48 protein-coding genes (1 of these 48 running past the window's edge) are annotated in these 57671 nt (G+C 70.1%); 31 read left to right on the top strand and 17 right to left on the bottom strand.

Annotated elements, in window-relative coordinates; all coding sequences use genetic code 11:
• From mmsA to Ahu01nite_RS28135, 4 genes are all read left to right on the top strand, one after another.
• Nucleotides 1-113, top strand: the final stretch of a protein-coding gene (gene mmsA / locus Ahu01nite_RS28150) for a multiple monosaccharide ABC transporter ATP-binding protein (RefSeq protein ID WP_203839663.1). The gene continues 1438 nt to the left of window position 1, outside the view; the window shows 113 of its 1551 coding nt (coding positions 1439-1551); the start codon falls outside the window, past its left edge; its stop codon occupies nt 111-113.
• Nucleotides 110-1435 carry a multiple monosaccharide ABC transporter permease gene (gene mmsB, locus Ahu01nite_RS28145; RefSeq protein WP_203839662.1) on the top strand — a complete coding sequence of 442 codons (1326 nt, stop codon included), beginning with the start codon at nt 110-112 and terminating at the stop codon, nt 1433-1435. Before mmsA ends, mmsB begins: the two co-directional genes overlap by 4 nt.
• 59 nt (nt 1436-1494) lie before the next feature.
• Nucleotides 1495-2598, top strand: coding sequence for a substrate-binding domain-containing protein (locus Ahu01nite_RS28140; RefSeq protein WP_203839661.1), 1104 nt, complete (start codon nt 1495-1497; stop codon nt 2596-2598).
• Nucleotides 2599-2958: 360 nt separating this feature from the next.
• Nucleotides 2959-4134, top strand: a complete 1176-nt coding sequence (locus Ahu01nite_RS28135) for an ROK family transcriptional regulator (protein ID WP_239159204.1) — start codon at nt 2959-2961, stop codon at nt 4132-4134.
• 235 nt (nt 4135-4369) lie between these two features.
• Here the strand turns inward: Ahu01nite_RS28135 and Ahu01nite_RS28130 are convergent, their stop codons facing one another.
• Complete coding sequence (locus Ahu01nite_RS28130) at nt 4370-4981, bottom strand: DUF1700 domain-containing protein (RefSeq protein ID WP_203839660.1); 612 nt, start codon at nt 4979-4981, stop codon at nt 4370-4372.
• 689 nt (nt 4982-5670) lie between these two features.
• On the opposite strand from Ahu01nite_RS28130, the gene Ahu01nite_RS28125 reads away from it, so the two are divergent.
• Complete coding sequence (locus tag Ahu01nite_RS28125) at nt 5671-7989, top strand: putative bifunctional diguanylate cyclase/phosphodiesterase (RefSeq protein WP_239159200.1); 2319 nt, start codon at nt 5671-5673, stop codon at nt 7987-7989.
• A gap of 342 nt (nt 7990-8331) precedes the next feature.
• On the opposite strand, the gene Ahu01nite_RS28120 is transcribed toward Ahu01nite_RS28125, so the two are convergent.
• On the bottom strand, nt 8332-8895 hold the full coding sequence (locus Ahu01nite_RS28120; RefSeq protein ID WP_203839658.1) for a DUF4760 domain-containing protein: 564 nt from the start codon (nt 8893-8895) through the stop codon (nt 8332-8334).
• 261 nt (nt 8896-9156) lie between these two features.
• Here Ahu01nite_RS28120 and Ahu01nite_RS28115 point away from each other — a divergent pair, with 261 nt between their 5' ends.
• From Ahu01nite_RS28115 to Ahu01nite_RS28105, 3 genes are all read left to right on the top strand, one after another.
• A complete protein-coding gene (locus Ahu01nite_RS28115) occupies nt 9157-10089 on the top strand; it encodes a sugar phosphate isomerase/epimerase family protein (protein WP_203839657.1) in 933 nt (310 codons plus the stop codon).
• 9 nt (nt 10090-10098) lie between these two features.
• Entirely contained in the window at nt 10099-12174 is a 2076-nt protein-coding gene (locus Ahu01nite_RS28110; protein WP_239159199.1) for a PQQ-dependent sugar dehydrogenase, read from the top strand.
• Between the two features lie 96 nt (nt 12175-12270).
• Nucleotides 12271-13038, top strand: a complete 768-nt coding sequence (locus Ahu01nite_RS28105) for a hypothetical protein (protein WP_239159205.1) — start codon at nt 12271-12273, stop codon at nt 13036-13038.
• A 33-nt stretch (nt 13039-13071) separates the two neighbouring features.
• Here Ahu01nite_RS28105 and Ahu01nite_RS28100 read toward each other — a convergent pair whose 3' ends face one another.
• From Ahu01nite_RS28100 to Ahu01nite_RS28055, 10 genes are all read right to left on the bottom strand, one after another.
• Complete coding sequence (locus Ahu01nite_RS28100) at nt 13072-13587, bottom strand: SigE family RNA polymerase sigma factor (RefSeq protein WP_203839656.1); 516 nt, start codon at nt 13585-13587, stop codon at nt 13072-13074.
• Nucleotides 13584-14660, bottom strand: coding sequence for a hypothetical protein (locus Ahu01nite_RS28095; protein WP_203839655.1), 1077 nt, complete (start codon nt 14658-14660; stop codon nt 13584-13586). Before Ahu01nite_RS28095 ends, Ahu01nite_RS28100 begins: the two co-directional genes overlap by 4 nt.
• Before the next feature lie 75 nt (nt 14661-14735).
• Nucleotides 14736-15860: an ABC transporter substrate-binding protein gene (locus Ahu01nite_RS28090; RefSeq protein ID WP_203839654.1), complete on the bottom strand. Its 1125-nt coding sequence runs from the start codon at nt 15858-15860 to the stop codon at nt 14736-14738.
• 10 nt (nt 15861-15870) lie between these two features.
• Nucleotides 15871-16710, bottom strand: a complete 840-nt coding sequence (locus Ahu01nite_RS28085) for an ABC transporter permease (RefSeq protein WP_239159198.1) — start codon at nt 16708-16710, stop codon at nt 15871-15873.
• 116 nt (nt 16711-16826) lie between these two features.
• A complete protein-coding gene (locus tag Ahu01nite_RS51430; protein WP_203839653.1) occupies nt 16827-17594 on the bottom strand; it encodes an ABC transporter ATP-binding protein in 768 nt (255 codons plus the stop codon).
• Nucleotides 17591-18451, bottom strand: coding sequence for an ABC transporter permease (locus Ahu01nite_RS28075; RefSeq protein ID WP_203839652.1), 861 nt, complete (start codon nt 18449-18451; stop codon nt 17591-17593). Before Ahu01nite_RS28075 ends, Ahu01nite_RS51430 begins: the two co-directional genes overlap by 4 nt.
• Nucleotides 18448-19527 carry a TIGR03842 family LLM class F420-dependent oxidoreductase gene (locus Ahu01nite_RS28070; RefSeq protein WP_203839651.1) on the bottom strand — a complete coding sequence of 360 codons (1080 nt, stop codon included), beginning with the start codon at nt 19525-19527 and terminating at the stop codon, nt 18448-18450. The genes Ahu01nite_RS28075 and Ahu01nite_RS28070 overlap by 4 nt, the downstream gene beginning before the upstream one ends.
• Before the next feature lie 5 nt (nt 19528-19532).
• Nucleotides 19533-21017, bottom strand: a complete 1485-nt coding sequence (locus tag Ahu01nite_RS28065; protein ID WP_203839650.1) for a CoA-acylating methylmalonate-semialdehyde dehydrogenase — start codon at nt 21015-21017, stop codon at nt 19533-19535.
• 10 nt (nt 21018-21027) lie between these two features.
• The gene (gene hydA / locus Ahu01nite_RS28060) at nt 21028-22428 is read right to left on the bottom strand and encodes a dihydropyrimidinase (RefSeq protein ID WP_203839649.1); all 1401 of its coding nucleotides are present in this window, start codon (nt 22426-22428) and stop codon (nt 21028-21030) included.
• Entirely contained in the window at nt 22425-23264 is an 840-nt protein-coding gene (locus tag Ahu01nite_RS28055; RefSeq protein WP_203839648.1) for a nitrilase-related carbon-nitrogen hydrolase, read from the bottom strand. Before Ahu01nite_RS28055 ends, hydA begins: the two co-directional genes overlap by 4 nt.
• Before the next feature lie 234 nt (nt 23265-23498).
• Here Ahu01nite_RS28055 and Ahu01nite_RS28050 point away from each other — a divergent pair, with 234 nt between their 5' ends.
• The 6 genes from Ahu01nite_RS28050 to Ahu01nite_RS28025 all read left to right on the top strand — a co-directional run bounded on the left by Ahu01nite_RS28050 (nt 23499) and on the right by Ahu01nite_RS28025 (nt 28632).
• A complete protein-coding gene (locus tag Ahu01nite_RS28050; RefSeq protein ID WP_203839647.1) occupies nt 23499-24875 on the top strand; it encodes an aminotransferase-like domain-containing protein in 1377 nt (458 codons plus the stop codon).
• Between the two features lie 22 nt (nt 24876-24897).
• Nucleotides 24898-26196: an aspartate aminotransferase family protein gene (locus tag Ahu01nite_RS28045; protein WP_203839646.1), complete on the top strand. Its 1299-nt coding sequence runs from the start codon at nt 24898-24900 to the stop codon at nt 26194-26196.
• Between the two features lie 165 nt (nt 26197-26361).
• Nucleotides 26362-27585: an inorganic phosphate transporter gene (locus tag Ahu01nite_RS28040; protein ID WP_203839645.1), complete on the top strand. Its 1224-nt coding sequence runs from the start codon at nt 26362-26364 to the stop codon at nt 27583-27585.
• 12 nt (nt 27586-27597) lie between these two features.
• Nucleotides 27598-27897 (top strand): hypothetical protein, encoded by a 300-nt coding sequence (locus tag Ahu01nite_RS28035; RefSeq protein ID WP_203839644.1) that lies wholly within the window; start codon nt 27598-27600, stop codon nt 27895-27897.
• Between the two features lie 4 nt (nt 27898-27901).
• The gene (locus tag Ahu01nite_RS28030) at nt 27902-28219 is read left to right on the top strand and encodes a DUF3349 domain-containing protein (RefSeq protein WP_203839643.1); all 318 of its coding nucleotides are present in this window, start codon (nt 27902-27904) and stop codon (nt 28217-28219) included.
• Between the two features lie 221 nt (nt 28220-28440).
• Nucleotides 28441-28632, top strand: coding sequence for a hypothetical protein (locus Ahu01nite_RS28025; RefSeq protein ID WP_203839642.1), 192 nt, complete (start codon nt 28441-28443; stop codon nt 28630-28632).
• Between the two features lie 322 nt (nt 28633-28954).
• On the opposite strand, the gene Ahu01nite_RS28020 is transcribed toward Ahu01nite_RS28025, so the two are convergent.
• Nucleotides 28955-29980, bottom strand: coding sequence for an NAD(P)H-dependent flavin oxidoreductase (locus Ahu01nite_RS28020; protein ID WP_203839641.1), 1026 nt, complete (start codon nt 29978-29980; stop codon nt 28955-28957).
• Between the two features lie 626 nt (nt 29981-30606).
• On the opposite strand from Ahu01nite_RS28020, the gene Ahu01nite_RS28015 reads away from it, so the two are divergent.
• From Ahu01nite_RS28015 to Ahu01nite_RS27955, 13 genes are all read left to right on the top strand, one after another.
• Nucleotides 30607-32832, top strand: a complete 2226-nt coding sequence (locus Ahu01nite_RS28015; protein WP_203839640.1) for an Agd3-related carbohydrate deacetylase — start codon at nt 30607-30609, stop codon at nt 32830-32832.
• A 31-nt stretch (nt 32833-32863) separates the two neighbouring features.
• Nucleotides 32864-34417: a GT4 family glycosyltransferase PelF gene (gene pelF / locus Ahu01nite_RS28010; protein ID WP_203839639.1), complete on the top strand. Its 1554-nt coding sequence runs from the start codon at nt 32864-32866 to the stop codon at nt 34415-34417.
• Complete coding sequence (locus tag Ahu01nite_RS28005) at nt 34414-36174, top strand: hypothetical protein (RefSeq protein ID WP_203839638.1); 1761 nt, start codon at nt 34414-34416, stop codon at nt 36172-36174. The genes pelF and Ahu01nite_RS28005 overlap by 4 nt, the downstream gene beginning before the upstream one ends.
• Nucleotides 36175-36202: 28 nt before the next feature.
• On the top strand, nt 36203-36931 hold the full coding sequence (locus Ahu01nite_RS28000; RefSeq protein ID WP_203839637.1) for a sugar phosphate nucleotidyltransferase: 729 nt from the start codon (nt 36203-36205) through the stop codon (nt 36929-36931).
• A complete protein-coding gene (locus Ahu01nite_RS27995; RefSeq protein ID WP_203839636.1) occupies nt 36928-37806 on the top strand; it encodes an NAD-dependent epimerase/dehydratase family protein in 879 nt (292 codons plus the stop codon). The genes Ahu01nite_RS28000 and Ahu01nite_RS27995 overlap by 4 nt, the downstream gene beginning before the upstream one ends.
• A 182-nt stretch (nt 37807-37988) precedes the next feature.
• The gene (locus tag Ahu01nite_RS27990) at nt 37989-38831 is read left to right on the top strand and encodes a glycoside hydrolase family 191 protein (protein ID WP_239159197.1); all 843 of its coding nucleotides are present in this window, start codon (nt 37989-37991) and stop codon (nt 38829-38831) included.
• Between the two features lie 41 nt (nt 38832-38872).
• Nucleotides 38873-40186: a nucleotide sugar dehydrogenase gene (locus Ahu01nite_RS27985; protein ID WP_239159196.1), complete on the top strand. Its 1314-nt coding sequence runs from the start codon at nt 38873-38875 to the stop codon at nt 40184-40186.
• Nucleotides 40183-41151 carry an NAD-dependent epimerase/dehydratase family protein gene (locus tag Ahu01nite_RS27980; protein ID WP_203839635.1) on the top strand — a complete coding sequence of 323 codons (969 nt, stop codon included), beginning with the start codon at nt 40183-40185 and terminating at the stop codon, nt 41149-41151. The genes Ahu01nite_RS27985 and Ahu01nite_RS27980 overlap by 4 nt, the downstream gene beginning before the upstream one ends.
• Nucleotides 41148-41837: an endo alpha-1,4 polygalactosaminidase gene (locus Ahu01nite_RS27975; RefSeq protein WP_203839634.1), complete on the top strand. Its 690-nt coding sequence runs from the start codon at nt 41148-41150 to the stop codon at nt 41835-41837. The genes Ahu01nite_RS27980 and Ahu01nite_RS27975 overlap by 4 nt, the downstream gene beginning before the upstream one ends.
• A gap of 82 nt (nt 41838-41919) precedes the next feature.
• Nucleotides 41920-43296: a thaumatin family protein gene (locus Ahu01nite_RS27970; protein ID WP_203839633.1), complete on the top strand. Its 1377-nt coding sequence runs from the start codon at nt 41920-41922 to the stop codon at nt 43294-43296.
• Nucleotides 43224-46859, top strand: coding sequence for an NACHT domain-containing protein (locus Ahu01nite_RS27965; RefSeq protein WP_203839632.1), 3636 nt, complete (start codon nt 43224-43226; stop codon nt 46857-46859). The genes Ahu01nite_RS27970 and Ahu01nite_RS27965 overlap by 73 nt, the downstream gene beginning before the upstream one ends.
• A 91-nt stretch (nt 46860-46950) precedes the next feature.
• Nucleotides 46951-48105: a hypothetical protein gene (locus tag Ahu01nite_RS27960; RefSeq protein ID WP_203839631.1), complete on the top strand. Its 1155-nt coding sequence runs from the start codon at nt 46951-46953 to the stop codon at nt 48103-48105.
• A gap of 109 nt (nt 48106-48214) precedes the next feature.
• On the top strand, nt 48215-48859 hold the full coding sequence (locus tag Ahu01nite_RS27955) for an NAD(P)-dependent oxidoreductase (RefSeq protein ID WP_203839630.1): 645 nt from the start codon (nt 48215-48217) through the stop codon (nt 48857-48859).
• Between the two features lie 250 nt (nt 48860-49109).
• Here Ahu01nite_RS27955 and Ahu01nite_RS27950 read toward each other — a convergent pair whose 3' ends face one another.
• The gene (locus Ahu01nite_RS27950; protein WP_203839629.1) at nt 49110-49520 is read right to left on the bottom strand and encodes a nuclear transport factor 2 family protein; all 411 of its coding nucleotides are present in this window, start codon (nt 49518-49520) and stop codon (nt 49110-49112) included.
• A gap of 84 nt (nt 49521-49604) precedes the next feature.
• On the opposite strand from Ahu01nite_RS27950, the gene Ahu01nite_RS27945 reads away from it, so the two are divergent.
• Together Ahu01nite_RS27945 and Ahu01nite_RS27940 are read left to right on the top strand one after the other, a co-directional pair.
• The gene (locus tag Ahu01nite_RS27945) at nt 49605-50117 is read left to right on the top strand and encodes a TetR/AcrR family transcriptional regulator (protein ID WP_239159195.1); all 513 of its coding nucleotides are present in this window, start codon (nt 49605-49607) and stop codon (nt 50115-50117) included.
• An 80-nt stretch (nt 50118-50197) separates the two neighbouring features.
• Nucleotides 50198-50947 carry a YlbL family protein gene (locus tag Ahu01nite_RS27940; RefSeq protein WP_203839627.1) on the top strand — a complete coding sequence of 250 codons (750 nt, stop codon included), beginning with the start codon at nt 50198-50200 and terminating at the stop codon, nt 50945-50947.
• 205 nt (nt 50948-51152) lie between these two features.
• Here the strand turns inward: Ahu01nite_RS27940 and Ahu01nite_RS27935 are convergent, their stop codons facing one another.
• The 3 genes from Ahu01nite_RS27935 to Ahu01nite_RS27925 are packed head-to-tail and all read right to left on the bottom strand — an operon-like array spanning nt 51153 to nt 55216.
• Nucleotides 51153-52862, bottom strand: coding sequence for a glycerol-3-phosphate dehydrogenase/oxidase (locus Ahu01nite_RS27935; RefSeq protein WP_203839626.1), 1710 nt, complete (start codon nt 52860-52862; stop codon nt 51153-51155).
• The gene (gene glpK, locus Ahu01nite_RS27930) at nt 52855-54372 is read right to left on the bottom strand and encodes a glycerol kinase GlpK (protein ID WP_203839625.1); all 1518 of its coding nucleotides are present in this window, start codon (nt 54370-54372) and stop codon (nt 52855-52857) included. The genes Ahu01nite_RS27935 and glpK (Ahu01nite_RS27930) overlap by 8 nt, the downstream gene beginning before the upstream one ends.
• Nucleotides 54365-55216 carry an MIP/aquaporin family protein gene (locus Ahu01nite_RS27925; RefSeq protein WP_203839624.1) on the bottom strand — a complete coding sequence of 284 codons (852 nt, stop codon included), beginning with the start codon at nt 55214-55216 and terminating at the stop codon, nt 54365-54367. The genes glpK (Ahu01nite_RS27930) and Ahu01nite_RS27925 overlap by 8 nt, the downstream gene beginning before the upstream one ends.
• A gap of 106 nt (nt 55217-55322) precedes the next feature.
• On the opposite strand from Ahu01nite_RS27925, the gene Ahu01nite_RS27920 reads away from it, so the two are divergent.
• Both Ahu01nite_RS27920 and glpK (Ahu01nite_RS27915) read left to right on the top strand, forming a co-directional pair.
• Nucleotides 55323-56072 (top strand): IclR family transcriptional regulator, encoded by a 750-nt coding sequence (locus tag Ahu01nite_RS27920; protein WP_203839623.1) that lies wholly within the window; start codon nt 55323-55325, stop codon nt 56070-56072.
• Nucleotides 56069-57574, top strand: coding sequence for a glycerol kinase GlpK (gene glpK / locus Ahu01nite_RS27915; RefSeq protein ID WP_203839622.1), 1506 nt, complete (start codon nt 56069-56071; stop codon nt 57572-57574). Before Ahu01nite_RS27920 ends, glpK (Ahu01nite_RS27915) begins: the two co-directional genes overlap by 4 nt.
• Nucleotides 57575-57671: the final 97 nt, after the last annotated feature.

Raw genomic sequence — 57671 nt, 5'->3', positions numbered from 1 at the left:
GCATCTACACCGTGTTCGAAGGCCAGATCACGGGCGAGCTCGCCCGCGAACAGGCGGACCCGGAGACCCTCATGAAGCAGATGACCTCGACGAAGAAGATGCAGACGCGATGAGCCGATTCAAGGACCTTCAGAAGAACCTGTTCGGAGGCACGACCTCCAACGCCCGCCAGTTCGGGATGATCTTCACCCTGGTGGCGATCGTCCTGCTGTTCCAGTTCCTCACCGCCAACAACCTGGGTGTGGGCTTCGGGGACGGCCTGACGCTGCGGTCGGACAACCTGATCGCGCTGTTCCAGCAGAACTCGTACATCCTGATCCTGGCCATCGGCATGCTGATGGTGATCGTGGCCGGCCACATCGACCTCTCGGTCGGCTCGGTCGCCGCGTTCACCGGCATCCTGGTCGCCAAGTCGATGGCGGACTGGAGCCTCCCCTGGCCCGTCGCCATCCTCTTCGGCCTCGCGATCGGTGCGGTCATCGGTGCCTGGCAGGGCTTCTGGGTCGCCTACGTGGGCGTCCCCGCCTTCATCGTCACCCTGGCCGGCATGCTGCTGTGGCGCGGCGCCAACCAGTACGTCGGTAACGCGGACACCATCCCGGTGCCCAAGGGGTTCCAGGACATCGGCGCGGGCTTCCTGCCCGAGGTCGGCCCGGACACCGGCTACAACAACCTGACGCTGCTGCTCGGCCTCGCCGCCTGCCTCGCGGTGGTGTGGCGGGAGCTGCAGGCCCGCAAGACCCGCAAGGACATGAACGCCGAACCGGCGCCGCTGTGGGTCTCGATCTTCCGGATGGCCGTCATGGTCGCCGTGCTGATCTTCGTGACCCTGCGCTTCGCGGGTGGCCGGGTCGGCACCAGCTTCCCGATCTCGGGTCTGATCCTCGTGGCCCTGGTCCTGATCTACGGCTTCTACACCCGCAACACCGCGGGCGGCCGGCACATCTACGCGGTCGGTGGCAACTCACGCGCCGCGGAACTGTCCGGTGTGAAGCTCAAGCGGGTCAACTTCTTCGTCATGATGAACATGTCGATCCTGGCCTCGCTGGCCGGCATGATCTTCGTGGCCCGCTCCGCCGCCTCCGGCCCGCAGGACGGCCTGAGCTGGGAGCTCGACGCGATCGCCGCCGTGTTCATCGGTGGCGCCGCGGTCTCCGGCGGTATCGGCACCATCTCCGGCTCCATCGTCGGTGGCCTGGTCATGGCCGTGCTCAACAACGGCCTCCAGCTGCTCGGTGTCGGCTCCGACCGGGTGCAGATCATCAAGGGCCTGGTGCTGCTGCTCGCGGTGGCGCTGGACGTCTACAACAAGAGCCAGGGGCGCTTCTCCATCATCGGAAGCCTGACGCGCCCCTTCCGCCGGGACGAACCATCCAAACCGGCACCCACGTCGGACACGGGCAACGAGCCCGCGAAGACGACGGTGGCCGGCTGACGCCGGTCACCACCCCCCTCTCACCCGCAACACCTCTCACTAGAAGGGCTAACCCCCGCATGCGTAATTTCTTCGGCAAGACGGTGGCGGTCGGCGCCATCGCGATGCTGGCCTTGACGGCTTGTGGCTCCGGCCGCGACGGCGACACCGACAGCGGCAGTGGCGACAGCGCCAAGGGCTTCGCCGCCAACTCCCTCATCGGTGTGGCGCTCCCCGCGAAGACCTCGGAGAACTGGGTCCTCGCCGGTGACCTGTTCACCAACGGTCTCAAGGAGGCCGGTTTCACCAGCGACGTGCAGTACGCCGGCGCGTCCACCACGGTGGCCGACCAGCAGGCCCAGATCACCGCCATGGTGACCAAGGGTGCGAAGGTCATCGTCATCGGCGCGACCGACGCCGCGCAGCTGTCGACCCAGGTCACCGCGGCCCACGCCGCCGGTGCCAAGGTCATCGCGTACGACCGCCTGATCACCGGTACGCCGGACGTCGACTACTACGTCGCGTTCGACAACTTCAAGGTCGGCCAGCTCCAGGGCCAGGCCCTGCTGGACGGCATGAAGGCCAAGAAGCCGACCGGCCCGTACAACATCGAGCTGTTCGCCGGTTCCCCCGACGACAACAACGCGACCGTGTTCTTCAACGGCGCGATGGACGTCCTCAAGCCGGAGATCGACAAGGGCAACGTCGTTGTCACCTCGGGTCAGAAGGACTTCAAGCAGATCGCCATCCAGGGCTGGAAGGCCGAGGGTGCGCAGGCCCGCATGGACCAGCTGCTGACCTCCACGTACGGCAGCAAGGAGCTGGACGGCGTCCTCTCCCCGAACGACACGCTGGCCCGCGCCATCATCCAGTCGGTCAAGAGCCGTAACAAGGCTGTCCCGGTCGTCACCGGCCAGGACTCCGAGGTCGAGTCGGTCAAGTCGATCGTCGCCGGCGAGCAGTACATGACCATCAACAAGGACACCCGTACCCTCGTCGCCCAGACCCTCACCATGGTCAAGGCGCTGCAGGCCGGTAACGCCCCCGAGGTCAACGACACCAAGTCGTACAACAACGGCAGCAAGGTCGTCGACACCTACCTGCTTCCCCCGGTCGCGGTGACCAAGGCCAACGCGGCCGAGGCGTACGCGAACGACCCGAAGCTCGCGGCACTCACCAAGTAAGCAGCAGCACCCTTGGGGTCCCCGGAGTCCGTCTCCGGGGACCCTTTGCCGTGTCCCCCGAGCTCCATGTCCGTTTTGTAGGTCATCGGCCCGTTTCCCTCTCGCCGGCCCGATGACCGTTCGCCGGTCCATGACCGTTCGCCGGTCCATGACCGTTCGCCGGTCCACGGCCGTTCGCTGGTCCACGGCCGTTCGCTGGTCTACGGCCCGTTCATCGGTCCACGGCCCGTTCGTCGTTCCCGGCCCGGAAGGAGCCCGCTGGTGGTGACCCCGCTGCGCCGCGGGCTGCGTACGGGATCCGCGGCCGCCGCCGACCCGCAATCGCCCGCACCGCCCTCCCCGGCCGCCGGTCAGGAGGAGATCCGCCGCCAGAACCTCGGCGCCGTCCTTCGTTATGTGCACGTGCACGGCCCGACCTCCCGCGCGGAACTGACCAGCAGCCTCGGCCTGAACCGCAGCACGATCGGCGCCCTCGCCGCGGACCTCGCCGCCTCCGGACTCGTCACGGAGGAGGCCCCGCCCCCGGCACGCCGGGCCGGCCGCCCCTCACCCCTGGTCAGCCCGCGCTCGGCAGCGGTCTACGCCGACGCCCTGAGCATCGAGGCCGACCGGCTCCGCGCCGCCCGCGTCGGACTCGGCGGCCGCATCCTCGACCTGCGCGAGGCACCCCGCCCGCCCGGCGACGTTGTACCCACCCTCGCCGCCCTGGTCCGCTCCCTCGAACCGGAGGGCTTCTGCGCCGGCGGCGCGGTCGCGGTCGCCGACACCACCCGCGCGGACGACGGCACCCTCGACGTCGGCGGCGCGGACGAAGGGCTGGCCGCCGCGCTCGACGCAGCCCTCGACGCCCCCGGCCGCTTCCTCGTCGGCGACCTGGCCGACATCGCCGCCCTCGCCGAACACACCCGGGGCGCCGCCGCCGGCATCGACGACCTCATCTACCTGCACGGCGACCTCGGCGTCAGCGCCGGCATCGTGACCGGCGGCCGCCTCGTCATCGGCCACCGCGGCCACAGCGGCAAGGTCGGCCACATGGTCGTCAACCCGTCCGGCCGGCGCTGCGGGTGCGGCTCGAAAGGCTGCTGGGAAACCGAGATCGGCACGGAAGCACTGCTCCGGCACGCCGGCCTGCCGCCGGGTTCAGGCCACCTCCCCGTCGTACGCGCAGCCGAGCGAGGCGACGCCGCTGCCCTCGCGGCGCTGGACCGGGTCGGGGACTGGCTCGGCTTCGGCGTCGCCAACCTGGTCAACGTCTTCAACCCGGACATCGTCATCTTCGGCGGCACCCTCGGCGACCTCTACCCGGCCACCGCCCCGGCCATCCGCCGCCGCCTCGACATGATGGCGCTGCCCGCGTCCCGGGAACACCTGCAGCTGCGGGCCACGGCGCTGGGGGACGAGGCCGCACTGATCGGGGCTGCGGAGCTTGCGTTCGATCCGTTGCTCACGGATCCGCTCGCCGCTGCCGGGCTGCTCTCCAGCACGCCGGCCGAAGCCGACCCCGCCGACCCGACCGCTGAGCCCGCCGGCCAGTAGCCGGCGAGTCAGGTCGGGCGGGCGGGCTGCGTCGGGCGGGCTGCGTCGGGCGGGCTGCGTCGGGCGGGCTGCGTCGGGCTGGCCGCGTCGGCACGGCCTTGGCGGGCTGGTGGTCCTACTGGCTCTGCGCGGTCGATGACTGTGTTGGTATGCATTGTTCGGCGACCCGTGATTTGGGCGTGCTTTGTTCGGCCTGCGTTGTGTCAATGGCCGTGGGTGGGGTGGGGCCAGCGTCTCAGCCGCGGGGCGGTTGACGGCGGGTGGTGAGGCCCGGGAGCAGGGTGATGGCGGCGAGGAAGCCGCCGATCACCATGAGCGCGTAGGCGAGGAACAGGCCCTCGGGGCCGGCGCCGAACATCACCGAGCCGAGGACGACGACCATGGCGATGAGCATGGGACCGGCGGCGAGCACCCACGCTGCCGCCTTCACGCCCGGGGCCCAGCGCGGCGAGGTCGTGGCGAGCACCAGTCCTGCCAGCGGCCCGGCGCCCGGCAGGATCACGGAGCCGGCGGTCAGGAGGGCGAGGGCCGCGTAGTCCGTGCCCGACGAAGCCGGGACAGGTGCCGGGACCGCGGGCCGCCGCAGGTGGGCAGGCATCCGCCCGCGCCTCGCGGCGGCCGCCAGCGACGCGGGCGGCCCGAGCCGCTGCAGAATAGGCGCGGCGTCGTCCATGCTGCCGCCCTGCCCCTGGCGACGCACGGCGATGAAGTCGGCGACGGCGGCCATCAGCTCGTCGCGCAGCTCGGGTTCGAGATCGTCGGTCGCGGCCCACAACGCGGCCAGGTAGTCCAGAACAAGAACGTCGGCCTGCGCCTGCGCCAGCGGCGCGGTATCGGACCCGGGCATCATCGTTTCCCCCTGACAAACTCTCCGGTGACAACGAACCCAGCATCCCGGCCGGCCCACCACCCCCACATCCAGCCACGGACCGGCCTTCCCGCCACCACCTCTACCTTTCGGCCGACCCGGCGAGACCGGCCCGGCGGGGTTGTCGCGGGGTGCTGGTCCTGCGGGCCCGGCCCGGGGAGGGGAGTCGGCAGAGTGAGGCTTAACCGGGGCCGGGTAGCTGAGCGCAATTGGTTGGGCCGGGTACGCCGGGGCCGGGGCAGCTGAGGTGACGTGGACCGGGCGGGGCGGGTGAGTGCGGCTGAGTCCATGAAGCCGGCTTGGTGCGGCCCAGCTTGGTGCGGCCCGGCTTGGTGCGGCCCGGCCCGGTGCGGCCCGGCCCGGTGTGGCCCGGTGTGGTGCGGCCGGGACATGGCCGGCGGGCGGGATTTGGGGCGACGGGCCGACCGGTGGAGGTTTGTCACCCGGCCGTGCGCGACATGCCAGGTCTGGCCCGCCCCTGCCGCCGCGGCGAAATACCGGTCCTGGGTAAGGGGTCATCGGGGTTGGTGAGTCGTTGGTCCGTTTTCTGGATGGTCGTGGGGGCGTGGGTCCGGCAGCGTGGGCTCGTGACTTGTGGGGATCTTGTCGGGGGCGGGGCTGGGGGTGGTTTTCCTCAGGGCGGGGGTGGTTGCGCCGATGCAGGGGGCGTGGCCGATGATCGCCGGGCGCCGTGGCGTTATGTGTGGGTGGCGGGTGGGCTTGCGCTGGTGAGCTGGGTCTGGTTCGGGGTCTGGGCGGTTTCCGGGGCCGGGCCGGTGGGGGTTGCCTATGTGGCGGTGCCCCTCGGTGGGGTGGTCTCGGTGGTGGCGCTGGTCCGGCTGGAGGGTGTGGTCCGGGGCGAGGTCGTGGCGCGGCGGTTCTGGCGGGGGTTGATTGCCGGGGCGGTTTTCCTGACCGCGGGGTTCACGCTGATGGCCGTCAACGCTTTCCGGTTCTCGGTCGGGGATGTGCCGCCTGACATGCCGGTTTCCGCTGCAGTCGCGGTGGCGCTCGGGTTCGCGATGATCACGTGGGCGGTGGCACGGGTGCCGGTGCGGCCTGCCGGGCCGCGGGAGCGGCGCAGGATGTATCTCGATCGGGCGATCGCGTTTCTGGGGTGTGCGACGCTGCTGTGGCAGTTCGGGCTGGCGCCGATGCTCACGGCGGCCGAGCGGTGGAGCGGGCGGACCCTGGTCCTGATCGCACTGGCGTTGCTCATGTCGCTCGCCGGTATCACGAAGGTGTCGTACCTCGGGGACGGGCCGGTCGATCGGACGGCGATGCGGCTGGTCGCGGCGATCGGGCTGACCGGGGCGGGGGTGGCCGTGCTCGCCGCGACCTACGGGGACGCGGGTGGGGCGCCGGCCCAGGCGGTGGTCCTTCCGGTTGCTCCGGTTCTGGTGACTCTTGCCGTACGCGCGCAGTGGCGAGCCGCCGCCGGACTGCGGCAGCCTTCGCGACGGTCGTCGTCAGTCCTCGCGTACGTGGCGATTGCGGCTGTTGATCTGCCTTTGATCGCTGTTGCCGCGGGGCGGTTGCAGTGGCCGGGGCGGGTGGCGGTCGGCGCCGCCGTGGTGGTGAGCGTGCTCGTCACGGTCCGGCAGTACCTGGCGTTCCGGGACCACGTCCGGCTGCTCGACAGTCTTCGCGCGCAGGAGGAGCGGCTGCTGCACGAGGCGAGTCACGACGGGTTGACCGGGCTCGCCAACCGGGCACGTTTCCGCGATCTGCTGCACGACACGCTCGGTCAGGGCCGGGGCGCGACGGTGCTGCTGGTGGATCTCGACGACTTCAAGACGGTGAACGATTCGCTGGGGCACGGCGTCGGGGACGACCTGCTGGTGTCGTTCGCGGACATGCTGCGCGTTCAGGCGGGCGAGGACGCTCTGCCCGTACGCATAGGTGGTGACGAGTTCGCCCTGCTCCTGGCCGGCGGCGCGCCGGTGGGCGAGGCCGTCGCGCAGCGTGTGCTCGACGCCCTGACCGTGCCGATCAGCTCGCACCTGCTGCTGGTGCAGGCGAGCATCGGCATCGCGACCGCGGAACCGGGTGCGACCGTGGACACCGTGCTGCGGGCCGCCGACGTCGCCATGTACGCGGCGAAACAGCGGGGCAAGGCGGCGTACGTGCGGTATCTGCCGGAGATGGCCGCGCCGGTCCTCGCGCACATGCAGCTCGGCGGGGAACTGCGCCGGGCGCTTGACGAGGGGGAGTTCGAGCTGCACTACCAGCCGGTGATGGCTCTGGAATCCGGGCGGGTGATCGGGGTCGAGGCGCTGGTGCGCTGGCGGCATCCGGTGCGGGGGATGGTGCCGCCGGTGGAGTTCATCCCGGCCGCCGAGCGTACGGGGCTGATCGTAGAACTGGGACAGTTTGTCTTGGACGAGGCGTGCCGGCAGGCCGCCGCGTGGCTGGCCGAGCTCGGTCCGCAGGCGCTGCAGAAGGTCGCGGTCAACGTCTCCGCACGCCAGCTGCACGACCCCGGCTTTGTCGGCGACGTGCTGGCGGCGCTGAAGGAGCACGCGCTGCCGGCCGACCGGCTGGTGCTGGAGCTGACCGAGTCGGCGGTGCTGCGCGGCACCCAGGTGTCGCTGGCGCTGCGGGAGCTCGACGGGCTCGGCATCAAGCTCGCGCTGGACGACTTCGGCACGGGGGAGTCGTCGCTGAGTCTGCTGCGGGCGTTCCCTGCGGCGATTGTGAAGCTGGACAAGTCGTTCGTGGACGGCATCGAGATCGACGACGCCGACCCGGCCGCGCGTGACGCCCGGCAGGCGGTCGCCCGGGCCGTGATTCAGCTCGCCGGGGCGTTGCGGCTGGACGCCGTCGCCGAGGGGATCGAGAACGAGGAGCAGGCCGAGCTGCTGCGGGCGCTGGGGTACACGCTCGGCCAGGGGTTCCACCTCGCCCGGCCGATGCCTGCCGGCGCCCTGGCCGAACTGCTGCGCGACCAGGTCACGGCCACCGGCACGGCCCTGCGCACGGCCTGAGTGCCGGCGCAGCCGCGACCGGGTGGTCTCACGGCGCGACCGGGTGGTCTCACGGCGCGACCGGGTGGCCGCGAGGTGCGGCCGGGTGGTCTCACAGTGGGGCAGGGCGGCTGCGAGGTGCGGTCGGGTGGTCTCACAGTGGGGCAGGGTAGCCGCGAGGTGCGGTCGGGTGGTCTCACGGTGGGGCAGGGTGGCTGCGAGGTGCGGTCGGGTGGTTTCACGGTGGGGCAGGGTGGCCGCGAGGTGTGGCCGGGTGGTCTCACAGTGGGGCAGGGTGTCTCACAGTGCGGGTGGGGAGTGTCATTGCGTGGCAGGACATTCCTATTGCTCGTCGGGGTGGTCTCACTGGGCGGCGGGGCGGTCTGTTGGGCGGCGGGACGGGCGTACGTACGGGGTGACGTCGTAGGTCCAGTCGGGGGCGACGCGTTCGAGGTTGGCGGCGGGCGGGGTGGCGATGCAGCGGGCCGCGAGGTGCTCGAAGTAGGCGTTGTAGGACGGGTCGGCGCGGTGGCGGCGTTCGGTGCGGAGGTAGGGCGCGGCGCGGTCCCAGGCGCGCAGGACCGAGCCGCCCATGAAGCTGCGGACCGTTGACGCGTCAACCACGCCGTTGGCGACGAGGACGCCGACGTTGTTGAAGTAGCTGACCACCGGGACGACGCGGGCGCGGTCGTCGTCGGGCAGGTCGAGGATGCCGGTGTCGTCGCCGGGCGGGTGCTCGGTCCACAGGTCTTCGACGATGTAGCGCATGTTGTCCCGGAAGTGCGGGGTGCGGAACTCGCGGAACAGGTCGAGGGCGACGGGGAGCATGTTGCTGTGCCGCATCCGGACGAGCTGGCGCACGGCGACGCCGCCGGACACCGCGAGGGCCAGGATCGAAACCACCAAAGAGGACAGGCTCAGGACCATGCCTCCACAGTGACAGAGCGCGTCGATGTCCGGCCTGTCCGTGTTGACGGGGACTTAGGCGTTGGCTGATAGAAACTTTTGCATTTTTCGAAGATTCTTTTGGCCACAGCGGCGAAACCTGTGATTAACATCAGCTAGCGAACAAGTTCGATGTTCCACAGTGCTCCGGCGTGGCACGTGGCCTGGTCAGTGAGTCCTCTGACCGGCCGCTTCCGCGTGCCCGCGCCCATCCCGCACCACCGATCGGGAGGCATGCAAGCGATGCACAACGACTCCACTCTCAGCCGCAGAAATCTCCTGGGCGCCGCGGCCGCGACCGCCGGTGCCGCCGCAGTCGGGGGCTCGGCGCTGCTCGCCTCGCCCGCCCAGGCCGGCGGTTCCGGCCACGGCTCGCTCCATCGTGTCCCGCGTGACCAGATCAGCGTGCAGCTCTACACCCTGCGCAACCAGCTCGCCATCGACCTCGACGCCAGCCTCGCCGAGCTTGCCCGGATCGGCTACAAGCGCGTCGAGCACGCCGGTTTCGTGGGCCGCACCGCCACGGAATTCCGGGCCGCCCTCGACCGGGCCGGTCTGCGGGCCACCTCGGGTCACGTCGGCATCCCGCAGCCGTTCAACGCGGCCACCTGGGAGGCAGCCCTCGCCGACGCCGCGATCATCGGCAACAAGTACATCGTGCATCCCTACTTCGGGACGACCTCCACGGGCGAGCCGATCCGCGACAGCGCCGTCTGGAAGGCGTTCGCCAAGGATCTCAACAAGGCCGGCAAGCTCGCCCGTAAGCACGGCCTGAGCTTCGGATACCACAACCACCACAACGAGTTCGCCCGCCAGGACGGCGGCAAGCTCACCGGGTACGACGTGCTGACCCGCGAGACCGACCCCGGGCTCGTGCACCTCGAGGTCGACCTGTTCTGGGCGTACCGCGGGGCCAGCGACCCGGTCGACCTGATCGGGCGTAACCGGGGCCGGATCACCCAGGTGCACGTGAAGGACCTGGCCACCTCCGGCAGCTTCGCCGACCCCGGTGACGGGCTGATCGACTTCGCCCGCATCTTCGAGCGTTCCCGCGAGGCCGGACTGGTCGAGTACATCGTGGAGCGTGACGACGCCGGCAGTCCGCCGCGCACCCCCGCCGACGCCCTGATCACCGCGCAGGCCGGTTTCCGGTTCCTCGACACCCTGCGGTTCTGAGGAGAGTTGATGAGACGTTCGCTCACCGCCGTACCCGTCATGGCCCTGGTCGTCACCGGCCTGACGGTCCCCTCGGCGCAAGCCGCCCCGCAAGCCGCCGCCCCACCGCCCGACTCGTCCTTCCAGAAGGTCACCCTCAACGACTTCCCGGGCGAGCCGATCGCGCTCGCGGTCCTGCCGGACAAGCGGGTCCTGCACACCGAGCGCAAGGGCGAGGTCCGCGTCAACGACCCGCGGACCGGCGAGAACGTGCTGGCCGCCACGATCCCGGTCTACAGGCACGACGAGGAGGGCGTGCAGGGCATCGCGATCGACCCGCACTTCTCGTCGAACAAGTGGGTCTACGTCTACTACTCGCCGGTGCTGAACACGCCCGTCGACGACCCGGCGACGCCGACGGTCAACGAGGGTGACGCGCCCGAGACCGGCACCGCGGCCGACTTCGCCCGCTTCAAAGGAGTTATGAGACTTTCCCGGTTCAAGCTGAGTGGCAACTCACTTTTGCTGACCACCGAGCAGAAGATCCTCGACGTCGCCACCGACCGCGGCATGTGCTGCCACGTCGGAGGGAAGATCGACTTCGACGGCGCCGGCAACCTGTACCTGTCGACCGGCGACGACAGCAACCCGTTCCAGTCCGACGGGTACGCGCCGATCGACGAACGCGCCAACCGCAACCCGGTCTTCGACGCGCAGCGCACCGCCGGCAACACCAACGACCTGCGCGGCAAGATCCTGCGCATCAAGGTCGGCGGCAACGGCGCCTACACGATCCCGAAGGGCAACCTGTTCAGGCCCGGCACCGCGAAGACCCGCCCCGAGATCTACGCGATGGGCCTGCGCAACCCGTTCCGCTTCACGGTCTCGCCCGAGGGCGTCGTCTACGTCGGCGACTACTCGCCGGACGCCAACACGGCCAACCCCGCGCGCGGACCGGCCGGGCAGGGACGCTGGGCCGCGATCGACAAGCCCGCCAACTACGGCTGGCCCTACTGCGTCGCCCCGGACCAGCCCTACGTCGACTACGACTTCGCCACCAAGACCTCGGGCGCGCCCTTCAACTGCGCGGCCCCGGTCAACGAGTCACCCAACAACACCGGCAAGCGCGCCCTCCCGCCGGTCGAAAAAGCCGAGATCATCTATGGGTACGGTGCCAGCGCCGAATTCCCCGAGCTCGGCACCGGGGGCATCGGGCCGATGGGTGGCCCCGCCTACGAGTACAGCGCCGCCAACCGGTCGCAGACGAAGTGGCCGAAGTACTACGACGGCAAGCCGCTGCTCGCCGAGTGGACCCGCGACTACGTCAAGGGCATCACCCTCGACCGGCGCAACCAGGTGACCGCGATCGAAGCGGTGCTCCCGTCGATCGTCTTCGACAACCCGATGGACCTCGAGTTCGGCCCGGACGGCGCGCTCTACGTCCTCGAGTACGGCGACGGCTACTTCAGCGAGAACCCCGAGGCGCAGCTGGCCCGGATCGACTACGTGCGCGGCAACCGGTCGCCGATCGTCGCCGTGCAGGCCACCCCGGCCAGTGGTGCCCCGCCGCTCACGGTCACGTTCACCAGCACCGGGACCAGTGACCCGGACGGCGACAGCCTGCGGTACGCGTGGGACTTCAACAACGACGGCGTGATCGACTCACGGCAGGCCAGCGCCGTTTACACGTACACGCAGAATGGGAATTATCGCCCGACCCTGAAGGTGACCGACCCGACCGGCCGGTGGGCCGCGGCCGAGGTCATCCTGCCCGTCGGCACTGCCGCCCCGGTCGTCACCCTCGTCGCCCCGGTCGAGGGGCAGCCCTTCACGTTCGGCGACACGGTCGACTTCCAGGTCACGGTCGAGGACGACCAGCCGGTCGACTGCGCCCGGGTCACCGTCACCTACATCCTCGGCCATGACCAGCACGGGCACCCGCTCTCCACGGCGTCCGGCTGCAGCGGCTCGATCACCACGTTCCTCGACGCCGGCCACGCCGGGGCGGACAACCTGACCGCCGTGTTCGTCGCCGAGTACACCGACACCGGCACGCCGCCGCAGAGCGGCTCGGACCAGGTCGTCCTCACCCCGTCCACCGACTGAGACCCGCCCCTTCCGGACCCCCTTCCACCAGGGGGTCCGGCAGGGTTCTCCCGGAAATTCACTCAAGTACGCCCCCGGTACGCCAATGTGAGAGGTGTGGACGCGCACGACGAATCATGGTGGATGCAGTTCCCCGAAGCATCGGACCGATTCGACCGCGCCTACGTACTGGAAGGCCTCAGTGACCTGATCTCCCCCAAGATCCAGGCCCCGCTCCTGCGCCGCGAGGTCAAGATCGCCACGGACACGGTCGTCCGCTACCTGGAACGCCCCTCCAGCGAGACCCGCGCCGAACACGCCCAGGACGCCACCGCCCGCCTCACCCGCACCCTCGACCGCATCGAGGAACGCTCCACCGGCGCCGCCATCTCCACCGACGAGGCAGCCATCCTCCTCACCGCCGCCCGCGGCAACTACGCCGCCGCGGCCGCCGCAGCCACCCGCCTGGTCGGAGCGGCCCGCCTGCAACGCCTCTTCGTCACGGCCCTGCGCCTCGAACGCTTCGACATCCCGATGGTCCTGCGCCTGCTCGACGGCGGCCAGACCCCCGCCCAGGCCATCCAGGCCGGCCACCTCCTCGGCCGCTACAGCTGGTGGCCGGGCTGGCTGCTGCGCGTCGTCACCGAACGCGCCCTCGCGGGAAGCCTCGACGAGGAGACCATCGCGGCCCTGGATCGCTGCGCCTACGCGGAGCTCAGCCCCACCCAGGCCAACCTCGCCCGCAAACTCCTCAGCGGCAATGAAGGCCTGATCGACACGGCCGCGGAACGCCTCGCCGGGCTGGGAGAGCCGGAAGCCGCCGGCCGCCTTCGCGAGGGGGACCTCAACGCGGTCGCCTTGGCGGCCCGGCTGATCCCGCTCTGACCGCCGGATCCGGTCCGGGCGTTTCTGGGATGTTCAGTGCGGGCTGTCCAGGAGGGTGAAGGCGTCGGCGAGCGGGCCGTCGGTGCTGCGGAGGGTGGAGAGGGCGCGGCTGGCCCGGCTCTTGACCGTGCCGGGGGAGCAGCCGAGCTGGGTGGCTATCTCCTGTTCGGTGAGGCCGGCCCAGTAGCGCAGGACCAGGACGACGCGCTGGGCTGCGGGGAGTCGGCGCAGTGCCTCCAGGACCACGTGGGCGGTGTCGCGTGGGGCGTATGGGTCCGCGGTGGGTTTGTCCGGGAGGGTGGCGGCGGGGATCTCGCGGTGCCAGAGGCGGCGGGCGGCGCGCCAGGCGGCTCGGGCCATGATGCGGCGGGTGTAGGACTCCGGGTCGCCGTGGGGGTGGAGTTTGGGCCATTTTCGGTACGTCTTGACGAGCGCGTCCTGGGTGAGGTCCTCGCCGTGGCCGCGGTCGCCGGTGAGGAGGGTGCCGTAGCGGACCAGGGACGGGTAGCGGTTGGCGACGAATTCGGCGAAACCGTCCGGTGCGGTCATCGGGCGGCCAGCCCGAGCAGGTGCTTGAGTTCGGTGACCGTGGCGTCGGTGAGGCGTACCCGGCCGCCGGCGGACGAGACCGCCTCCTGGCAGCGGTCGCCGAGCGTGATGATCACGCTGGTCGGGTCCGGGGAGTCACCGGCGAGGGTGAGGCGGAGGGCCTTGTGGGAGGAGCCCGCGCAGGCGCCGGTGAGCACCGCCGGCTGGCTCCCCAGCAGCCTCGTCACAGCGGTGATCGTTGCCGGGTCGGTGGTCTCGGCGTGGCCGGTCCACGGGTCGGAGGCGGTGATGTCCGATGTGGTCAGCTCGACGGAGAGGGCGTCCACGGGCAGCACGAGTGCGCCGAGGGCGGCCGGCTCGGTGCGGATGGAGTCGATGATCGTCCGGGAGGCGGCGCCGTCGACGCGGAGGGTGATCGAGACGTGGGACCAGGGGAGGTACAGGACGTTGTAGTAGCTGTAGCCGGGAGCGTGGTCCGGTGCGAGTGCCTCGGAGTCCAGGGCGTCGGTCATCCAGGCGGGTTCACCGCCCGGCAGGGTGACGGATTCCGGGGGGAGCACGATCAGTGGGAGATCGGTGCGGGCGGACGGATCGGCCCGCGGCTGTCCGTCGGCGGACGGAGCGACGTCCTTGGGAAGGAGAGCCCGGCCGGCGGGCCAGGTGCTCGCGGTGCCGGTCACCTCGATCTCGGCGGTCTGGCAGCCGATCTTCTGCGGGCCGGAGATGAGGACTGTGGTACTGAGTGTCTCACAGGGGGCGTCCGCGACCGGGGTGGCGACGGTCCAGCCTGCCGGGATCGGGAGGTGCAGGGCTCCGGCGACGACCTCGCCGTTGAGGACACGAGGGGTCGGGGGAGCGAAGGAGGCAGCGGGTGGTGCATCGGTGCCTGCGACGTGGGTGGTCACGGCGACCGCGGTGCCGGTGCCGAGGAGGGCGGCTGCGAGGGCCGCGGTGGTCAGGGTGCGGCGGCGGGCTGCGCGGCCGCGGGTGATGACGGCGGTGACCGGGTCGGGGTTGTCCGGGGTGATTCCGGCCACCGCGTCGTCGAGCAGTTCTCTTATTCGTTCGCTCATTGCGTACCCCCGGAGTCCTTGAAGGAAGGTGTCACCCTCCTCAAAGGCAGCGGCAGGCGGGAAGGTTCCGTCCGGTCAGGCGCCGCCGGCGGTGAGGGTGACGGTCTGGGGCTGGAAGGCTGTGCCGGTGACGTCGGTGCCTGCGGCCTTGACCTGGTCGAGTGCCTGTTTGATGTAGTCGTTGGTGTAGGCGAGGCCGGTCGGTTGCTTGGTGAGGACCGTGTCGCCGGTCTGGTTCTTGGCGGTCAGGGAGATGTCGACCGTCTGCTTCCAGGCTGCCTCGTCGATCATGCCTACGCCGGCCGTGGTGGCGGGCCAGACGAGTTTGTTGATCTCGTTCATCTGCCAGAGCTGGTGGCTCTTGCCGAGTTTGGAGCCCTTCGCCACGACGAGGTCGCGGCAGGCCTCCGGGTTGTCGCGGCAGTAGGCCCAGCCCTTGACGGTGGCGGCCAGGAACTTCACGGTCTGTTGCTGGTACGCGGGATCGTTGAGCTTTTCCGTGTTGGCCCAGACGGCGTCCTGGAGCATGGCGGACCCGTTCGTCTTCCAGTCGATGATCTGGAAGTCGCCGGGGGTGTAGAGCTTGCCGGTGGCGGGGTTCGTGGCTTCGAGCAGCTGGGCGTACTCGTTGTAGGACATCGCCTGGGCGACGTCGATCTCCTTCTTGAGCAGCGCCTGCATGTCGAACTGCTGCTGGACGAGGGTGACGTCCTTGCCGGCGTCGAGGCCGGCCTTCGTCATGCCGGCGAACAGCTCGAACTCGTTGCCGAAGCCCCAGTTGCCGACTTTCTTGCCCTTGAAGTCGGCGGGGGTCGTGATGCCACTGTCCTTCCAGGCCACCTGGTAGGTGCCGGACCGGGCGAAGATCTGGCCGACGTCGGTGATGCCGGCGCCCTGCTCGCGGGACGCCAGGGCCTTGGGGACCCAGGCGACGGCGTAGTCGGCCTTCCCCTGGGCGAGGACGGTCTGCGGGACGATGTCGACGCCGCCCTCGAGCAGCTGGACGTCGAGGCCCTGTTCTTTGTAGAAGCCCTGGTCCACGGCGGCGATGTAGCCGGCGAACTGGGCTTGGAAGAACCATTGGAGTTGCAGCTTGATGGGGGTCACTCCGCCGGAGGCGGCAGGGGTTGCGGGGGTGTCGGCGGTGCCGCAGGCGGTGAGGAGGAGGAGTAGGGAAGCGGCGACTAGATATCGGCGCACACGGGCTCCTTTAATTGCGGTAGGGCATGGCGATCCGCTCCAGCAGGAGCGTTGCTAGGTAGAAGACGAGGCCGAGCAGGCAGGCGCCGGCCACGAAGGCCCAGGCGCGGGGGTACGCGGTGAACGCGGCCGCGGAGGTGATCCGGGACCCGAGACCGTTCTGCAGCCCGCCGAAGTACTCGGCGACGACGGCGGCGATCACGGCCAGCGAGGACGCCTGTCGCAGGCCGGTGAAGACGAAGGGCAGCGCCCCGGGCAGCCGGACGAGGCGGGTGAACGTCCAGCCGCCGGCCGCGTAGCTGGTCATCAGCTCGCGGTGGACCGGGTTCACCTCGCGCAGCCCGCGCAGGGTGTTGATGAAGACCGGGAAGAACACGATGATCCCGGCTACCAGGCGGCGGGGGAGGCTGGACGTCGACTCGAACATGTTGTTGAGGATCGGGGCGAGGGCGATGATCGGCAGCGCGTTCAGCACCGCGGCCAGGGGCAGGGACAGGTCGGCGAGGAAGCGGAAGCGGCTGGCCACCATGGCCAGCAGGACGGCGGCGGCGGTGCCCCAGAGCAGGCCGATCAGTGCGTTCAGGCCGCTGGCCAGGGCGGCGTCCCAGATGTTGCCGCGCTGTGCGATGAGCTCGTGCCAGATGGCGGAGGGTGCCGGGAGGACGAACGGGGCGATGCGGCCTAGCGAGACGGTCAGCTCCCAGGCGGCCAGGGCGGCGATGCCCAGGACCAATGGCGGGAGGACGCGTCTAATGCCGGTAGCGGTGCGCCGGCTCATGCTGGTCGTGGTGCTCCGGCTCATGCCGGTTGTGGTGCTCCGGCTCATGCTGGTCGTGGTGCTCCGGCTCATGCCGGTTGTGGTGCTTCGGCTCACGCCGACTGAGACGCCTTGTCTCATACCGCCTGCGGTGGGTCTTGGTGTGCCGCTGGCGGCGGGGTCTGGTCCTGTGCCGCCGGTGCCGGGTTTCACGCTGCCGCCCGGAGGGCTTTGCGGACGGTGGTCACGGCGTCGAAGAACGCGGGGGACTGGCGTACGGCTTCGTCGCGGGGGCTGGGGAGGTCGATGTCGGCGGTTGCGGTGATCCGGCCGGGGCGGGGTGACATGACGACGACCCGGTTCGAGAGGAAGACCGCCTCGGAGATGGAGTGGGTGACGAAGATGGTGCTGGTGCCGGTCTTCGCGCAGATGGCGAGGAGCTCGGTCTGGAGGCGTTCGCGGGTCATCTCGTCGAGGGCGCCGAACGGCTCGTCCATGAGCAGCAGCGGCGGGTGCACGGCGAGGGCGCGGGCGATGGCGACGCGTTGCTGCATGCCGCCGGAGAGTTGGGCGGGGTAGTGCCGGGCGAAGTCGGTGAGGCCGACGAGTTCGAGCATCTCGGCGGTGCGGGAGCGGCGTTCGGCCCGGGACTGGCCGCGCAACTCGAGTGGCAACTCGACATTGCGCTGGACCGTGCGCCATTCGAAGAGGCCGGCCTGCTGGAACGCGATGCCGTACTCCTGGTCGAGGCGGGCCTTCTCCGCGGGCTTGCCGTTGACCTCGACCGTGCCGCTCGTGGGGGTGATGAGGTCGGCGATCAGCCGCAGCAGGGTGCTCTTGCCGCAGCCGGACGGGCCGATCAGGGAGACGAACTCGCCGGGGGCGACCGTCAGGTCCACGTCGGACAGGGCGGTCACCTCGTCGGTGTGCCCCTGGTTGAAGATCTGTGAGACAGCTTGTACCGAAACTGCGGTCACATCGTCACCACCGTTACTCGGCGCCGGTGCCGCATGAGCGGCAGTTCGAGGAGGCTGACCAGGCCGGCGACGACGAGCCCGAGCAGGGCCGCGCCGACCATGGCCGTGTAGACCTTCGCGGGGTCGGAGGTGGCCTCGCGGGAGTACTCGAGGATCAGCCGGCCGATGCCGCCGCGCGTGCCTGTGGAGATCTCGCCGACGACCGCACCCACGACGGCGGCGGCACCGGCCAGCCGCAGCGCGGGGAACAGGTAGGGCAGCGAGGCCGGGAGGCGGAGCTTGACCAGGGTGCGCCACCAGCCGGCGGCGTAGCTGCGCATCAGCTCGACCCCGCTCACGTGCGGGGACTGCAGGCCGCGGAGCATGCCGACCGCGACGGGGAAGAAGCTCAGGTACGCGGAGATGACCGCGACCGTCATCCAGTCCTGCCACGGGTACGCGCCGAACGACAGGTTGCCGCTCCACCCGGCGATCAGCGGCGCGAGGGCGACCAGGGGCACGGTCTGCGACAGGATGACGTAGGGGAGCAGGCCGCGCTCGACGATACGGAAGCGCTGCATGGCGATGGCGAGGACGAGCCCGACCACCGCGCCGGCGACGAAACCGAGAGCGGTGATACCAAGTGTGAACAGTGTTGCGCTGAGTACGGCCTGCCAGACCGGCCGGCCGCCCGTGAGTTCCGGGCGGCCGAACCGGGACAGCATGTCCCACACGTGCGGCATGGACAGGTCGTCGGCGCGCGGCAGGACGCGGGTGCCGAACAGCACCGTGCCGTCCGGGTTACCGACCGCCTTGTAGCCCTCCCAGAGGGCGACCATGACGACCAGTCCGATCACGACGCTGAGGGCACGCCTCATGAGGCCGCGGATTCAGCCGGCGCCGGGCCGGTCAGCTCGATGCGGTCCGGGCCACGACCATCTCCGGGCGTGCCCTGGCCGGTCGACATGGCCGGGATGATGCTCTTGCCGTAGGCCTCGAGCGTGGCTTCCTTGTCGTCGTGCTGCAGGTAGAGCGCGAACTGGTCGACGCCGAGCTCGCGGAGCTGCTCGAGCCGGGCGAGGTGGTCCTCGACCGGGCCGAGGATGCAGAACCGGTCGACGACCTCGTCGGGCACGAACGCGGTGTGCGAGTTGCCGGCGCGGCCGTGCTCCGCGTAGTCGTAGCCCTGCCGGGCCTCGATGTAGTCGGTCAGGGCCTTCGGGACCGCGCCCGCGGAGCCGTAGCGGGACACGATGTCCGCGACGTGGTTGCCGACCATGCCGCCGAACCACCGGGTCTGGTCCCGCTGGTGCGCGAGGTCGTCGCCGACGTACGCCGGGGCGGCCACGCAGAACTTGATCGCCAGCGGGTCCCGGCCGGCCTTCTCGGCGGCGTCCCGGACGGCCTTGATCATCCAGGCGGCGATGTCGGGGTCGGCGAGCTGCAGGATGTAGCCGTCGCCCACCTCGCCGGTCAGGGCGAGGGCCTTGGGACCGTACGCGGCGACCCAGACGTCGAGCCTGCTGTCCGGCGCCCACGCGAACTGGAGCTGCTTGCCGCGCAGCTCCACCGTCTCGCCGCTGGCCAGGCCCCGGATCACGCCGATGCTCTCGCGCAGCTGAGCGAGCGTGTTCGGCTGCAGTCCGAGGACCCGCAGCGCCGAGTCGCCCCGGCCGATGCCGCAGATCGTGCGGTTGCCGTACATCTCGTTGAGGGTGGCGAACTGGGACGCGATGACCGTCCAGTCGCGGGTGCCCGGGTTCGTCACCATCGGGCCGACGATGACGCGGGACGTCTCGGCGAGGATCTTCGAGTAGATGACGAACGGCTCCTGCCACAGCACGTGCGAGTCGAACGTCCACACGTGGCTGTAGCCGAGGTCCTCCGCCTTCTTCGCGAGCTCGACGAGCTCGCTCGAGGGTGGGTCGCACTGCAGGACGACGCCGATGTCCATCGTCTTCACCTCACCTTCGGGAAGCCGAGGTCGACCTCGGAGGTGGCCGGGTCCGGCCAGCGCGAGGTGACGACCTTGCTGCGGGTGTAGAACTGCAGCCCCTCCGGGCCGTACATGTGCAGGTCGCCGAAGAGCGACGACTTCCAGCCGCCGAAGCTGTAATAGGCGACGGGTACGGGCACCGGCACGTTGACGCCGACCATCCCGCACACGACGTCGTACTGGAACTGCCGTGCCGCGCCGCCGTCGCGCGTGAAGATGGCGGTGCCGTTGCCATACTCGTTGCTGTTGACCAGGTCCAGGGCCTGCTCGTACGTGTCGACCCGGACCACCGACAGCACCGGCCCGAAGATCTCGTCGGTGTAGAGCGGCGAGTCCGTCGGCACCTTGTCGACCAGCGAGGCGCCGAGGAAGAACCCCGGCCCGTCGGTGATCGGGGCGTCGCGGCCGTCGACGACGACCTCGGCGCTGCCCGCGTCGGCGAGGTAACCGGCCACCTTGTCGCGGTGCTCGCGGCTGATCAGGGGACCCATCTCGGCGTTCGGGTCGCTGGCCGGTCCGACGGCGATCCGGCCGATCCGCTCCTTGATCGCGTCCACGAGCGGGTCGGCGCTGGCGCCCACGGCCACGACGACCGAGACGGCCATGCAGCGTTCGCCGGCGGAGCCGTACCCCGCGCTGACTGCCGCGTCGGCGGCCGAGCCGATGTCCGCGTCCGGGAGCACCACCATGTGGTTCTTGGCCCCGCCGAGCGCCTGCACCCGTTTGCCCTGCGCCGTCGCGCGCTGATAGATCGCCCGGGCGATCGGCGTCGAACCTACGAACGAGATGGCCTGTACGTCCGGACTGTCGATGAGGGTCTCGACCGCGAGCCGGTCGCCCTGCACGACGTTGAACGCGCCGTCCGGCAGCCCGGCCTGGCGCAGCAGGTCCGCGAGCAGCAGCGCCACCGACGGGTCCTTCTCGCTGGGCTTGAGGACGAACGTGTTGCCGCAGACCAGGGCGTTGCAGAACATCCACATCGGGACCATGGCCGGGAAGTTGAACGGCGTGATCCCCGCGACGACCCCGAGCGGCTGGCGGATCGAGTAGACGTCCACCCCGGTCGAGGCCTGCTCGCTGTAGCCGCCCTTGAGCAGGTGCGGGGCGCCCGCGGCGAACTCGATGTTCTCCAGGCCCCGGGCCAGCTCGCCGCCCGCGTCGGCCACGGTCTTGCCGTGCTCGGCGCTGACCAGCGTCGCGATCTCCTTGCGGTTGGCGTCGACGAGTTCCCGGAAGCGGAACATCACCTCGGCCCGGCGGGACAGCGACGCCGCCCGCCAGGCGGGGAAGGCCTTCTTCGCCGACGCGACGGCCGCTGCGGTCTCGGCCGCGGTCGCCGCCACGATGTACGCCTGCTGCTCGCCGGTCGCCGGATCCCAGACGGGGAGCTGGTGGCCGCTCGTGCCCGCGGTCGCCGTACCGTCGATCCAATGTTTGATCTCACGCATCGCCGCGCCCCTAGACCAGGTACTCGGAGAGGCCGCGCGGTACGTACTTCCCGTGCCCGGCGTGGCCCTTGTACTCGCCGCCCTGCACGATGACCGCGCCGCGGGAGATGACCGTGTCGACCTTGCCGGCGATCTCCCAGCCCTCCCACGCGGAGTAGTCCATGTTCATGTGGTGCGTGTCGACCGAGATCCGGGTACGCCCGGCGGGGTCGTACAGCACGATGTCGGCGTCCGAGCCGGGGGCGATGACGCCCTTCTTCGGGTACATGCCGAACATCCGCGCCGGCGTCGTCGCGACCGTCTCCACCCAGCGGCCCAGGGACAGCTTGCCGTCGACGACACCTTGGTAGAGCAGGTCGACGCGGTGCTCGACGCTGCCGATGCCGTTGGGGATCTTCGAGAAGTCGCCGATCCCCATCTCCTTCTGGTCCTTCATGCAGAACGGGCAGTGGTCGGTCGACACGACGGCGAGGTCGTTGGTCTTCAGGCCCTTCCACAGGTCGGCCTGGTGGCTCTCGTGCTTGCTGCGCAGTGGCGTCGAGCAGACCCACTTGGCGCCCTCGAAGCCGGGCGCGCCGAGCTGGTCCTCCAGGGTGAGGTACAGGTACTGCGGGCACGTCTCGGCGAAGACGTTGCGTCCGCGGTCGCGGGCCGCGGCGACCTGCTCCAGGGCCTTCGAGGCGGACAGGTGCACGATGTAGAGCGGGCAGTCCGCGGCGACCTCGGCCAGCCAGATCGCCCGGCTCGTCGCCTCGGCCTCGAGCTCCTGCGGGCGGGTGACGCCGTGGTAGTACGGGTCGGTCTCGCCGCGTTCCAGGGCCTGCTTGACGAGGACGTCGATCGCGGGCCCGTTCTCCGCGTGCATCATGATCAGGGCGCCGTTGTCGCGGGCCTTCTGCATCGCGCGCAGGATCTGGCCGTCGTCGCTGTAGAAGACGCCGGGGTACGCCATGAACAGCTTGAAGCTCGAGATGCCCTCGGTGGCGACGAGCTGGTCCATAGCCTTGAGCGACTCGTCGTCCACCCCGCCGAGGATCATGTGGAAGCCGTAGTCGACGTGGCAGTTGCCGGCGGTCTTCTCGTGCCAGGCCGCCAGCCCGTCCTGCACGACCTCGCCGGTGCGCTGGATCGCGAAGTCGATGATCGTGGTGGTGCCGCCGAACGCCGCGGCCCGCGTACCCGTGTCGAAGGTGTCGCTGGCCTCGGTGCCGCCGAACGGCATCTGCATGTGGGTGTGCGCGTCCACGCCGCCGGGAATGACGTACTTCCCGGTCGCGTCGATGGTGTCCGGCACGTCAGGAGCGGTGCCCGGGGCGTAGAGCGCGACGATCCGTTCCCCGTCCACGAGCACGTCGGCGGCGTTGGGCCCCTGCGGGCCTACGACGGTCCCGTTCTTGATCAGGAAGCTCATGGGGTGACCAGCCCGTCGTAGCTGTCGGGGCGGCGGTCGCGGTAGAACTGCCAGCGGTCGCGGACGGTGGAGAGCAGGTCGAGGTCGAGGTCGCGGATGATGAGCTCGGGGTTGTTGGTGTCGCCGACGTCGCCGACGAACTTGCCCTCGGGGTCGACGAAGTAGGACTGGCCGTAGAAGTCGTCGTCGCCGAGGGGCTCGATGCCGACGCGGTTGATGGCGCCGATGAAGTACTCGTTGGCGACGGCGCCTGCCGGCTGTTCCAGCTGCCACAGGTACGACGAGAGGCCACGGCTCGTGGCGGACGGGTTGAACACGATCTGGGCACCGTTGAGGCCGAGCGCGCGCCAGCCCTCGGGGAAGTGCCGGTCGTAGCAGATGTAGACGCCGACCTTGCCGACCGCGGTGTCGAAGACCGGGTAGCCGAGGTTGCCCGGGCGGAAGTAGAACTTCTCCCAGAAGCCCTTGACCTGCGGGATGTGGTGCTTGCGGTACTTGCCGAGGTAGCTGCCGTCCGCGTCGACCACGGCGGCGGTGTTGTAGAGGACGCCGGGCTGCTCCTGCTCGTACATCGGCAGGACCATCACCATGCCCAGCTCGGCGGCGAGGGCCTGGAAGCGCTCGGTGGTGGGGCCGGGGATCGACTCGGCGTACTCGTAGTACGCGGCGTCCTGGACCTGGCAGAAGTAGGGGCCGTAGAAGAGCTCCTGGAAGCAGATCACCTTGGCGCCCTGGGCGGCGGCCTGGCGGGCGTAGTCCTCGTGAGCCTTGATCATCGTCTCTTTGTCGCCCGTCCAGGTGGTCTGGACGAGGGCGGCTCGCACGATACTGCTCATCGGTGCTGCCCCTCTCTCTTTATGGTGGCATGAGTCACGTGTTGATTGTGATCGCCTCGGCACCACCTGTCATGGCCCCTGCTCTGCTTGACATCCGGGGCCCATGCAGGGGAACACTAATGACACAGGCGGAGGCGAACAATTGCTCGCTTGTTACCAAATGTTTCGCGCCGGTAATTTGCTTTGGCCCGACCAGGGGCGGGGCGGCCGGGAAGTGCAAGGAGGGGGCGGGGCTTGCTCAGGCTCATCACGGGGGCGGTCGACGACCGCAGTGCCCGGGGCATCGCCGCGGCGGTGAGCCGTCTCGTCACGGCGGGTGACCTGCCGAGCGGGGCGCGCCTGCCGACCGTGCGCGACGTCGCCGCGGCCCTGGGCGTCAGCCCGACCACGGTGAGCGAGGCCTGGCGCAGCCTCGCGCGGGCCGGGGCGATCCAGACCCGCGGCCGGTCCGGCTCGTTCGTCACGTCACCCGGCCAGCCCCGGCAACGCCTCCGGTACGCCCAGCTCGGCGGCACGTTCCCCGGCGTCACCCAGGACTTCTCCACCGGCGTGCCCGACTACGATCTGTTACCGAGTATCACCGAGTCGCTCAAGCGGGTCGGGGACGCGCGCCTCACGACGAGTTACCTCGAGGCCGCCGTGCTGCCGCCCCTGGAGACGGTGCTGCGGGCGCGGTGGGCGTACCCGGTGGATCGGCTGACCGTCGTCGACGGTGCGCTCGACGCCCTCGACCGGATCACCGCCGCGATCGTCCGGTACGGCGACCACGTCCTCGTCGAGAACCCCGCGTTCCCCCCGGTGCTCGACCTGCTCGAAGCCGTCGGCGCCACCGTCGTCGGCGTGGCGCTGGACGAGCACGGGATGCGGCCGGACGCGCTGGCGAGTGCGCTGCGGGCGTACGACCCGGTCGCGGTCTATCTGCAGCCTCGCGCGCACAACCCGGCCGGGGCCAGCCTCAGCGCCCGGCGCGTGGAGGAGCTGGCTGACGCGCTGGCCGCGTACCCCCAGGTCACCATCGTCGAAGACGATCATGCGGGGGACATCGCCACCGCGCCCCCGGTGAGCCTGGGCACCCGGCTGCCGCACCGGACCGTGCACGTCGCCGGTTTCTCCAAGAGCCACGGCCCGGACCTGCGGCTCGCCGCGCTCGGCGGGCCCGCGCCGCTGGTCACCGCGATCGCCGACCGGCGGCTGCTCGGGCCCGGCTGGTCCAGCCGCCTGCTGCAGGCCGTCCTGCTCGACCTGCTCACCTCCGTGGACGCGATCGTGCAGGTGGCCGAGGCGCGCCAGGTCTACGCGGACCGCCGCGCCGCCATGCTGACGGCGCTCGCCGAGCGGGGTGTGTCCGCGACGTCGGACGACGGCATCAACCTGTGGATGCGGGTCGAGGACCAGCAGATGGCGATGCTCAGCCTCGCCGGGCACGGCATCGCGGTCGCCCCGGGCGCGCCGTTCGAGGTGTCCACGCTCGGCGCCGACCACGTCCGGATCACGGTCGGCCTGATCCGCGACGGCGTGCCCGCCCTCGCCGACATCTTCGCTTCCGCCGCCGGGGCCGACGCCCGCGGCAGCGGTTCCCGGAGCCAGCCGCACCCGCGCGGCTGGCGCTGACGCCCACTCCTGGAGGACACCCATGACCGATGACCTGCTCGCCCGGCACCAGGCCGTGCTGCCCTCCTGGGTGACGACGTACTACGGCAACGACGCGATCGAGCTCGTCTCCGGCTCCGGGCGGCGCGTGACCGACGCGTCCGGGCGTACCTATCTCGACTTCTTCGGTGGTGTGCTCACCAACATGCTCGGCTACGACGTGGCCGAGGTGCGCGAGGCCGTCGAACGCCAGCTCGCCACCGGCATCGTGCACAGCTCGACGCTGTATCTGATCCGGCAGCAGGTCGACCTCGCGGAGAAGATCGCGCGGGTCTCCGGCATCCCCGACGCGCGGGTCTTCTTCACCAACTCCGGTACCGAGGCCAACGAGGCGGCGCTGCTGTTCGCCACGAACCACCGCCGTTCCAACCAGATCCTGGCGATCCGCAACAGCTACCACGGCCGTACGTTCGCCGCGATGGCCGTCACCGGGCACCGCAGCTGGTCGGCGAGCGGTCTCAGCCCGCTGCAGGTCAGCTGGCTGCACTCGGGGGACAAGCTGCGCGGCCGGATGGCGGGACTGTCCGACGGCGACCACATCGACGCGGCGGTCGAGGACCTGCGCGAGGTGCTGGCCACCACCACGGCCGGTGACGTGGCGGCGCTGATCGCCGAGCCGATCCAGGGTGTCGGCGGCTTCGTGCACGCGCCGGACGGGCTGCTCGGGGCGTTCAAGAAGGAGCTCGACAACCACGGCATCCTGCTCATCGCCGACGAGGTCCAGACCGGCTGGGGGCGTACGGGTGAGCACTTCTGGGGCTACCAGGCGCACGACGTCCAGCCCGACCTCATCACCTTCGCGAAGGGCATCGGCAACGGCTTCGCGCTGGCCGGTGTCGTCGGCCGCGCGGACCTCGTCAACGCCGTGCCCGCCACCAGCTTCTCGACGTTCGGCGGTAACCCGATCTCGACGGCGGCCGGCAACGCGGTCCTGGACTACGTGCTCGATCACGACCTGCAGGCCAACGCCCGGCGTACCGGCGAGATCCTGCTCTCCGGTCTGCGCGAGGTCGCGGCAGATTCCAAGATCCTGGCCGAGGTACGCGGCCGCGGGCTGATGATCGGCCTCGAGTTCTGCCGTCCGGGCACCACCGAGCCGGACACCGCCGCCACGCTCGCGGTCTTCGACGAGTGCCGCAAGGGCGGGCTGCTGGTCGGCAAGGGCGGCCTCTACGGCAACGTCCTGCGCATGGGCCCGCCGCTCACCCTGACCGAGGACGAGGCCCGCGAAGGCCTCGCCATCCTCGTCGCGGCGATCCGCACCGCCGAGTCGCACGGCTGACGGGAGCCGGGTGGCCCGTTGTCTCCCTCTCGTTGATCACATAAACCCGAGCCAGGGTGACCAATGGGTGACATCGAGGCCACCCGCTGTCCAACGTGAGCAGAATTATGTTTTAGCTGCCGCCAGGGTCTTCAGTGCGCTGACCTGGGGGGAGACTATCTGCATGTGACAGAGACTTCCGTGATTCTCGCACTCGTGGTCGTGACCGCGCTCGGTTTCGACTTCACGAACGGGTTCCACGACACCGCCAATGCGATGGCCACCTCCATCGCGACGAAGGCGCTGCGGCCCAAGGTGGCCGTGGCGCTCTCCGGCATCCTCAATCTTGTTGGTGCGTTCCTCTCCGTCGAGGTCGCGCTCACCGTCAGCAACGCCGTGGTGAAGATTCAGAGCTCGAACGGTGCCCCCAAGCCCGAACTGCTCGCCGACGGCGGCTCCGCGTTGCTGCTCATCGTGCTCGCCGGCCTGGTCGGCGGGATCGTCTGGAACCTGCTGACCTGGCTGCTCGGGCTGCCGTCCAGCTCCTCGCACGCGCTGTTCGGCGGGCTGATCGGCGCCACCATCGCCGGGCTCGGCTGGACCGGCGTCAACTGGAACGGCGACGGCAGCAAGCTGGACGGCGTCGTCGGCAAGGTGATCCTGCCCGCGCTGCTGTCGCCCGTGATCGCCGGCGTCGTCGCCGCGGCCGGCACCTGGCTGATCTACCGGATCACCGTCGGCGTCGCGAAACGCTTCACCGACAACGGGTTCCGGTGGGGCCAGATCGGCAGCGCCTCGCTTGTCTCGCTCGCGCACGGCACCAACGACGCGCAGAAGACCATGGGTGTGATCACCCTCGCCCTGATCGCCGCCGGGGACTGGACCGACACCAAGAGCATCCCGTTCTGGGTGAAGGCCGCCTGCGCCCTCGCCATCGCGGCGGGCACCTACCTCGGCGGGTGGCGCATCATCCGGACCCTGGGCAAGGGCCTGGTCGAGATCTCCCCGCCGCAGGGCATGGCCGCCGAGTCCGCGTCGGCCGCCGTCATCCTGGCCTCCAGCCACCTCGGCTTCGCGCTGAGCACCACGCACGTCGCCACCGGCTCGATCCTCGGCTCCGGCGTCGGCAAGCCCGGCGCCCAGGTCCGATGGCGGGTCGCCGGCCGCATGGTCGCGGCCTGGCTGATCACCCTGCCCGCCGCGGCGGTCGTCGGCGCGGTCATGTGGTGGATCGGCCACCTGCTCGGCGACGGGCTCGGCGGCTCCATCGCGGTCTTCGTCATCCTGCTGGCCTTCGCCACGTACATGTTCCTGCGGTCGCGCCGCACCCCGGTCGACCACAACAACGTCAACGACGAGTGGGAGGACGCCCGGCCCGCCGAGCGCGAGCCCGCCGGCGTGGCGAGCTGAGAGGCGTACGAGATGCACAACCTGGGTTTCGCCCTCGAGGGCGCGTGGAAGGTCCTGGCGGCGGGTCTGATCCTCGGTGCCGGCCTGCCGGCCCTGTTCGCCCTCGGCATCCGCACCCTCGCCTGGGGTGACGGCGGCAGCGCCGAGGCAACCGCCGGAGCGGCTCCGCACGCGCTGGGCAAGGTTCTCGGCTGGGTCCTGTTCGCGATCGTGTTGCTCGGCGTCGTCCTGGGTATCACGTTCATCGTGGCCAGCGGCCTCGGCAAGGCGCTGAGCTTCGAGCACGTGTTCCCGACGATCGTGGACAAGTGAGGCCATGACCGAATCACGGTCGAATTTCATGACCCGCGCCGTCGAGTGGCTGCGCGCGGGCTACCCGACGGGCGTCCCGCGGCAGGACTACGTCGCCCTGCTCGGCGTCCTGCGCCGCAAGCTCACCGAGGACGAGGTACGCCAGATCGCCATCGACCTCGCCAAGCAATCCCCGGAAGGCGCCGACCCCATCACCGCCGAGGACATCGAGGCGATGATCTCCGGCTCGGTGCTGCAGGACGCCACCCCCGAGGACGTCGTACGCGTCTCCGCCCACCTCGCCGCCGGCGGCTGGCCCCTCGCGGACCCACCGCCCGCCTGACCCACCGCCCGCCTGAGCCACCGTTCCCGCCGGGTGTCCGATCCGCGCTCGGCGGGAACGGTTTCACCCGTCCCTGCCATCGGGCCATGCTCATCGCGCATCTGAGTGACCCGCACCTGCCTTCTGAGTGACCCGCACCTGCCTGCCGCCCCGCTCGCCGCGGCTCCGGCGACCGCCCTGCACCGCGGGTCCTGGCCGGGCACGTCCACCGGACCATCGCGGTGCCTTGGGCGGGGACGCTGGTCAGCGTCGCCCCGGCGACCTACCGCCAGACCGCGCTGCGCCTGCACGACGCGCAACCGCCGGGCTACCTGATCGAGCCGGCCACCTTCCTGCACAACGCCCCCGCCGGCGACGGCTGGGCGACGCACTCGGTCGCCGTCTCCGGAGCGGGCGCCGTCCTCGCCTACTGACACTGCTCTCCAAGGTGGGCGGTGATTCCCGGAATGAGCGCTGCTCTCGGCGGGCGGGGTGTGCCGTTCCTGGAAGGGTGCGTTGCTCTCTGCGGTGAGCGCTGCTCTCTGGGGTGGGGGCGCTGGTTCTGAGGCAGTGCGTTGCTCTCTGCGGTGAGCACTGCTCTCTGGGATGGGGGCGCTGGTTCTGAGGCAGTGCGTTGCTCTCCGAGGTGAGCGCTGCTCTCCGGGGCTGGAGGATGGCGGTTCTGGGAGGGTGCGTTGCTCTCTGCGGTGAGCGCTGCTCTTCAGGGCGAGCACCGACCCCCGGGGCGGCCGGTATTCAGGCCGGGGCGGGATCGTCCGTGCCCTGTGTGGGCTCGCGGCCGGCCTTGGCCGGAGGGCCGTCGGGCTGGGGAGCGGCCTGGCGGAGGGCGGTCTCGGCCTGGGCGGCCAGGGACTCGACGAGGTCGGCGGCGGATGGGTGGTCGGTGATGAGGTCGGTGGACTCGCCGGCCCAGATTGGCTGGGCGGGTAGCTCGCCTCGGTCGACGGCGTCGCGGTAGGACTGTTTGGCGTGCGGGTCGGCGGTGAGGGCGGCCTCGCGGTCGCGCCAATGGTCGAGGAGCGGGTGGCCGAGGGTCCGGGCTGTGTAGGCGGACGGCCAGGGGGAGTCCCGGGCGATGTCCAGGATGCGGCTTCGCTCGGTGTCCTCCGCGCGGCCCGCGATGATCGCCGCGACGGCTGACGGGTCGGCCAGGCTCTCCCGGGTCGCCTGGAAGCGGGTGCCGAGGAGGGCGCCCGCCGCGCCGAGGGCCAGGGCCGCGGCGACGCCGCGGCCGTCCGCTATGCCGCCGGCGGCCAGCACCGGGACCGGTGCCACGAGGTCGACCACCGCCGGGACGAACGGGAGGGTCGAGCGTCCGTGCCGGGCGCCGTGGCCGCCGCTCTCGGTGCCCTGGGCCACGATGATGGCGGCGCCGAGGTCTCTGGCTCGGCGGGCCTCGTCCAGGCCGGTCACCTGGATCATGAGCACGGCACCGGCGGTGTGGACGAGGCTGGTGAACGGGGTGGGGTCGCCGAAGGAGAACATCACCGCCCCCGGCCGGAACGAGAGGACGTGCTCGACCGCCGCGGTGCCGGTCGCCCAGGTCAGGAAGCCGGCGCCCCAGGGGCCGGGGCCGGCGGCTGCGAGGGGGAGTTCGCGGGCGAGCCACTCCCGCTCCCCGCCGCCCGCGCCCAGCAGTCCGAGGCCGCCTCCGCGGGCGACGGCGGCGGCGAGTGCGCCGCCCGCCGTTCCGCCCATCGGGGCGAGGGCGATGGGGTGGCGCGCTCCGGTCATCCGCGTGAACGCGGTTGTCAGCGTCATGGTCTCATCGAACAACGTTGACTGATAACTGTCCTGCGAATGCGTCACGAGTGGCGGTAAACCGCCGTGTGGCCGATAATTGTGGCCGTTCGGTGGAGATTTCTTGCGGGTAACGCGATGATCCATTCGGGGTGGTCCGGAGAACCTTGGGGAAATGGTTCCCGTTCCCGGGCTGAACCCGCGATTTACGGTCGTGTTGCGCCCGCAATCCACTTCGGACTGTTTGTGCTGCCCGGAGGTAACCTCGCAGATCCGTCGCTTCGTGTGAACCGTGCCCTATGTGGACATTAGGGCAGCGGATCACACACAGTGATGATCTCCGATGTCGTACCGGCGGCCCGGCCGAATGTTAATGGCGCATTACGAAAGGCATAGGAGATTCGCAAGTCAGGTCCATGGGGACGACTTTGCGGACGGTGTTACGGCGCTCCGGGGTTTCGGGTGCTATCACCAGGGACGATCCAGAGTCAACCGCACCAATAGTCAATCTGGGGACACCCGAATGCGGCCTCGGTGATCCTTAAATCTTGCTTAGACTCGCCGTCGGCCCGCCATCCTCGCCGGCCTCGCGAGCATGCACCGCACCGTTCTTACGTTTCTGTCGTCTCTGCTGTGGAGGACGCTCGATGGCTCCTGCTCGTCTCGTCCAACGACGAGTGATCGTCCAACGACGGGGGATCCGCTCCCTCTTCGCCGTGCTGTGCGCCGGTGCCCTCGTGGCCGCCGCGCCGACACCGGCCGGCGCCCAGCCGGCCCAGCACACTCAAACCCAGGCCGCACTGCGCGCTCAAACCCAGGCCGCACTGCGCGCTCAAACCCAGGCCGAGTTGCGCGCTCCCGCCGGAACCGCGCCCAGCGTCCCGGGTTACGGCCAGGTCGCCCAGCCGCGGGTCACCCCGCCCGCGCCGCTGCCGAAGCGCACCGGCAAGGTCGCCGTGACCACGCCCGGCAAGGCCCCGGCGAAGGCTGCCGCGGTGGCAGGCGTCAACGACCAGGTCGCCCTGCGCTCGCTGATCATCGCCACCGACACCAACGACTTCGGTGTCGCCACCTACAAGGCCACATTGGACCGACTCGGTGCGGCCTACGACGTGCTCTACTCGGCCGACACGACGCTGACCACCGGCACGCTGGTGCGCGCGGACGGCGTCGGCAAGTACAACGCGGTCCTGCTGACCAACAGCATGCTGGTCTACTCGTCCGGGGGTGCCTACCTCAACGGCCTCGAGAGCGGCGAGTGGAACATCCTCTGGGCGTACGAGCGGAACTTCGGTGTCCGCCAGGCCGCGCTCTACACCAGCTACGGCACCTGGCCCGAGGACTACTGCCTGCGCTCCGCCGGGGAGACCTCGGTCGGTGACACCCCGCTGAACGTGAACTTCACCGCGGCGGGTGCCGGGGTGTTCGACTACCTGAAGGCGAGCGCCACGATCCCGGTGGTGCAGTCGTACGTCTACAAGACCTCGATCGCCGCGGGTTGCAGCGCCGACTCCACGCTGACCGACGGCACGAACGTGCTCGGGGTGCGGACGACGTCGACCGACGGCCGGGAGCGGCTCGCGCTGACGTTCACGCTGAACCAGTACCTGCTGCAGTCGGACCTGCTGGTCTACGGCGTGGTGCGGTGGGCGACCAAGGGCATGTTCCTCGGCGAGCAGCGGCACTACCTCAACGTCGACGTCGACGACTGGTTCAACACCTCGGACCACTACTACCCGGACGGTCACGTCGAGTACACGCCGGGCTACCAGGTCTCCGCGCACGACATGGTCAACCTCAAGGACAAGCAGGCCGCGCTGCGCACCGCGCACCCGCAGGCGTCCGGGTTCACCTACAACCTGGCCCTCAACGGCGCGGACATCGACCCGTTCGCGGGCAGCACGTGCAGCCCGAACGGCGGGGCGACCGAGCTGACGGCGACCAGCAAGTGCCTCAAGAACGACTTCCGGTGGCTGAACCACACGCTCAACCACTACGAGCTGAACACCACCAACTACGCCACGACCTACGGCGAGATCAACGATAACCGTACGGCTGCCACCGCCGCGGGCATCTCGACGCCGAACGACGTGCTGAAGACCCCGGAGTACTCCGGGCTCGGCGTCTACACGACCGACCCCGACGACGACACCGGCGTACCCGTCGATCACGGCCTGGCAGGCTCGAACCCGAACCTGCTGCAGGCGGCCAAGGACCTCGGGGTGAAGTACCTGCACGGCAACTTCTCGTTCGCGAGCCACGTGCCGGCGAACTTCAACACCAGCATCGTGCACCCCCTGGAGACGAGCCTGTCGGTGGTGCCGGACTGGCCGACCAACATCGCGTACCACGTCACCACGCCGGAGGAGGAGACCGCGTTCTACAACTCCTTCTACGGCCCGAACGGCCGCTTCCCGTACTGGCCGACCGACCGCACGTACGCGCAGATCGTGGATTACGAGGCCGGCGTGGCGCTGCAGCACGTGGCGTCGGGTGGCATCAACACGCACACCTTCCACATCGCGAACGTGAAGGACTACAACGCCGGTAAGTCGCTGCTCACGGACTGGACCGAGAGCGTTGTCGGCAAGTACGACTCGCTCTACGCGACGCCGCTGATCAACCTCGACTGGTCCTCGCTCGGCGCGTACACGACGGTTCGTAACGCGCACTTCGCGCAGCGGGCCGCCGGGGCCGACCCGGTCTACGACCGGTCCACCGGCACGGTCACGGTGACCTCGCCGCTGACCGGCACGGTGCAGCTCAGCGGCGTGACGGCGGCGACGTCGAGCACGTACGGCAGCGATGTCTCGGCGCCGATCGCCCTCGTGGCGAACACGGCCGTGACGGTGACCGCGGCTCCGCGGGCCTGATCGCGGCGGACGGGGGGAAGGCGGAAATCCAGTGCGTGTCGCACTCGTGTCGGAGGGGACGTACCCCTACGCGATGGGCGGGGTGAGCATCTGGTGTGAGCAGCTCATCCGAGGCATCCCGGACTACCGCTGGGAGGTCGTCGCGCTCACCGTGGACGGCAGCGAGGAATCCGTCTTCGCCCCGCCCGTGAACCTGGACAACGTCCACTCGATCCCCCTCTGGGGGAGCGGGCCGGACAACCCCAGGCGCAACAACCAGCAACCCGGGGCCGCTTTCACCGAGTCGTACGCGGTGTTCCTGCGCGCCCTGGTCACCCCGCTGGAGACGACGCTGTCCGAGCAGGGCGCGGTCAGCCGCAGCATGTTCCTGCTCGCCCTGCGCGGGCTCTACGAGTACGCCGCGGACGGCGGGGACCTCAGCGCCGCGCTCGTGTCGAACGAGGCCCTGGGCATGATGCTCGACGCGTGGCGTGAGCTGCGCGTCGAGCAGACGTCCCCGGCGCCGACCGTGGCGGACGCGATCCAGGCCGCCTGGCTGATCGAGCACATGCTGCGGCCGCTGAGCGCCCCGGTCGTCCAGGCCGACATCATCCACTGCTCGATGAACGGGTTGTCCACGCTCGTGGCCATGGCGGCCAAGTGGCGCTACGGCACCCCGATCGTCATGAGCGAACACGGCATCTACCTGCGGGAGCGTTACATCTCGTACCTGGACGACGACGCCTCGCACGCGGTGCGCGTGCTGGCGCTGAGCTTTTTCCGGTCCCTCGCGGGGGCGGCGTACCTCATCACCGACGTGCTCGCGCCGCACTCGGCGTACAACCGCCGCTGGCAGCTGCACAACGGCGCGGACCCGGACCGGATGTGGACCATGTACAACGGCGTCGAGCCGGCCGAGTTCCCCGCGGCGACCAGCGAGCCCGGGGTGCCGACGATCTCGTTCATGGGCCGGATCGACCCGCTCAAGGACCTGCACACGCTGATCAGGGCATTCGCTCTGGTGAAGAAGGAGATCCCGGCGGCCCGGTTGCGCATCTTCGGGGGTACGCCCGCCGTGAACCGGATCTACCACGAGTCCTGCGAGCTGCTCATCGAGGAGCTCGGGCTCACCGGCTCGGCGGTGCTGGAGGGGCGCATCGGGAACGCCGTCGACGCGTACCACGCGGGCAGCATCGTCGCGCTGACCAGCATCTCCGAGGGCTTCCCGTACACCGTGGTCGAAGCCATGGCCTGCGGGCGGCCCACGGTCTGCACGAACGTCGGCGGGGTGTCCGAGGCGGTGGGGGAGACCGGCATCGTGGTGGCCCCGCGCGACCACGCCGCCGTCGCCGAGGCCTGCGTCAAGCTGCTGCGCGACGACGAGCTGAGGTTCCGGCTCGGCGTCGCCGCACGCGCCCGGGTCCTCGAGCACTTCACCCTCAGCCAGTCGCTGCAGATGTACCGCAACGTCTACGAAGGACTCGCGACGCCGATCGGTGCCGCCGAGCAGCCGGAGCACCTGCGCGGCACGGCGCAGGGCCGGGCCAGGCCGCCGCGGCAGCGTTCCGCCGCCACCTCGGGTCTCTACACGGGTGGGCAGCTGTGACAGTGAACGACGAGGCCGGCACCGAGACCGTGCGGATCGACATCGGCGACAAGACCGTCCGCATCGAGCTTCCGGACGAGACCACCCGCATCGAGCTTCCGGACGAGACCCCCCGCATCGTGCTCCCGGACGAGACCGTCCGCATGGACGTCGGCGACCGGACCGTACGCATGCCCGCGCCGAACACCGCCGGGGCGCACCGGACCGACAACTCCGACACCCAGGTGATCCGGCCCCCGATCCCGCCGCAGTCACGCCGGACCCGCCGCGCCCCCGCGGGCCCCGCACGGCCGGACGGCACCTCCGCCGGCGCGGACAAGGCAGCGGGCGGCCCGCCGATCCACACCGTCGTTCTTCCCCGGATCTCCGACGATCCCCTGGAGGAGCTCGTCGACCGGATGCGGCCCAAGCTGGCCCGCGCCGTCGACGCCCTGCAGGTCGCCGCCGCCCTCGAATCGGACGGCTTCACCGACCGCGGCGCCAAGGTCGAGTACGGCTTCGCCGACGTGTTCGCCCTCGCCGTCGAGGTCTACCGCCGGCTCGGCCCGCCCCTCGAACAACCGGCGGCGGCGGACACCCCGCGGACGTGGCGGGCCGGGCTCCGGGTCCTCGCACACGGCCCGCTGTACGCCCTGCCCAGCGCGGTGTTCCCCGCGGTGCTCGGCGTGCTCGGGCAGCGGTCGGTGGTGCTCGCGCTGACCCTGGCCAGCGCGCTCGGCTGGCTGTACGCCGGGACGGCCGCGTTCGCCGCGTACAAGCTGCTCGGAGGCAACCGCCCGCGGGCCGCCGCCCGGCTCCTGCGCTTCGCGACCGTGGGTGCGCCGTTCGCAGGTGCGGCGTGCGGGTTCCTCGTGGTGGCGGTCACCGGCGGTGGCTGGGGGCTGGTCGTGCTCGCCATGTGCCAGCTCGGCTATCAGCTGGCCGGCACGGTGCTGGTGTTCTACCGCCGCGAGGGCGTCCAGGCGCTGACCATGGTGCCGGCGGTCGTCTTCGGCTGCGCGTACCTCCTGGCCGGCCCGGCCCTGCGGACCCCGGCGCTCGTCACCGCGGCTGCCGGGGTGACCGCCGCCTACGTCGCCGCGCTGCTGCTCACCCGGAACCGGGGCGACGTGGCGGAGGCGTCCGGGTTGCCGTTGCTGCGCCTGCAGCTGCCCGGTCTGGCCGGGGTCACGTGGTACGGCCTGTGCTCGGCCGCCCTGCTCCTGCACGCCGAGGCGCCGTACCTGCTGAACAGGCTCGACATCGCGGCCGCGGTGGCCCCGCTGATCCTTGCCATGGGGTTCGTCGAGTGGCGCGCCGAGGGATTCCGGGCCGCCGCGGTCCGGATCACCCGGCTCAGTCACCGGCCCGAGGACTTCCAGCGCGCGATGCGCGTACTCATCGCCCGGGAGACCTTGCTCTGCCTGGCCGTCCCGGCGGGTCTGGGCCTGGTGCTGGTGGCCGGGCTGGCCCTGACCGGGTGGCTCTCGGCACCCGGCGTGGTGATGATCGCCGCGCACGTCGTGCTGGGCGGCGCCTACTACTCCGCGTTCCTGCTGGCCGGCTTCGAACGTTTCGGCTGGCTCTGCTGGTCGATGCTGGCCGCGCTCGCGGTGCACATCGGGATCGGTGCCGCCCTCGGCGCCGCGCCCCTGCTGGGTCGGACGGCGCATCCGCTGACCGACACCCTGCTCTATCTCGGCAGCGTCGTCGCGCTGCAGGGCCTGTTCCTGTACGGCCTGTCCCCGTTCGCGGGCCAGGTCCGCCACTTCCGGTAGATCACGACCATGGGGAGGCAGAACTGCTATGCATGCGGTGATTCTTGCCGGCGGCAAGGGCGTGCGGCTGCGGCCGTACACCACGACCTTGCCCAAGCCGCTGATGCCCATCGGTGACAAGCACGCGATCCTGGAGATCGTCCTCGAGCAGCTCGCGGGGTGCGGCTTCACGTCGGTCACCCTCGCGATCAACCATCTCGGCCCGCTGATCCGGGCGTTCGTCGGCGACGGGGACCGCTGGGGGCTGCGCGTCGACTACATCGAGGAGGACCGGCCACTGTCGACGGTCGGGCCGCTGTTCGGCCTGAAGGAGTCGCTGCCGGAGCACTTCCTGGTGATGAACGGCGACATCCTGACCGACCTCGACTACGCCGACCTGCTGCACCAGCACGCGTTGTCGGCCGGGGGGCTGACCGTCGCGATCGCCGAGCGCACCCACAAGGTGGAGTTCGGCGTGCTCGACGTCGAGGCCTCGCGGATCGTCGGGTTCCGCGAGAAGCCCGAGCTGCACTACCAGGTCAGCATGGGCGTGTACGGCATGTCGCGGCACACGCTGGCGCCGTACCCGGCGGGTCTGTCCTTCGGGTTCGACCAGCTGGTGCTCGACCTGCTGGCCCGCGGCGACAACCCGGCGACGTACCCGTTCAAGGGGTTCTGGCTGGACATCGGGCGGCCCGAGGACTACGACGAGGCCAACCGCAGCTTCGAGCGGATCCGGCCGCTGATCCTGCGCGAACGGCTGGGTGAGCCGGTATGAGGGTGCTGCTCTTCGGGTCGTCCGGGTTCATCGGAGGACATGTCCGGGCGGCGCTGACCGCCGACGACCGGGTCGGGGACCTGATCTGTCCCGGGCGGGACCGCCACGACCTGATCGCCGGGGACGTGACCGAGCTCGCGGAACTGCTGCGCGCCGAACGCCCGGACACGGTGGTGAGCTGCGTCGGGGCGCTCGGCGGCTCCGGCGAGGACCTCGTGCGGGCCAACACCCTCGTCGCGGCGAAACTGCTCGAGGCGGCGGCCGAGGCGGTGCCGTTCGCGCGGCTGGTCCGGCTCGGCTCGGCCGGGGAATACGGGGTCGTGCCGCACGGCCAGGCCGTGGGTGAGGACGCGAGGACAGAACCGGTCGGCGCGTACGGTGTCAGCCACGTCGCCGGCACGCGATTGTTCACGCTGTCCGGGCTGGATGCCGTGTCCGTACGCGTGTTCAACCCGATCGGCGCGGGGCAACCGGCGGAGAACGTCCTGGGCCGGGCCGCGCAGCGGATCAGGGAAGCGCTCGCGGACGGCTCGACGGAGATCACGCTGGGGCCGCTGGGCGCCTACCGGGACTTCGTCGACGTCCAGGACATCGCGTCGCTGCTGCGGGCGGTCGTCACCGAGCCACGGCTGCGCAGCCGGGTCTACAACGCGGGCAGCGGGCGGGCGGTCACCGTACGCGCCGCGGTCGGCCTGCTCGCCGAGCGGGCCGGCTGGAAGGGGGCCGTCCGGGAGGCCGGGACCGGGCCGCAGCGCTCCGCCGCGGTCGACTGGATCCAGGCCGACATCAGCCGGGCCCGCGACGAGCTCGGCTGGAAACCGCAGCACGACCTGGAGACGTCCATCGCGAACATCTGGGCGGGGGCGCCCGGGTGAGACTCCACGGCCACCGCATCCTCTGCGTGGCCGCCGTGCTCTTCCTCATGGCGGCCTGCTCGGAGGACTCCTCTCCGCAGCCGCCCGCTCCTTCGACGTCCGGTTTGTCCCCGGCGCCTACCGTCGCGCCGGGACCGACTTCCGCGCCGGGACCGGCTTCCGCGCCGGGATCGACCGCGCCGGTGCCGGCCACGCCCGGGTCGACCACGCCGGTGGAGTTCCGCTCGTGGGCGTACCAGTTGCAGGACTACGACGGCGGGAAGCTTGATCAGCTGGCGGCCGGGCCGTGGCAGGTGGTCGTGGTGGATCTCGCGCGGGACGCGCACGAGGACTACTTCACCGCCGCCGAGATCGCGAAGGTGCGGTCGACCGGTAAGCGCGTGCTGGCGTACTTCGAGATCGGCAGCATCGAGGACTTCCGGCCGGAGTATCCGGGGCTGCGACGCGACGCGCCCGAGCTGATCGCCAACGAGTGGGGGGACTGGCCCGGCGAGTACTTCGTGCGCTACTACGACGAACGGTGGTGGCAGCGGGTCGTGCGGCCCCGGGTCGACCAGGCTCTGCGGGCCGGGTTCGACGGCGTCTACCTGGACACGCCCCTGGCGTACGAGGAGATCGATCTCGGCTCGGTGCAGGGCAGGGACCGGCAGCGGCTGGCCCGGGACATGGCGGGGCTGATCGCGCGCATCTCCGCGTACGCCAAGGGCCGCAGTAAGGATTTTCTGATCGTCCCGCAGAACTCGCCGGAACTGCGGCACCAGCCCGGATACACCGCGGCCGTCGACGGCATCGCCATGGAGGAGCTGTTCTACCAGGCGACCGACGAACGGTGCACCGAGGACTACTGCGCGGAGAACCTGAGCGAGACGCGGGCGTTGCGGGACGCCGGCAAGTTCGTGCTCAGCGTCGACTACGCGACCCGGGCCGCGGACGTGCGCAGCGCCTGCGCGCGGTACCGGACCGAACGTTTCGCCGGCACGGTCACCGTGCTGGACCTGGATCGGCCCAGCCCGCCGTGTCCGTGACGCGGCGGCCGACACACACCGAAGTACTGGAGGGGAACCACATGCCTATGACGATCGGGGTCGTCGGGCTCGGCTACGTCGGGCTCACCCTGACCGCGGCTCTGGCCGACAAGGGATTCATCGTGCACGGCGCTGACGTGTCGCCCACGGTGATCGACACCCTGTCGCAGGGCCGGTCGCACATCTTCGAGCCCGGGGTGGAGGAGATCTTCGCCGCCCGGGTCGGCAACGGCGTCCACGTCGCCGCCGAACTGCCGCGCGACACCGTCGACGTCGCCGTCATCAGCGTCTCCACGCCGGTCGACGAGAGCACCCGCCGGCCCAACCTCGCCAACCTGGCGAGCGCCGCGCGCAGCGTCGCCGCGACGTGCCGCCCGGGCACGCTCGTCGTCGTGCGCAGCACCGTGCCGGTCGGCACCAGCCGCAAGGTCGTGCTGCCCGAGCTGCGGGCCGCGTGGGGCGACGACGTCAAGCTGGTGATGGCCCCGGAACGCACGATCCAGGGTCAGGCGCTGCGCGAGCTCGTCGAGCTGCCGCAGGTCGTCGGCGGCCTGGACGAGGCGAGCCTGCGGGCCGGTGTGGAGTTCTTCAGCGGTCTGGCGCAGACCGTCGTCGAGGTCTCCGATCTGGAGACCGCCGAGATGGTGAAGCTGTCCAACAACTGCCACACCGACCTCATCTACTCGTTCGGCAACGAGATCGCGCTGATCGCCGAGCAGCACGGCCTCGACCCCCTGGAGGTCCTGCGGGCGGCGAACGTCGGCTACCCGCGCCCTGACCTGGCCAAGCCCGGGTACGTCGGCGGCGGGTGCCTGTCGAAGGACCCGTACATCATGCTGGACAGCGCGGGGGACTACGAGCCGTACCTGGTCGGTCAGGCGCGGGCGCTCAACGAGTTCCTGCCCAAGCACGTGGCCGAGACCGTCGTGCGGCTGCTGGCCGAGGCGCGCGGGGAGACGCGGGGGCTGCGGCTCGCGGTGCTCGGGTGGGCGTACAAGGGCTGGCCTCCCACCGACGACATGCGGGGCACGCCGATCGCCGACATGATGCCGATCTTCTCGGCCGCCGGCATCACCGTGACCGGCCACGACCCGATGGTCACCGAGGACGTCATCCGGCAGTACGGCGGCGACCCGGTCAGCCTCGACAAGGCGTTCACCGACGCGGACGCGATCCTCGTCATCAACGACCACCCGGACTACCGGTCGATCGAGGTGACGGAGCTGCTCGGCGACAGCCGCCCGGCGCTGATCTTCGACTCGTGGCGCATCCTCGACAGCTCCGCCGTGGAAGCGCTCGGCATCCGCTACGCCGGTCTCGGCTACCTCCCGTCGGTCTCGGCGGTTTCGGCATGAGGGCGCTACTGCTCGGCGGCGCCGGGTTCATCGGCCTGCACCTCGCCCGCCGCCTGTCCACCGAGGGGTACGAGGTCACGATCGTCGACGACTTCTCCCGCGGCCGCAAGGACGCCGACCTCGACGAGCTGATCGCCCGTCCCGGCGTGAAGGTGATCTCGGCGGATCTGACCGACCCGTCCGCCTATGCGGGGCTGGCGCACGGCTGGGACCAGATCTACCTGCTCGCCGCCGTCGTCGGGGTGCGCAACGTGGAGCAGGACCCGGCGCGTGTGGTCCGCGTCAACACCCTCGCGGCGATGCACCTGCTCGACTGGGTGGCGCCCGGTGAGCGGGTCTTCTTCGCCTCCACCAGCGAGGTGTACGCGGGCGGCGTCGACGCCGGGGTCGTCAGCGTGCCGACCGCCGAGGACATCCCGGTGATGATCTCGGACATCACGGCGCCGCGGTTCGCGTACGCGGCCAGCAAGCTCCTCGGCGAAGCCGCGTTCCTGCACACCGCGCGGGCCAAGGGCTTCGAGACGGTGGTGGGCCGCTTCCACAACGTGTACGGCCCGCGGATGGGCGCCGACCACGTCATCCCCGAGATGTCGCTGCGCGCGCAGGCCGGCGAGGACCCGTTCCTGGTGCCCGGCGCCGACCAGTTCCGCGCGTTCTGCCACGTCGACGACGCCGTCGAGGCGATGGTGCGGCTGATGACCACGCCCGAGGCGGCCGGTCAGATCGTGCACATCGGCAACGACCGCGAGGAGGCCAACATCGGCGACCTGGCGAAGCTGGTGCTGCGCGTGGCCGGGGCGAACCCCGTGGTCGCGGCCACCCCGGCCCCGCCCGGCTCGGTGCGCCGGCGCTGCCCGGACCTCACCCGGCTGCGGTCGCTGACCGGCTACGAGCCGAAGGTGTCGCTCGAGGAGGGCGTGCGATCGACGTACGCCTGGTACGCCGAGCACGGGAGACCGTCATGACCGACCCGATCTGCTTCTACTACGGCAACGGCAAACTCACCGAGCTCGCCGGCTATCCGCGGGTGGTGCTCCAGCCGGAGTTCTACAAACCCGAGGAGATCGCGTTCCTCAAGGAGCGCGGTGTGCAGACCCTCGGCTACCTCACGCTGTCGGAGGACCAGGGCCCACCGGCCGTCTGGCAGCGCGCCGAGAAGAACCCGGACTGGGGCGGCTCCTTCGTCCACGTCGGACACCCAGAGTGGGTGGCGCACGTGGTCGGCCAGGCCCGCGACGCGATGGCCGCCGGGTTCGACGGGCTGTTCCTCGACACGCTGAACGTCGAGCTGACCTACCCGGAGGACGTGCCGCACCTGCTGACCCTGGTGGCGGCGATCCGGGCCGAGGCGAAGCCCGCGTACATGCTGGCCAACCGGGGTTTCGGCATGCTGCCGCGGCTCGCCGAGCTGGTCGACGGGGTGGTCTTCGAGTCGTTCTCGGCCCGCTGGACCGACGACGGGTACGCGCCCTGGCCCGCGGACGTGCTCGAGTTCCACGCGCAGATCGCGGAGCAGTTACTGCAACTGCAACTTGACCTGTACGCCCTCGACTACGCGGACACCCCGGGCCTGACGGACTTCGCGGTCCGCCGTGCCCACCAGTTCGGCATGCAGTGCGTGGTCAGCGATCGGGCCCTGTCCCGGGTCTGATCTCTTCTCACGGGCCGGCGACGCGCTGTCGCCGGCCCGGTTCATATCGACAACCATCAACCCCTAGGGCCATGATGGGTACGTGTCGATTGTCGCCTTACGCCGCGTTCTGCTCGCCGTCGTCGTGATCCTCGCCCTGATCACCGGCGGGCTGATAGCCGGGGGACGGGCGGCGCGGGCGGCCGGCGAGCACACGGTGACGTTCGTCAACGCCAGCGGTGAGAAGGTGTGGGTCGGCAGCACGGTCAACGCCGACGAGTCGGTCAACTTCACCCGGCTGCCGATCCTCGAACCCGGCGCGTCCGCGACCATCGTCATCCCGGAGAACACCACCCCCGGGCACTGGCGCGGCAAGTTCTTCGCCCGGCAACGCTGCGCGGGTGAGACCGGCAGCACGTTCCACTGCGAGGTCGGGGACTGCGGGAACGCCGCCGACCACTGCGCGATCAATTATGAGCAGGACGCCAGCCTCGCCGAGTTCAACTTCGACCCGTCCGACCCGTGGGGCGCGCCCTGGTACAACGTCAGCTATGTCAACGCCGTGTCGCTGCCGATCACCATCACGCCGTACGGTGCGCCGGCACCCGCTCCCGGATCGCAGTACTGCGCCGAGGCCGGCTGCGCGAAACCACTGCTCAGTGCGTGCCCGGCGGCATACCTGCGCCGCGACGGCCAGGGCAGGCCGCTGCTCTGCGTGAATCCCAACCGCGACGCGGTCACGGACTACAGCCAGGCGATCAAGGCGGCGTGCCCGCGGGCGTACAGCTGGTCGAAGCACGACACCGAGCCCGGCAACCAGGTCATGTACAACTGCAAGGAGTGCACCGGCTTCACGGTCACCTTCCACGCCAACGACGGGGTCACGCCACCACCGGCCACGCCGCCGCCCACCGGCGCCGAAACGCAGATCATCAGCGACTGGAACGGTAAATGCGTCGACGTCCCCAACGGCGAATACTCCGACCGCGTCCGGCTCGGCGTCTGGGACTGCTGGAACGCCCAGGGCCAGCGCTTCACCTTCGCCCCCGACACCACGATCCGCATCGGCGGCAAATGCGTCGACGTCGCGGACGGCTCCACCGCGGACGGCGGCTGGGTCCAGCTCTACACCTGCAACGGCACCGGCGCCCAGCAATGGCGGATCACCGCCGCCGGCGACATCGTCAACACCGCGTCGAACAAATGCCTCGACATCGGCGGCTGGAACCCCGCCAACGGCGCCCCCCCTCAACATCTGGACCTGCAACGGCTTCGCCAACCAGAAATGGCACCGCGCCCTGGTCACCCTCGCCGGGGGTCAGGCACCCCCGCCGCCTCCGCCGCCGGGACCCCGCCCCCGCCCCCGGGTGATCTCATGATCACTTCACGTGGCGGTAGGGTGCCGCGGTGGCAGTTGTGGAGACCTCGGCCCTCGTCAAGATGCTCACGCTGGGTGCCAAGCCGGCGCTGGAGCGACTGAAGCGCAAAGAGGCCGTGGTCGCGGCCCTGAAAAAGGTCCATCTCGCACCGGATCGCCCGCCGGCCGATTTCGACGGCGTCTACACGTACGCCATCGTGGAGTTCTGCTACGGCAAGCCGGAGCCGGTGATCCTGCTCTTCCGCAACGAGTTCGTCATGGCGGCCTTCCGGAAGTCCTTCGAGTCGGGCGACGAACGCCACCTGCGCCGTGAGGTCGACCTCGTTCTGCAGTGGAACGACGAGACCGGTGGCCTGGGCCGGATCGACTACAACCTCGCGCTGGAACTGACCGGCTTCCAGGCGGTCTTCGAGCAGCTCGTCGACAGGACCCGCAGCGCCGCGCAGGCCCGGCTGGAGCGCAAGGTCGGCGACGTCCACCAGAGCGTCAGCGACCTCGTGGACCGCATCGACCGGATGAGCACGCCGGAAGAGATCGTCCGCTACATGGTCCGCAACCACTCCCCGGCGGAGGTGCTCGCCGGTGAGCTGCGCGAGTGGTTCGCCGCGGTCGAGTACAAGATCACCGCGGAGATCCTGAACGGGCCGGACGAGTTCGTCTGGCTGGTCCGGGTCCCGGCCCGCCGCGGCTACGACCCGGTGGTCGTCCTGGGCATCGGTGCCGAGATGAGCCGCCCGGACGTCCTGCGCGCGGCCTCGCTTGTCGGGGAGCACCGGGCCAAGGAGGGGTGGGTCATCGCCCCGCAACGCGTCAGCCAGGCGGCCCGGATCGCCGATGAGGAGCTCGACGAGATCTTCTGCTACACGCTCGACGAGCTGATCGACGAACGGGCGGACTTCGAGCCGTACCTGCAATGGCTTGAGGAGGAGGTCCGCACCCGCCACATCGACACCTGCTATGTCCCGCTGACCTGCGCCAAGGACGACATCGACCGGCGCTCCGGGAAGGTCGGCGGCACCAGTGTCTATCCATGGACGGGAGGCGGCCTCGACGACTACGTCGGCGGCTGGCTGGAGGACGACACCAAGGAACACCTGTCGGTGCTGGGTGAGTTCGGGATGGGCAAGAGCTGGTTCTGCCTGCACTACGCGTGGACCCTCGCCCAGGAATGGCGCGCCGCCAAGGCCGCCGGGCGCAAGCGCCCCCGGCTGCCGCTCGTGGTCCCGCTGCGCGACTACGCCAAGGCCGTCACCGTCGAGTCGCTGTTCTCCGAGTTCTTCTTCCGCAAGCACGAGATCCTGCCCGACGGCTACCGCGTCTTCGAAACCCTCAACCGGCTCGGCCGGCTGCTGCTCATCTTCGACGGCTTCGACGAGATGGCCGCCCGCGTCGACCGTCAGGCAATGATCAACAACTTCTGGGAGCTGGCCCGGGCGGTCGTACCCGGCTCCAAGGTCCTGCTGACCTGCCGCACCGAGCACTTCCCCGAAGCCCAGCAGGGCCGCGACGTGCTGGGCGCGCGGCTGGTGGCCTCGACGTCGGCACTGACCGGCGCGCCGCCGCAGTTCGAGGTCGTCGAGCTGCAGCCCTTCGCGGACGAGCAGATCGGGGAACTGCTGTCCCGGATCACCGACACCCCCACCCGGAACCTGGTCCTCGGCAACGAGGAGCTGATGGAGCTCATGCGCCGGCCGGTCATGTCCGAACTGGCCCTGGCCGCCCTGCCCGCCATCGAGGCCGGCGCCAAGGTGGACCTCGCCCGGGTCTACCTCTACGCGGTCCAGCACAAGATCGACGCGGACATCAAGGCGGAGCGTACGTTCACCTCGCTCGCGGACAAGGTCTTCTTCCTCTGCGAACTGTCCTGGCACATGCTCGCCGAATCGGTCCTGACCATCAACTACCGCGAGATCCCCGACCGGATCCGCGCCTGCTTCAAGGACGTGGTCCAGGAACAACGCGACCTCGACCACTGGCACTACGACATGATGGGCCAGACGATGCTGGTCCGCGACGCCGACGGCAACTACACCCCGGCCCACCGCTCCCTGCTGGAGTTCTTCGCCGCCTACAAGTTCGCCGCCGAACTGGGCCTGATGGACGCCGACTTCATGGCCCTCATCGGCGCCACGGAGCCGGCTGAGGCGCCCTCCTTCGCCTGGTCCGAGGTGGTACGGACGACATCGGACCAGCGCCGGACCGCATTCGGCTGGCGGCCCGAGCCGATGGAGACGATCACCGCGTTGTTCGCCACGGACAACGTCTCCGAGGAACTGCTCCGCCTCACCGTTTCGATGTTCACGGCAGAAGCCGGAGCTGACCTGGTGCGGATGCTCGCCGGCACTCGCCACCTGGGGCCGGACGCGGACCGGACGATCGGCGCATCCCTCGTGCGGGTCATCGCGGAAACCGACGTGACCAGCCTTCGCGGCGCCCACCTGGACGACGCCGTGCTGCCGAGCGCCATCCTCGATCGTGACGGCGGCGGCCTGGATCTCAGTGGTTGCTCTCTCAGGCGCGCGGACCTCGCCGGTACGGATCTCGAGGATGTCGTTCTCGTTGACGCCGACCTGTCCGGTGCGGTCCTGGCGGAGTCGTCCTTCCTCGGTTTCGAACGGCGGGCGGTAGCGCGCCTTCTTCAGATCTCCGGCGAAGCTGTGCTGTTCTCCGATCGGCAGAACCGGATCTTCACCTGGACCGCCGGCGAGGCACCGGCGTCGCTTCTCGAGGCGAACTCCAGGGTGGCGTCGCTGTCGCGGTTCCCCGACGGCAGAATCGTCGTGGTCACCAGCGAAGCGAAAGACAACGGTGTCGTCAGCTACCTGCTGGAACCGGGTTCTGGGGCACGCCGGACCTTCGGCGTCTTCTCCTACCAGGTGGTGGCTGTCGTGCTGCGGGATCGTCCGCTCCTGCTCAGTCACCTGTCGCACAACGACTCGATGCGGATCGCCGTTCTGGGGTGTGATGACTTCCAGGAGATCGCCAGGGTGTCGATTCCTCACTACCGGTACGGCTCTTTCGTCTCTGACGGCACCGGCCGCGTGGTAGGTCTCGTCGACACTGATCTTCTGGGAAGCGATCCCTCGGACAAGGCCGTCGTCGAGCTCACCCTGTCGGATTCCGGAACCCTCGAATACGAGATCATCGACAGTCTGGCCGATGCCCCGGCTCCTGTGCGGGAGGTGTCGTTCCTCGGTGCCGGTCGCACGGCGCTCGTCCAAGGGGAGCACAAGGGGCAATTGCACCTCTCCCTGTTCGAACGGGAGTGGACCGGCCGGCGTGACTTCGTGTTTCCCTCCGACGTCACGTGGGGCGGTCCCCCCTATCCGGTCTCGGAGCGTCGTATCTGCTCCGTCAACGAGGCGGGCACTGTGGCGGCCGTCGTCTCCGGCAACGTCGTGCGGGTCTTCGCCCTCGCGGACATGAGCCGCCCCAGGTTCGTCGTGGACCTGCCGCGGGTCACGAACTTCCTGATCCTGCGAGGAGTGGAGCTGCTCGTCGTCGCGAACGCCTACGGGCGGGTCGCGGCCTTCGATCTCGGGACCGGCGCGCTGGTCGACGAGTTCACGCTGAGCCGCAACGTGCGCGGAGCGAACTTCACCGGCGTGGTCGGAGTGCCGCCGGAGGTGCTTGCTCAGTTGAGGTTCAACGGGGCGGTTCTTTAAGAATCCCTTAACCTCTCGGGAGCGCTGATCCGGTGTGGAAGCGCTCCCGTATTGATCGCCGAGGTCCTTTGACAGGAAGGCTTTGGCGAACATGCACATCACCCGTAGTTCCGCTCGTCGCTGGCAGATCGCCGGTGTCGGCGCGGTCGCCGTGGCTCTGGTCGGCGTCGGTCTCGGGGTCGCCTCGGCCGCCGAGAACACCCCGACGGTGAACTGCCCGTCGGTCGCCGGCGCGCTCGGCACCATTCCCGCGCAGTCGCAGGCGGAGATCGAGCGGAACCTCGCTCTGCTCAACACCCAGATCGCCGAGGCGAACAAGCGCCTCGTGACCAGCAAGGGTGAGGGTGGCCCGAACTTCATCCAGAACGCGATCCTCGGCCCGCTGAAGGACAAGCGGGTGTCCACCATCGACCGGATGGTGATCTCGATCGGCCGGCACACCACGGCGCCGAAGCTGGACGAGCAGGCGCTCGCGACCTGCACGCTCAACGCCGACGGTGGTGGCGTCGCAGCTCCCGAGCCCACCGCAGTCGAGTCCGCCGCACCGGCCACCGGTGGCGACGCCGACGGCGACGCCGGCTCCGGCACCGCGCCCACGGTGAACTGCCCAGCCGTCGCCGGCTCGCTCGGTGCGATCCCGGCGCAGGCCCAGGCCGAGATCGAGCGCAACCTCGCGCTGCTCAACACGCAGATCGCCGAGGCGAACAAGCGCCTGATCACCAGCCAGGGCGAGGGCGGCGCGAACTTCATCCAGAACGCGATCCTCGGCCCGCTGAAGGACAAGCGCGTCGCCACGATCAACCGGATGGCGACGGCGATCGGCCGTAACGCCGCGAAGCCGGTCCTCGACGTCGACACCCTCGCCACCTGCAGCCTGAACGAGGGCGGCGGCGCGGCTGCCACGCCCGAGCCCACGGCGGTCGAGACCAGCACCCCCGGCACCGAGGCCGGCACGGCCCCGACCGTCAACTGCCCGGCCGTCGTCGGCCTCCCGTCGATCCCGGCGGAGGCGAAGGACGAGGTCGTGCGCAACCTCACCCTGCTCGACACCCAGATCGCCGAGGCAAACCAGCGCCTGATCACCAGCCAGGGCCAGGGCGGCGCCAACTTCATCCAGAACGCGATCCTCGGCCCCCTGGCCGACAAGCGCGTCGCCACCCTCAACCGCATCGAAACCGCCATCGGCCGGCACGCCGCCAAGCCCGAGGGCCTCGAGAAGTTCGCGGTCTGCACGCTCAACCAGTAAGCACCACCCCGCACGATACTTCGGGCGTGACCGGCTCCGGCTGGTCACGCCCGACGTGTTCTCCGGCGAGTTCCGGTCTGCACGCCCCGCCGCGGGGTAAGCAGAAGGCATGACACGTTTAACCGTTATCGGCGGAACCGGGTACACAGGCGCGGCGATCGTCCGGGAGGCGGCCGCGCGCGGGTTCGAGGTCACCGCGTACAGCCGGTCCGAACCGACCGAGCCCGTCCCCGGTGTGCGCTACGAGCAGGGTTCCATGCTCGACGAGGCCTCCCGGGTCAAGGCGGTCGGCACGGGCGAGGTCATCATCTCCGCACTTTCCCCGCGCGGCGACCTCGAAGGGAAACTGGGCGACGTCGACGCGCACCTCGCTGAACTGGCCGGGCTCTCCGGCGTCCGGTTCGGGGTGATCGGCGGTTTCAGCTCGCTGCGCCCGCAGGCCGGCGCACCGCGCTTCACCGAGAGCGGCGAGGTCCCGCCGCAGTTCGCCGCCGAGGCGAAGGAGATGGCCGACATCGCCGACGCCCTCACCGCCGCGCCGGAGTCACTCGACTGGTTCTTCGTCAGCCCCGCCGCTGAGTACGGCTCGTACGCCCCCGGCGAGGCCACCGGCAGCTACCGGCTGGGCAGCGACGTCGCGTTCTTCGACGAGGCGGGGAAATCCGCGGTCTCCGGCGCCGACTTCGCCAAGGCCGTCGTCGACGAGGTCCAGAACCCGAAGCACCACCGCGCCCACTTCTCCGTCGCCTACTGAGACAGCGCGCCTTCTGAGACAAGGGCTCTCACTGAGGCGGCGCCTTTGAGGCAAGTGCGCTCACTGCGGTAGCGCGCCTTCTGGGGCAGGGGTGCTTGCTGCGGCGGCGCACCTTCTGAGACAAGGGCGCTTGCTGCGGTAGCGCGCCTTCTGAGGCAAGGGCGCTTGCTGCGGCGGCGCGCTTTCTGAGACAAGGGCGCTCACTGAGACAAGGTGCCTTCTGGGGCAAGGGCGCTTACGTCGACAGCGCTTACCGGGCCGGGTCGTTCATCGCTGCGGCGATGGCGGCCTGGTTCTGGTATTCGCGCCAGCGGGTGATCCGGCCGTCGCGGACGGTCAGGACGCCGATGAACGGGGCGCTGGCGGAGAAGCCGGTCGCGATCATCGTGGCGGCGAGCTCGTACTCGACCACGATGGTCTCCGGGGCGGCCGTGTCGTGGACGGCGAGGGAGCGGCAGTCGTCGAAGCGGAACGGGACCGAGGCGTGGCCCGCCCTGACGTAGGCGAGAACGTCGGCCCGGCCCGTGGTGGTGACCGGGCGGCCGGGCATCGCGAACGGCGTCTCCAGCACCATGTCGTCGGCGAGCATCTCCTCGTCGAACGCGGGGGCGTTGCTGATCCAGTTCTGCCGCATGCGCTCGTACATGTCTCGTGGGGTCATCGCGGGCCTCCGGTAAGATGAGTGACGACTCGACTTTGCTCGACGATAATGAGTCGGGACTCATTTTCCAAGGGGGGTTCGCCCGTGCGGGCTGACGCGCAGCGCAACCGCGCCCGCATCCTCGACGCCGCCGAGGAGGTCTTCGCGACCCGGGGCGCGGCGGCGTCGACCGAGGAGGTCGCCCGGCGCGCCGGGGTCGCCATCGGGACCGTGTTCCGGCACTTCCCGAGTAAAGAAGACCTGGTCACGGCGATCATGAAACGTCTGCTGGGCAGCCTGGTCGAGCAGGCCGGCGAGCTGTCCGGCCCGGCCGGCCTGTTCACCTTCTTCCTCAACGTGGTGGCGAGCGCGGGACAGCAGCGCTCGGTCATCACCCTCGCCGGCGTCGACATCGGCGCGGCGACGGGCGCGCTCGACAACGCGGTGGCGGAGCTGCTCCGCCAGGCACAGGAAGCCGGGGCCGTACGTAAGGATGTCCTGCTGCCCGAGGTGATGGCGCTGCTCACCAGCCTGTGCCAGGGCGCCCTGCACAGCGGCTGGGATCCGGCCCTGCGGGAGCGAACCCTGGCGGTCGTCTTCCGCGGTCTGTCGACGTGACAGGACCGCTTCGCGGCCCGGACGCGCTGGCTACGGCGGTGGATGAAGGCGAGGAGGCCGTGATCGGTACGCTTCCTCGCATGAAACGTCGTGGCATCCTGCTCATCGCCGGCGTCGTGGTGGCTGCGCTGCTAGCAGTGGGGGTGCTGACGTTCCCGCTGCCCTACGTGGTGCTGCAGCCGGGGCCGACCGTGGACACGCTGGGCAGCCGGGACGGCAAGGAAGTGATCACGGTGACCGGGACGCCCGCGTCGGTCTCCGCGGGTCAGCTGCGGCTCACCACCATCCAGGTACGCAGTGACATCTCGTTCTCGCAGGCGTTCAGCAGCTGGTTCAACGGCGACGACGCGGTCGCGCCGCGGGACGTCGTCTATCCGCCCGGGCAGACCACCAAGGAAGTTCAGCAGGTCAACACCGAGGCGTTCCAGACGTCCGAGAGCAGTGCGGTGGTCGTGGCCAAGAAGAAGGTCGGGCATCCGTTCGAGGTCGCCATCGACCTGGACAAGATCGGCGGCCCCAGCGCCGGGCTGATGTTCACCCTCGGGATCATCGACAAGGCCACCCCGGAGGACCTGACCGGCGGGAAGATCATCGCCGGCACCGGCACCATCGACGACGCCGGGACGGTCGGGAAGATCGGCGGCATCCCGCAGAAGCTCGTCGGCGCCAAGCACGACGGTGCGCAGATCTTCCTGGTGCCCGAGGGCAACTGCGACGAGGCCCTCAAGAACGCCGTGCCGGGGCTGCCCATGGCCAAGGTCGCCACGATCGACGACGCCCTCACGGCCCTGAAGACCTACACCTCCGGCGGCACCCCCGCCCCCTGCTGACAGCGGGGACGGCCCCTGCTGGCAGCCGGAAGCTGGACCTCACCCCTGATGACCGAGCGGGAACAGGCGAGCTGATCATGGCCGTGGTGGCACGCGCGGCGACGGTGCGAACCGCGCGGCGACGGTCCGGCATGCGGCGACGGTCCGGCATGCGCGGCGACGGCCCGGACCGCGGGTGCGGGGCCGGGCCGTCGTGGCGGTGACGTCAGGAGGTGACGCGCAGGGGGAGGACGTCGGGGGCGCCGAGGCGGGCTGCGTCGGCGGTTTCGTCGTCGGGTTGTTCCTGGGAGGCTCGTTCGGCTTCCACTCGGAGGCGGTAGTTCTCGACCTCGCGTTCGCGTTGTTCGTTGGACCAGTCGAGGATGTCGCCCATGAGGTCGGCGGTCATCGGGGCGGCGGCGATGCCGCGGTCGAAGGTTTCGATGGAGATTCTGGTGCGGCGGGTGAGGGCGTCCTCGAGGTGGCGGGCGCCCTCGTGGCCGGCGGCGTAGGCGATCTCCGCGCGCAGGTGGTCCTCCGCGCCTTCGAGGGGCCTGCCCAGTTCCGGGTTCTCGCGGATCAGGGCGAGGACCTCGTGCACCAGGGAGCCGTACCGTCCGAGAAGATGTTCCACCCGGGCCACGTGCAGGCCGGACTCGTCGGCCAGGACCCGGCGGCGGTTCCACAGGGCGGCATAGCCTTCGGCACCTAACAGGGGTACGCGTTCCGTGCACGAACGCGGCACCGATCTGCCGAGCCCGTGCACCGCGGCGTCGATGGCGTCGCGGGCCATGACGCGGTAGGTCGTGTACTTGCCGCCCGCGACCACGATCAGCCCGGGGGTCGGGCTGGCCACCGTGTGCTCGCGGGACAGCTGCGAGGTCGACTCCGACTCGCCGGAGAGCAGGGGGCGCAGGCCGGCGTAGACGCCCTGCACGTCACTGCGGTCCAGTGGCGTCGCCAGCACCGTGTTGACCTGCGACAACAAGTAGTCGATGTCGGTACTGGAAGCCGCGGGGTGAGCCTTGTCGAGAGCCCAGTCGGTGTCCGTGGTGCCGATGATCCAGTGCCGGCCCCAGGGGATAACGAAGAGCACGCTTTTGGGCGTACGGAGGATAAGGCCCGTGGACGACTGGATCCGGTCGCGCGGCACCACCAGGTGGATCCCCTTGCTGGCGCGGACGTGGAACTGTCCCCGCTCACCGACCAGGGCCTGGGTGTCGTCCGTCCAGACACCGGTCGCGTTGACGACCTGCTGGGCGCGGATCTCGAACGTGCGGTCGTGTTCGAGATCGTGGACGCGGACGCCGGTGACCCGGGCGCCCTCGCGCAGGAAGCCGACGACCTCGGTGCGGTTGGCGACGTGGGCGCCGTACGCCGCGGCCGTGCGGGCCAGGAACATGGTGTGCCGGGCGTCGTCGACCTGGGCGTCGTAGTACTGCAGCGCCCCGACCAGCGAGTCCTTCTTGAGCGCCGGGCAGACACGCAGCGCCTGCCGGCGGGTCAGGTTGCGGTGCCGGGGCAGGCCGCCGTGCGTAGTGGCCATCAGGTCGTAGAGCTGCACGCCGGTGCCCGCGTACAGCCGCTCCCAGAACCGGTGTTTGAGGGGGTAGAGGAACGGGACCGGGCGGGCCAGGTGCGGGGCGAGGCGCTGAAGGATCAGGCCGCGTTCGCGCAGGGCCTCGCGGACGAGGGCGAAGTCCAGCATCTCCAGGTAGCGCAGGCCGCCGTGGATCAGCTTGCTGGACCGGCTGGACGTGCCGGAGGCGAAGTCGCGGGCCTCGACCAGCCCGACGGACAGGCCGCGGGTGACGGCGTCGAGGGCCGATCCCGCGCCGACCACGCCGCCGCCGATGACGAGCACGTCGACCTCGTGCTGCTCCAGGTAGGTGAGGGCGGCTCCACGGCTGCTGGGGGAGAGCGTCGTGTCAGTCAACGTCTACCCAATCGAGAGTGCGCTCGACGGCCTTCTTCCACCGGCCGTACCCGTCTTCCCGCTGCTCGGGGGACCACTCGGGGCTCCACCGCTGGGATTCGTTCCAGTTGTCGCGCAACTCGTCGGTCGACTTCCAGAAACCGACGGCAAGGCCTGCGGCGTACGCGGCCCCGAGCGCGGTTGTCTCCGCCACCACGGGCCGGCTCACCTTGACGCCGAGCACGTCCGCCTGGATCTGCATGCACAGGTTGTTGACGGTGATGCCGCCGTCGACCTTGAGCACGTCGAGGGTGACCCCGGAGTCCTGCGCCATCGCCTCGACGACGTCACGGGTCTGGTAGCAGATCGACTCGAGGGTGGCGCGGGCCAGGTGCGCGGCGGTGTTGAAGCGGGACAGCCCGACGATGGCGCCGCGCGCGTCGGAACGCCAGTACGGCGCGAACAGGCCGGAGAACGCGGGGACGAAGTAGACGCCGCCGCTGTCCGGGACCGACGCGGCAAGGGTCTCGCTCTCGGCGGCGTCGTTGATGATGTGCAGCTGGTCGCGCAGCCACTGCACCGCCGAGCCGGTGACCGCGATCGAGCCTTCGAGGGCGTAGACCGGGGCGGCGTCGCCGAACTTGTAGGCGACCGTCGTGAGCAGGCCGTGCTCCGAGCGTACGAGTTCGGTGCCGGTGTTGAGCAGCATGAAGTTGCCGGTGCCGTACGTGTTCTTGGCCTCGCCGACGTTGAAGCAGACCTGGCCGACCGTGGCGGCCTGCTGGTCGCCGAGGTCACCGGTCAGCGGCACCTCCCCGCCCAGCGGCCCGGGCCAGCGCGCCACGCCGTACGTGTTCGGGTCGGACGACGGGCGGATCTCCGGGAGCATCTGCCGCGGGATGTTGAAGAAGCCGAGCAGCTCTTCGTCCCAGTCCAACGTCTCCAGATTCATCAGCATGGTGCGGCTGGCGTTGGTGACGTCGGTGATGTGGTTGCCGCCGTCGACGCCGCCGGTCATGTGCCAGAGCAGCCAGCTGTCGGTGTTGCCGAAGATCGCGTCGCCGCGCTCGGCGGCCGCGCGGACCCCGTCGACGTTGTCCAGGATCCACTGGATCTTGCCGCCGGAGAAGTAGGTCGCGGGCGGCAGGCCGGCCTTGCGTCGGATGACGTCGCCGCGCCCGTCCCGGTCGAGGGCGGAGGCGATCCGGTCGGTACGGGTGTCCTGCCACACGATCGCGTTGTAGTACGGCCGGCCGGTGCGGCGGTCCCACACCACCGTGGTCTCGCGCTGGTTGGTGATGCCCAGCGCGGCCAGATCGGTGGCCTGCAGGTTCGCCTTCTGCATCGCGGTACGGATGACCGACGTGGTGCGCTCCGCGATCTCGATCGGGTTGTGCTCCACCCAGCCGGCCTGCGGCAGGATCTGCTCGTGCTCGAGCTGGTGCCGCGCCACCTCGTTGCCGCCGTGATCGAAGATCATGAAACGGGTGCTGGTGGTGCCCTGATCAACTGCGCCGACGAAATCAGCCACGGCCTGCCTCCACGGTCTCGGGTGTCTCATTCTGCGGGATGCGGCCCGGCTCCTCGGGCTCGCCCGGCTCCTTCGGGAGGAACCGGCCGACCAGCGCCTGGTACAGCCCGGCACCGAGCAGGCCACCGAGGACCGGCGCCACGATCGGTATCCAGAAATACAGGTAACCGGTCTGATCTCGGAACGCCCCGCCGTACCCGGTGAAATAGCTTGCCAGTCGCGGCCCGAAGTCACGGGCGGGGTTGATCGCGTAGCCGGCGTCGGTGCCCCACGCCATGCCGATCCCGACGATCAGCAGGCCGATGACGACCGGGGCGAGGTTGGCCGCCGGGGGAGTGCCGGCCGCGTCGGTGATGGCCAGGATCAGGAAGAGCAGGATCGCCGTACCGATGATCTGGTCGCGGAACGCTCCCCACTCGCCGACCGGGAGGGTCCCGTTGCCCGGCAGCGTCGAGAAGACGCCCTGGGTCTTGATGGTCAGGCCGGGGTCGGCGGCGTGCAGGACCTCGGTGTAGTTCCACCGCACGATCAGCGCGGCGACGAAGGCGCCGAGGAACTGCGCCAGGGAGTAGGGGAGCACCTTGCGCCACGAGAAGCCCTTGAAGGCCGCGAGCGCGATGGTGACCGCGGGGTTGAGGTGGGCGCCGCTGACGCGGCCCGCGACGTAGACGCCGAGCATGACGCCCAGGCCCCACGCCCAGGCGATGCTGTCGTGGTCGCCGATGCCGCCGCCCGCCACCTGCGCGACGACACCGACTCCGAAGAGGATGAGGATCATGGTCCCGGCGAACTCCGCGGCCAGTTCGCCCGCGAGGCCTCCGGGAACTTTCCATCGTGCTGCCATGACCACGACGCTATGAAGGTGACCGGGGCCACACAATGAACACCGTTCGGCATTGTCGAACATCGACTGGTTTCCCTACGTAATCATCTGGCATAACATCCGTAACGTGCCTGGAACCGTCCAGTCGATCGAGAGAGCCGCTGCGATCCTGCGGATGCTCGCCGGTGGGCCCGGCCATCTCGGGCTAGCGGAGATCGCCCGGTCGCTCGATCTGGCGAAGGGAACGGTGCACGGCATCCTGCGCACCCTGCAGGGCGTCGGCTTCGTCGAGCAGGACCGGTCCTCGGGGCACTACCAGCTCGGCGCGGCCCTGCTGCACCTCGGCACCAGCTACCTCGACATCAACGAGCTCCGGTCCCGCTCGATCAACTGGGCGGACCCGCTCGCTGCCCGCTCCGGCGAGGCGGTCCGGATCGGCACCGTGCTGGAAGGGAAGGTCCTGGTGGTGCATCACGTGTTCCGTCCCGACGACACTTTCCAGACTCTCGACATCGGAACACTGCTCCCACTTCATGCCACTGCTCTCGGCAAGGTGCTCCTCGCGTACCGGACGGCTCCTCTTCCTGACTTGGAGCGCTTCACCCACCGGACCGTGACGTCACCCGCCCGGCTCACCACCGACCTGGCCGGGGTCCGCGAAGCGGGCTGGGCCGCCGACATCGAGGAACTGACGGTCGGCCAGGCCGCCGTCGCCGCCCCGATCCGCGGGTACGGCGGCCTCGTCGTCGGTGCGATCGGCGTCTCCGGCCTCGTCGAACGCATCTGCGACAGCCACTACCGCCCGCACCCGCGCCTCGTCGGCTACGTCCGGGACGCCGCCCGCGCGGTCTCCCGGGACCTGGGAGCCACCCGATGACCTCACCGACCGAACGTTTCGTCGTCGCCATCGACCAGGGCACCACGTCGACCCGGTGCATCGTCTTCGACCGCCGCGGCCAGCTCGTTTCCCTCGCGCAGCAGGAGCACAAGCAGTACTTCCCCCGCCCGGGCTGGGTCGAGCACGACGCCGCGGAGATCTGGCGCAACGTCGAACGCCTCGCCCCGCTCGCCCTGCGCCGCGCCGGCATCACCCTCGACCAGGTCGCCGCCGTCGGCATCGCGAACCAGCGCGAGACCACGGTCGTCTGGGACCGGCGCACCGGCGTCCCGGTCAGCCGCGCGCTGGTCTGGCAGGACACGCGTACCGACGCGCTGGTCACGGCGTTACGCGACGCCCCGGGGGCGGCGGCGGTGCAGGAACGCTCGGCGCTGCCGCTGGCGACGTACTTCTCCGGGCCTCGCCTGCGCTGGATGCTCGACCACACCCCTGGCCTGCAGGAACGCGCCGAGCGCGGCGAGATCCTGTTCGGCACCATGGAGACCTGGCTGATCTGGAACCTCACCGGCGGCAAGCACTACACCGACGTCACCAACGCCAGCCGGACCAATCTGCTCGACGTGCACACCCTCGACTGGTCCCCGGAGTCGCTCGCGTTCTTCGGCATCCCCCGGGCCATGCTCCCCGAGGTCAAACCGTCGGTCGGCAGCTTCGGGACGGCGGTCGCGGCCTTTGCCGGGGTACGCATCGGGGGCGCGCTCGGCGACCAGCAGGCGGCTCTGTTCGGCCAGACCTGCTTCACCCCCGGCGAGGCGAAATGTACGTACGGCACCGGCAGCTTCCTGCTCCTCAACACCGGCACCGATCTCGTACGCTCGGACAACGGCCTGCTCAGCACCGTCGCCTACCAGGTCGAGGGCTCCCCGGCGCACTACGCACTCGAAGGCTCCATCGCGATCACCGGCTCGCTGGTCCAATGGTTCCGCGACCAGCTCGAACTGATCGCCAGCGCCCCCGAGATCGAAACCCTCGCCCGCACGGTCAAGGACAACGGCGGCTGCTACATCGTCCCCGCCTTCTCCGGCCTCTACGCCCCGCACTGGCGCTCCGAGGCCCGCGGCGTCATCGTCGGCCTGACCTCGTACATCACCAAGGGCCACCTCGCCCGCGCCGTCCTCGAAGCCACGGCCTGGCAGACCCGCGAGGTCGTCGACGCCATGAACGTCAACTCCGGCCTCACCCTCAAGACCCTCAAGGTCGACGGCGGCATGACCGCCGACAACCTGTTGATGCAGTACGTCGCCGACGTCCTCGACGTCCCGGTCGTCCGCCCGCTCGCCTCTGAGACAGTCAGTCTCGGAGCTGCCTACGCGGCCGGCCTGGCAGTCGGCTACTGGCCCGACCTGGAAGACCTGCGCCACAACTGGCACCGCGCCGGCCAATGGCTCCCGGCCATGGACCCAGCCCTGCGAACCACCGAATACGCCAACTGGCGCCGCGCCGTCGAACGCACCTTCGACTGGATCCAGCCCGCGGCCTAGTTCCCCGCCGCCTGCCGCCTGCCGCCGCCTGCCGCGGTCTCTGCTTGCTCGGTCTCTGCTTGCTCTGGTTTCTGGTTGCTCTGGTTTCTGGTTGCTC

The organism is Winogradskya humida, from assembly GCF_016862215.1.
GTDB lineage: Bacteria > Actinomycetota > Actinomycetes > Mycobacteriales > Micromonosporaceae > Actinoplanes > Actinoplanes humidus.
This window is presented reverse-complemented; position numbering and strand designations above follow the sequence as displayed.

Excerpts from the sequence above, each read along its gene's own strand:
- mmsB (WP_203839662.1), top strand. The coding sequence starts at position 110 with ATGAGCCGATTCAAGGACCTTCAGAAGAACCTGTTCGGAGGCACGACC.
- Ahu01nite_RS28140 (WP_203839661.1), top strand. The coding sequence starts at position 1,495 with ATGCGTAATTTCTTCGGCAAGACGGTGGCGGTCGGCGCCATCGCGATG.
- Ahu01nite_RS28130 (WP_203839660.1), bottom strand. The coding sequence starts at position 4,981 with ATGCCCGGGTCCGATACCGCGCCGCTGGCGCAGGCGCAGGCCGACGTT.
- Ahu01nite_RS28120 (WP_203839658.1), bottom strand. The coding sequence starts at position 8,895 with ATGGTCCTGAGCCTGTCCTCTTTGGTGGTTTCGATCCTGGCCCTCGCG.
- Ahu01nite_RS28115 (WP_203839657.1), top strand. The coding sequence starts at position 9,157 with ATGCACAACGACTCCACTCTCAGCCGCAGAAATCTCCTGGGCGCCGCG.
- Ahu01nite_RS28110 (WP_239159199.1), top strand. The coding sequence starts at position 10,099 with ATGAGACGTTCGCTCACCGCCGTACCCGTCATGGCCCTGGTCGTCACC.
- Ahu01nite_RS28100 (WP_203839656.1), bottom strand. The coding sequence starts at position 13,587 with ATGACCGCACCGGACGGTTTCGCCGAATTCGTCGCCAACCGCTACCCG.
- Ahu01nite_RS28095 (WP_203839655.1), bottom strand. The coding sequence starts at position 14,660 with ATGAGCGAACGAATAAGAGAACTGCTCGACGACGCGGTGGCCGGAATC.
- Ahu01nite_RS28085 (WP_239159198.1), bottom strand. The coding sequence starts at position 16,710 with ATGAGCCGGAGCACCACGACCAGCATGAGCCGGAGCACCACAACCGGC.
- Ahu01nite_RS28075 (WP_203839652.1), bottom strand. The coding sequence starts at position 18,451 with ATGAGGCGTGCCCTCAGCGTCGTGATCGGACTGGTCGTCATGGTCGCC.
- Ahu01nite_RS28070 (WP_203839651.1), bottom strand. The coding sequence starts at position 19,527 with ATGGACATCGGCGTCGTCCTGCAGTGCGACCCACCCTCGAGCGAGCTC.
- Ahu01nite_RS28065 (WP_203839650.1), bottom strand. The coding sequence starts at position 21,017 with ATGCGTGAGATCAAACATTGGATCGACGGTACGGCGACCGCGGGCACG.
- hydA (WP_203839649.1), bottom strand. The coding sequence starts at position 22,428 with ATGAGCTTCCTGATCAAGAACGGGACCGTCGTAGGCCCGCAGGGGCCC.
- Ahu01nite_RS28055 (WP_203839648.1), bottom strand. The coding sequence starts at position 23,264 with ATGAGCAGTATCGTGCGAGCCGCCCTCGTCCAGACCACCTGGACGGGC.
- Ahu01nite_RS28045 (WP_203839646.1), top strand. The coding sequence starts at position 24,898 with ATGACCGATGACCTGCTCGCCCGGCACCAGGCCGTGCTGCCCTCCTGG.
- Ahu01nite_RS28035 (WP_203839644.1), top strand. The coding sequence starts at position 27,598 with ATGCACAACCTGGGTTTCGCCCTCGAGGGCGCGTGGAAGGTCCTGGCG.
- Ahu01nite_RS28030 (WP_203839643.1), top strand. The coding sequence starts at position 27,902 with ATGACCGAATCACGGTCGAATTTCATGACCCGCGCCGTCGAGTGGCTG.
- Ahu01nite_RS28020 (WP_203839641.1), bottom strand. The coding sequence starts at position 29,980 with ATGACGCTGACAACCGCGTTCACGCGGATGACCGGAGCGCGCCACCCC.
- Ahu01nite_RS28015 (WP_203839640.1), top strand. The coding sequence starts at position 30,607 with ATGGCTCCTGCTCGTCTCGTCCAACGACGAGTGATCGTCCAACGACGG.
- Ahu01nite_RS28000 (WP_203839637.1), top strand. The coding sequence starts at position 36,203 with ATGCATGCGGTGATTCTTGCCGGCGGCAAGGGCGTGCGGCTGCGGCCG.
- Ahu01nite_RS27995 (WP_203839636.1), top strand. The coding sequence starts at position 36,928 with ATGAGGGTGCTGCTCTTCGGGTCGTCCGGGTTCATCGGAGGACATGTC.
- Ahu01nite_RS27985 (WP_239159196.1), top strand. The coding sequence starts at position 38,873 with ATGCCTATGACGATCGGGGTCGTCGGGCTCGGCTACGTCGGGCTCACC.
- Ahu01nite_RS27980 (WP_203839635.1), top strand. The coding sequence starts at position 40,183 with ATGAGGGCGCTACTGCTCGGCGGCGCCGGGTTCATCGGCCTGCACCTC.
- Ahu01nite_RS27975 (WP_203839634.1), top strand. The coding sequence starts at position 41,148 with ATGACCGACCCGATCTGCTTCTACTACGGCAACGGCAAACTCACCGAG.
- Ahu01nite_RS27960 (WP_203839631.1), top strand. The coding sequence starts at position 46,951 with ATGCACATCACCCGTAGTTCCGCTCGTCGCTGGCAGATCGCCGGTGTC.
- Ahu01nite_RS27955 (WP_203839630.1), top strand. The coding sequence starts at position 48,215 with ATGACACGTTTAACCGTTATCGGCGGAACCGGGTACACAGGCGCGGCG.
- Ahu01nite_RS27950 (WP_203839629.1), bottom strand. The coding sequence starts at position 49,520 with ATGACCCCACGAGACATGTACGAGCGCATGCGGCAGAACTGGATCAGC.
- Ahu01nite_RS27940 (WP_203839627.1), top strand. The coding sequence starts at position 50,198 with ATGAAACGTCGTGGCATCCTGCTCATCGCCGGCGTCGTGGTGGCTGCG.
- Ahu01nite_RS27925 (WP_203839624.1), bottom strand. The coding sequence starts at position 55,216 with ATGGCAGCACGATGGAAAGTTCCCGGAGGCCTCGCGGGCGAACTGGCC.
- glpK (WP_203839622.1), top strand. The coding sequence starts at position 56,069 with ATGACCTCACCGACCGAACGTTTCGTCGTCGCCATCGACCAGGGCACC.